Annotated in this window: 52 protein-coding genes, 1 pseudogene and 1 riboswitch; of the genes and pseudogenes, 19 read left to right on the top strand and 34 right to left on the bottom strand. The window is 63.1% G+C overall.

Annotated elements, in window-relative coordinates; translation table 11 throughout:
• From KSW38_RS22395 to KSW38_RS22370, 6 genes are all read right to left on the bottom strand, one after another.
• Positions 1 to 213, bottom strand: a 213-nt coding sequence (locus KSW38_RS22395) for a serine dehydratase beta chain (RefSeq protein ID WP_305799042.1), incomplete at its 3' end; no start/stop codon positions are given.
• A gap of 779 nt (positions 214 to 992) precedes the next feature.
• Positions 993 to 2,312: a serine hydroxymethyltransferase gene (gene glyA, locus KSW38_RS22390; RefSeq protein WP_308169465.1), complete on the bottom strand. Its 1,320-nt coding sequence runs from the start codon at positions 2,310 to 2,312 to the stop codon at positions 993 to 995.
• The gene (gene gcvH / locus KSW38_RS22385; protein WP_216927341.1) at positions 2,309 to 2,692 is read right to left on the bottom strand and encodes a glycine cleavage system protein GcvH; all 384 of its coding nucleotides are present in this window, start codon (positions 2,690 to 2,692) and stop codon (positions 2,309 to 2,311) included. Before gcvH ends, glyA begins: the two co-directional genes overlap by 4 nt.
• A gap of 263 nt (positions 2,693 to 2,955) precedes the next feature.
• Positions 2,956 to 4,092, bottom strand: coding sequence for a glycine cleavage system aminomethyltransferase GcvT (gene gcvT, locus KSW38_RS22380; RefSeq protein ID WP_216927338.1), 1,137 nt, complete (start codon positions 4,090 to 4,092; stop codon positions 2,956 to 2,958).
• Positions 4,093 to 4,101: 9 nt separating this feature from the next.
• Positions 4,102 to 6,948: an aminomethyl-transferring glycine dehydrogenase gene (gene gcvP, locus KSW38_RS22375; RefSeq protein ID WP_216927337.1), complete on the bottom strand. Its 2,847-nt coding sequence runs from the start codon at positions 6,946 to 6,948 to the stop codon at positions 4,102 to 4,104.
• Between the two features lie 149 nt (positions 6,949 to 7,097).
• Positions 7,098 to 7,196, bottom strand: a riboswitch (glycine riboswitch).
• Between the two features lie 75 nt (positions 7,197 to 7,271).
• Positions 7,272 to 8,783: a PucR family transcriptional regulator gene (locus KSW38_RS22370; protein ID WP_216927336.1), complete on the bottom strand. Its 1,512-nt coding sequence runs from the start codon at positions 8,781 to 8,783 to the stop codon at positions 7,272 to 7,274.
• A gap of 177 nt (positions 8,784 to 8,960) precedes the next feature.
• Here KSW38_RS22370 and speB point away from each other — a divergent pair, with 177 nt between their 5' ends.
• The 11 genes from speB to KSW38_RS22315 all read left to right on the top strand — a co-directional run bounded on the left by speB (position 8,961) and on the right by KSW38_RS22315 (position 21,554).
• On the top strand, positions 8,961 to 9,965 hold the full coding sequence (speB, locus tag KSW38_RS22365) for an agmatinase (protein WP_216927335.1): 1,005 nt from the start codon (positions 8,961 to 8,963) through the stop codon (positions 9,963 to 9,965).
• Positions 9,962 to 11,404, top strand: a complete 1,443-nt coding sequence (locus KSW38_RS22360) for a purine-cytosine permease family protein (RefSeq protein WP_216927334.1) — start codon at positions 9,962 to 9,964, stop codon at positions 11,402 to 11,404. Before speB ends, KSW38_RS22360 begins: the two co-directional genes overlap by 4 nt.
• A gap of 12 nt (positions 11,405 to 11,416) precedes the next feature.
• Positions 11,417 to 12,925, top strand: coding sequence for an aldehyde dehydrogenase family protein (locus KSW38_RS22355; RefSeq protein ID WP_254186819.1), 1,509 nt, complete (start codon positions 11,417 to 11,419; stop codon positions 12,923 to 12,925).
• Between the two features lie 28 nt (positions 12,926 to 12,953).
• Positions 12,954 to 14,231: a D-arabinono-1,4-lactone oxidase gene (locus KSW38_RS22350; protein ID WP_216927333.1), complete on the top strand. Its 1,278-nt coding sequence runs from the start codon at positions 12,954 to 12,956 to the stop codon at positions 14,229 to 14,231.
• A 211-nt stretch (positions 14,232 to 14,442) separates the two neighbouring features.
• Positions 14,443 to 14,898 (top strand): large conductance mechanosensitive channel protein MscL, encoded by a 456-nt coding sequence (gene mscL, locus KSW38_RS22345; RefSeq protein WP_216927318.1) that lies wholly within the window; start codon positions 14,443 to 14,445, stop codon positions 14,896 to 14,898.
• Positions 14,899 to 15,107: 209 nt separating this feature from the next.
• Complete coding sequence (locus tag KSW38_RS22340; protein ID WP_216927316.1) at positions 15,108 to 15,983, top strand: amino acid-binding protein; 876 nt, start codon at positions 15,108 to 15,110, stop codon at positions 15,981 to 15,983.
• Positions 15,984 to 16,356: 373 nt separating this feature from the next.
• Positions 16,357 to 17,706 carry an MFS transporter gene (locus tag KSW38_RS22335; RefSeq protein ID WP_216927314.1) on the top strand — a complete coding sequence of 450 codons (1,350 nt, stop codon included), beginning with the start codon at positions 16,357 to 16,359 and terminating at the stop codon, positions 17,704 to 17,706.
• Between the two features lie 103 nt (positions 17,707 to 17,809).
• Complete coding sequence (locus tag KSW38_RS22330) at positions 17,810 to 18,490, top strand: GntR family transcriptional regulator (protein ID WP_216927312.1); 681 nt, start codon at positions 17,810 to 17,812, stop codon at positions 18,488 to 18,490.
• Entirely contained in the window at positions 18,487 to 19,344 is an 858-nt protein-coding gene (locus tag KSW38_RS22325; RefSeq protein ID WP_216927304.1) for an aspartate/glutamate racemase family protein, read from the top strand. The genes KSW38_RS22330 and KSW38_RS22325 overlap by 4 nt, the downstream gene beginning before the upstream one ends.
• Before the next feature lie 26 nt (positions 19,345 to 19,370).
• The gene (locus tag KSW38_RS22320) at positions 19,371 to 20,810 is read left to right on the top strand and encodes an amidohydrolase family protein (protein WP_216927302.1); all 1,440 of its coding nucleotides are present in this window, start codon (positions 19,371 to 19,373) and stop codon (positions 20,808 to 20,810) included.
• 9 nt (positions 20,811 to 20,819) lie between these two features.
• Positions 20,820 to 21,554, top strand: coding sequence for a maleate cis-trans isomerase family protein (locus KSW38_RS22315; RefSeq protein WP_216927300.1), 735 nt, complete (start codon positions 20,820 to 20,822; stop codon positions 21,552 to 21,554).
• Positions 21,555 to 21,662: 108 nt separating this feature from the next.
• Here KSW38_RS22315 and KSW38_RS22310 read toward each other — a convergent pair whose 3' ends face one another.
• The 5 genes from KSW38_RS22310 to KSW38_RS22290 all read right to left on the bottom strand — a co-directional run bounded on the left by KSW38_RS22310 (position 21,663) and on the right by KSW38_RS22290 (position 25,425).
• Positions 21,663 to 22,010, bottom strand: coding sequence for a hypothetical protein (locus KSW38_RS22310; RefSeq protein WP_216927299.1), 348 nt, complete (start codon positions 22,008 to 22,010; stop codon positions 21,663 to 21,665).
• A 120-nt stretch (positions 22,011 to 22,130) separates the two neighbouring features.
• The gene (locus KSW38_RS22305; protein WP_223947316.1) at positions 22,131 to 22,385 is read right to left on the bottom strand and encodes a hypothetical protein; all 255 of its coding nucleotides are present in this window, start codon (positions 22,383 to 22,385) and stop codon (positions 22,131 to 22,133) included.
• A 126-nt stretch (positions 22,386 to 22,511) separates the two neighbouring features.
• Entirely contained in the window at positions 22,512 to 23,885 is a 1,374-nt protein-coding gene (locus KSW38_RS22300; protein ID WP_216927295.1) for an NAD(P)(+) transhydrogenase (Re/Si-specific) subunit beta, read from the bottom strand.
• The gene (locus tag KSW38_RS22295) at positions 23,882 to 24,217 is read right to left on the bottom strand and encodes an NAD(P) transhydrogenase subunit alpha part 2 (protein ID WP_216927293.1); all 336 of its coding nucleotides are present in this window, start codon (positions 24,215 to 24,217) and stop codon (positions 23,882 to 23,884) included. Before KSW38_RS22295 ends, KSW38_RS22300 begins: the two co-directional genes overlap by 4 nt.
• Complete coding sequence (locus KSW38_RS22290; protein ID WP_216927291.1) at positions 24,217 to 25,425, bottom strand: Re/Si-specific NAD(P)(+) transhydrogenase subunit alpha; 1,209 nt, start codon at positions 25,423 to 25,425, stop codon at positions 24,217 to 24,219. The genes KSW38_RS22295 and KSW38_RS22290 overlap by 1 nt, the downstream gene beginning before the upstream one ends.
• A gap of 184 nt (positions 25,426 to 25,609) precedes the next feature.
• On the opposite strand from KSW38_RS22290, the gene KSW38_RS22285 reads away from it, so the two are divergent.
• A complete protein-coding gene (locus KSW38_RS22285; RefSeq protein ID WP_216927281.1) occupies positions 25,610 to 26,221 on the top strand; it encodes an NADPH-dependent FMN reductase in 612 nt (203 codons plus the stop codon).
• 116 nt (positions 26,222 to 26,337) lie between these two features.
• Positions 26,338 to 26,739 (top strand): hypothetical protein, encoded by a 402-nt coding sequence (locus KSW38_RS22280; protein ID WP_216927279.1) that lies wholly within the window; start codon positions 26,338 to 26,340, stop codon positions 26,737 to 26,739.
• A 16-nt stretch (positions 26,740 to 26,755) separates the two neighbouring features.
• Here KSW38_RS22280 and KSW38_RS22275 read toward each other — a convergent pair whose 3' ends face one another.
• Both KSW38_RS22275 and KSW38_RS22270 read right to left on the bottom strand, forming a co-directional pair.
• Positions 26,756 to 26,995: a DUF4177 domain-containing protein gene (locus KSW38_RS22275; RefSeq protein ID WP_254186818.1), complete on the bottom strand. Its 240-nt coding sequence runs from the start codon at positions 26,993 to 26,995 to the stop codon at positions 26,756 to 26,758.
• Positions 26,996 to 27,040: 45 nt separating this feature from the next.
• Complete coding sequence (locus KSW38_RS22270; protein ID WP_216927271.1) at positions 27,041 to 27,748, bottom strand: HAD family hydrolase; 708 nt, start codon at positions 27,746 to 27,748, stop codon at positions 27,041 to 27,043.
• Positions 27,749 to 27,828: 80 nt separating this feature from the next.
• Between KSW38_RS22270 and KSW38_RS22265 the strand changes: the two genes are divergently transcribed.
• Together KSW38_RS22265 and KSW38_RS22260 are read left to right on the top strand one after the other, a co-directional pair.
• Positions 27,829 to 28,494 carry an NADPH-dependent F420 reductase gene (locus KSW38_RS22265; RefSeq protein ID WP_256449800.1) on the top strand — a complete coding sequence of 222 codons (666 nt, stop codon included), beginning with the start codon at positions 27,829 to 27,831 and terminating at the stop codon, positions 28,492 to 28,494.
• A 326-nt stretch (positions 28,495 to 28,820) separates the two neighbouring features.
• Positions 28,821 to 29,761 (top strand): annotated as a pseudogene (locus tag KSW38_RS22260) (IS110 family transposase).
• A 282-nt stretch (positions 29,762 to 30,043) separates the two neighbouring features.
• Here the strand turns inward: KSW38_RS22260 and KSW38_RS22255 are convergent.
• Positions 30,044 to 30,421 (bottom strand): hypothetical protein, encoded by a 378-nt coding sequence (locus KSW38_RS22255; RefSeq protein WP_216927267.1) that lies wholly within the window; start codon positions 30,419 to 30,421, stop codon positions 30,044 to 30,046.
• A 1,187-nt stretch (positions 30,422 to 31,608) separates the two neighbouring features.
• On the opposite strand from KSW38_RS22255, the gene KSW38_RS22250 reads away from it, so the two are divergent.
• Positions 31,609 to 32,391, top strand: a complete 783-nt coding sequence (locus tag KSW38_RS22250) for a VOC family protein (protein ID WP_216927259.1) — start codon at positions 31,609 to 31,611, stop codon at positions 32,389 to 32,391.
• A 32-nt stretch (positions 32,392 to 32,423) separates the two neighbouring features.
• On the opposite strand, the gene KSW38_RS22245 is transcribed toward KSW38_RS22250, so the two are convergent.
• From KSW38_RS22245 to KSW38_RS22210, 8 genes are all read right to left on the bottom strand, one after another.
• Complete coding sequence (locus KSW38_RS22245) at positions 32,424 to 33,308, bottom strand: PaaX family transcriptional regulator (RefSeq protein ID WP_216927257.1); 885 nt, start codon at positions 33,306 to 33,308, stop codon at positions 32,424 to 32,426.
• 207 nt (positions 33,309 to 33,515) lie between these two features.
• The gene (locus tag KSW38_RS22240) at positions 33,516 to 33,977 is read right to left on the bottom strand and encodes an acyl-CoA thioesterase (protein WP_216927254.1); all 462 of its coding nucleotides are present in this window, start codon (positions 33,975 to 33,977) and stop codon (positions 33,516 to 33,518) included.
• Positions 33,978 to 33,984: 7 nt separating this feature from the next.
• Complete coding sequence (locus tag KSW38_RS22235) at positions 33,985 to 35,349, bottom strand: MFS transporter (protein WP_216927252.1); 1,365 nt, start codon at positions 35,347 to 35,349, stop codon at positions 33,985 to 33,987.
• Between the two features lie 2 nt (positions 35,350 to 35,351).
• Positions 35,352 to 37,742 (bottom strand): bifunctional salicylyl-CoA 5-hydroxylase/oxidoreductase, encoded by a 2,391-nt coding sequence (locus tag KSW38_RS22230; protein WP_216927244.1) that lies wholly within the window; start codon positions 37,740 to 37,742, stop codon positions 35,352 to 35,354.
• Positions 37,743 to 37,756: 14 nt separating this feature from the next.
• Positions 37,757 to 39,436, bottom strand: coding sequence for an AMP-binding protein (locus KSW38_RS22225; protein ID WP_216927242.1), 1,680 nt, complete (start codon positions 39,434 to 39,436; stop codon positions 37,757 to 37,759).
• Between the two features lie 58 nt (positions 39,437 to 39,494).
• Positions 39,495 to 40,361, bottom strand: a complete 867-nt coding sequence (locus tag KSW38_RS22220; protein ID WP_216927240.1) for an acyl-CoA thioesterase — start codon at positions 40,359 to 40,361, stop codon at positions 39,495 to 39,497.
• Between the two features lie 5 nt (positions 40,362 to 40,366).
• A complete protein-coding gene (locus KSW38_RS22215) occupies positions 40,367 to 40,849 on the bottom strand; it encodes a cupin domain-containing protein (RefSeq protein ID WP_216927238.1) in 483 nt (160 codons plus the stop codon).
• A gap of 43 nt (positions 40,850 to 40,892) precedes the next feature.
• Positions 40,893 to 41,756, bottom strand: a complete 864-nt coding sequence (locus tag KSW38_RS22210; RefSeq protein WP_216927236.1) for a fumarylacetoacetate hydrolase family protein — start codon at positions 41,754 to 41,756, stop codon at positions 40,893 to 40,895.
• Positions 41,757 to 41,890: 134 nt separating this feature from the next.
• On the opposite strand from KSW38_RS22210, the gene KSW38_RS22205 reads away from it, so the two are divergent.
• Both KSW38_RS22205 and KSW38_RS22200 read left to right on the top strand, forming a co-directional pair.
• Positions 41,891 to 42,289 (top strand): RidA family protein, encoded by a 399-nt coding sequence (locus KSW38_RS22205; RefSeq protein ID WP_216927234.1) that lies wholly within the window; start codon positions 41,891 to 41,893, stop codon positions 42,287 to 42,289.
• Between the two features lie 40 nt (positions 42,290 to 42,329).
• Entirely contained in the window at positions 42,330 to 42,692 is a 363-nt protein-coding gene (locus KSW38_RS22200; RefSeq protein ID WP_216927226.1) for an iron chaperone, read from the top strand.
• Between the two features lie 57 nt (positions 42,693 to 42,749).
• On the opposite strand, the gene KSW38_RS22195 is transcribed toward KSW38_RS22200, so the two are convergent.
• The 12 genes from KSW38_RS22195 to KSW38_RS22140 all read right to left on the bottom strand — a co-directional run bounded on the left by KSW38_RS22195 (position 42,750) and on the right by KSW38_RS22140 (position 54,272).
• Complete coding sequence (locus KSW38_RS22195) at positions 42,750 to 43,553, bottom strand: IclR family transcriptional regulator domain-containing protein (RefSeq protein WP_216927224.1); 804 nt, start codon at positions 43,551 to 43,553, stop codon at positions 42,750 to 42,752.
• A gap of 107 nt (positions 43,554 to 43,660) precedes the next feature.
• Positions 43,661 to 44,326, bottom strand: a complete 666-nt coding sequence (locus KSW38_RS22190; RefSeq protein WP_216927222.1) for a 3-oxoacid CoA-transferase subunit B — start codon at positions 44,324 to 44,326, stop codon at positions 43,661 to 43,663.
• 2 nt (positions 44,327 to 44,328) lie between these two features.
• The gene (locus KSW38_RS22185) at positions 44,329 to 45,030 is read right to left on the bottom strand and encodes a 3-oxoacid CoA-transferase subunit A (RefSeq protein WP_216927214.1); all 702 of its coding nucleotides are present in this window, start codon (positions 45,028 to 45,030) and stop codon (positions 44,329 to 44,331) included.
• 5 nt (positions 45,031 to 45,035) lie between these two features.
• Positions 45,036 to 46,250, bottom strand: coding sequence for a thiolase family protein (locus KSW38_RS22180; protein ID WP_216927211.1), 1,215 nt, complete (start codon positions 46,248 to 46,250; stop codon positions 45,036 to 45,038).
• A 76-nt stretch (positions 46,251 to 46,326) separates the two neighbouring features.
• The gene (gene pcaC, locus KSW38_RS22175) at positions 46,327 to 46,764 is read right to left on the bottom strand and encodes a 4-carboxymuconolactone decarboxylase (protein WP_216927209.1); all 438 of its coding nucleotides are present in this window, start codon (positions 46,762 to 46,764) and stop codon (positions 46,327 to 46,329) included.
• A complete protein-coding gene (locus KSW38_RS22170) occupies positions 46,761 to 47,564 on the bottom strand; it encodes an alpha/beta fold hydrolase (protein ID WP_216927207.1) in 804 nt (267 codons plus the stop codon). Before KSW38_RS22170 ends, pcaC begins: the two co-directional genes overlap by 4 nt.
• On the bottom strand, positions 47,557 to 48,987 hold the full coding sequence (locus KSW38_RS22165) for a class-II fumarase/aspartase family protein (RefSeq protein ID WP_216927205.1): 1,431 nt from the start codon (positions 48,985 to 48,987) through the stop codon (positions 47,557 to 47,559). The genes KSW38_RS22170 and KSW38_RS22165 overlap by 8 nt, the downstream gene beginning before the upstream one ends.
• A complete protein-coding gene (pcaG, locus tag KSW38_RS22160) occupies positions 48,984 to 49,583 on the bottom strand; it encodes a protocatechuate 3,4-dioxygenase subunit alpha (protein WP_216927203.1) in 600 nt (199 codons plus the stop codon). Before pcaG ends, KSW38_RS22165 begins: the two co-directional genes overlap by 4 nt.
• 4 nt (positions 49,584 to 49,587) lie before the next feature.
• Positions 49,588 to 50,472, bottom strand: a complete 885-nt coding sequence (gene pcaH, locus KSW38_RS22155; protein ID WP_216927202.1) for a protocatechuate 3,4-dioxygenase subunit beta — start codon at positions 50,470 to 50,472, stop codon at positions 49,588 to 49,590.
• Positions 50,473 to 50,511: 39 nt separating this feature from the next.
• Positions 50,512 to 52,383, bottom strand: a complete 1,872-nt coding sequence (locus tag KSW38_RS22150) for a bifunctional sugar phosphate isomerase/epimerase/4-hydroxyphenylpyruvate dioxygenase family protein (protein ID WP_216927200.1) — start codon at positions 52,381 to 52,383, stop codon at positions 50,512 to 50,514.
• The gene (locus tag KSW38_RS22145; protein WP_216927197.1) at positions 52,383 to 53,300 is read right to left on the bottom strand and encodes a shikimate dehydrogenase; all 918 of its coding nucleotides are present in this window, start codon (positions 53,298 to 53,300) and stop codon (positions 52,383 to 52,385) included. Before KSW38_RS22145 ends, KSW38_RS22150 begins: the two co-directional genes overlap by 1 nt.
• Positions 53,301 to 53,501: 201 nt before the next feature.
• Positions 53,502 to 54,272 (bottom strand): IclR family transcriptional regulator, encoded by a 771-nt coding sequence (locus KSW38_RS22140; RefSeq protein WP_216927195.1) that lies wholly within the window; start codon positions 54,270 to 54,272, stop codon positions 53,502 to 53,504.
• A 202-nt stretch (positions 54,273 to 54,474) separates the two neighbouring features.
• Between KSW38_RS22140 and KSW38_RS22135 the strand changes: the two genes are divergently transcribed.
• Entirely contained in the window at positions 54,475 to 55,797 is a 1,323-nt protein-coding gene (locus KSW38_RS22135; protein WP_216927190.1) for an MFS transporter, read from the top strand.
• The last annotated feature ends 211 nt before the right edge of the window (positions 55,798 to 56,008 follow it).

Here is a 56,008-nt window from a genome sequence, read left to right as displayed (position 1 = left end):
GAGCCCCAGCAAGACAGCTGTGAAGGTCCCGTGACCACGGCCAGTCGCCGCCAACGACCCATACAAATCAACCCGCAAACCAGCGACCGACCCCAGCACCCCGGACTCACGCAACTCAGCAGCAAACACCGCCGCAGCCCGCATCGGCCCCACAGTATGAGAACTCGACGGGCCAATACCCACAGAGAACAGATCGAAAACACCAACAGCCATAGCCGTGATCCCTTTCAGGGAGGAGTCAAACACAACAAAAATGTGGAGGCCGGGCCAAATCCCGAGCCAAGGTGGCCCGGCCCCCTGGAGGTCCCAGTGCGAACCTCCAAACCCGGTACTACGTGAGCGCTCGTTCCCAGCAAACGCCCACCCGGGAGATCAAAAAACGTCGGCCCCTCGCGGCCCCGCCCGTCGGGTCCAGCGTCCTCTGCGGCCTCGGTCGCATGAGCGCCCGCTGCCGGACGCCGGACCATCGACTCGGCCCGCCGATTCGGGGCTCCGCTGCCAAACATGCCGTGCGCACGGCACACTCCGCAGCGATCCCGCGAATCGGCCCCAGGACACCAGACCCGCCCCGACAAACCCTCGCAGCAAACATCTATCCCGAAGCCAACCCCCCGCCAGCCCCAAACACATCAACAACAGGCGGGGCCGAGCGGAAGCCGATTCGGGGCTCCGCTGCCAAACATGCCGTGCGCACGGCACACTGCGCAGCGATCCCGCGAATCGGCCCACCGACACATTCCCCAAACCAACCCTGCGTCCACGGAACACCCTCGGCAGCTGGGTCCATTCACAAACAAACGAACCCGCCAGTCGCCCCCCCCAACACGGCAACCCGCCCTTGGCCCCTGGGGGCCGACATCCGCGACCGGCCCCTGGCCCCTTTGGGGCCGGCATCCGGGTGCGTGCGTCCAAGGGAGCATCGCATCCGCTCAGCGGGTGCATCTGCGACCGAGCACGCGGAGGATGCCGGCCCCAACGGGCCAACGCAGCGGCTAACCGAGGTTCGCAACCCCCGGGTACAACGGATGCGCCTTCGCGAGCACATCAACCCGGTGCCGCAACCCGGAAAGGTCCGCATCGGCGTCGGCAATCAACACTTCGGCGATGATGTCGGCAACCTCGCGGAAGGCTGCTTCGCCGAACCCGCGGGTCGCCAGTGCAGGTGTGCCGATGCGCAGGCCGGAGGTGACCATGGGCGGGCGCGGGTCGAACGGGACGGCGTTGCGGTTGACGGTGATGTCGATCGCGGCGAGACGATCCTCGGCCTGCTGTCCATCGAGTTCGCAGTTGCGCAGATCCACCAGCACCAGGTGCACGTCGGTACCCCCGGAAACCACGGAAATTCCCTTGGCTGCAACGTCCTGCTGGACGAGTCGCTCGGCCAGGATCCGGGCACCGGCCAGTACGCGTGACTGCCGCTCACGGAATTCCTCGGACGCGGCGATCTTGAACGCGACGGCCTTGCCGGCGATCACGTGCTCCAGCGGTCCACCTTGCTGACCCGGGAACACGGCCGAGTTGATCTTCTTGGCGATGTCGGCGTCGTTGGAGAGGATGATGCCGCCACGTGGACCGGCGAGGGTCTTGTGCGTGGTGGAGGTGGTGACGTGGGCGTGCGGCACCGGCGACGGGTGCAGGCCAGCTGCAACCAGGCCTGCGAAGTGTGCCATATCAACCATCAGGTAGGCGCCCACGGAGTCGGCGATCCGGCGGAACTCGGCGAAGTCCAGCTGCCGCGCGTAAGCGGACCAGCCAGCAACGATCAAGGCCGGCTTGTGCTCCTGTGCAAGGCGCTCAACTTCGGCCATGTCCACCGTGTGGGTGTCTTCGCGGACGCCGTAGGGCACCACATTGTAGAGCTTGCCGGAGAAGTTGATCCGCATGCCGTGGGTGAGGTGGCCGCCGTGGGCCAGGTTTAGGCCCATGATGGTGTCGCCCGGTTTGATCAGCGCGTGCATCACCGATGCGTTTGCCTGCGCACCGGAGTGTGGCTGGACGTTCGCAAATTCGGCGCCAAACAGGGACTTGATGCGGTCAATCGCGAGCTGTTCGATCACGTCGACGTGCTCGCAACCACCGTAGTAGCGCTTGCCCGGGTAGCCCTCGGCGTACTTGTTGGTCAGCACGGAGCCCTGAGCCTGCATCACGGCAACGGCCGTGTGGTTCTCGGAGGCGATCATCTCCAGGCCGTCGCGCTGGCGGCCCAGTTCGTCGTCGATCTTTGCGGCGATCTCAGGATCGAGGTCAGCCAGCTGGGCATCCAACGACGCCGAAACGACCTGCTCGAATTCGGTCACGGCTGCCGGGTTCACAGTTCGCCACCGTTCGTCGCAGCGTATTCCTCAGCCGTCATGAGCGGCCCTTCTTCCGTGGCGGCCACCTTGAACAGCCAGCCGGCACCGTACGGATCGTTGTTAATGAGGGCAGGATCGTCGACGACGGCGTCGTTGATCTCGGTCACCTCACCCGTCACGGGCGAGTACAGGTCCGACACGGACTTCGTGGACTCAACTTCACCGCAGGTCTCCCCCGCAGTAACCGTGGAGCCAACCTCGGGGAGGTCAACATACACAATGTCGCCCAGGGCATCCGCGGCCACCGCAGAGATCCCAATCCCCACAGGCCCGCCCCCATCCGAAGCAACCCATTCATGCTCAGCCGAATATTTCAGTTCAGCAACTACCTTGCTCATTCCAATTCCTTCTCTCTCTTACGAAAAACTCTTCAAGATCACGTGGTGCTCGACCCATCCCCAGCGCTTAGGGGTTCAAGCAGCGCCAAAGCGATCGGCGCCGCCTTGGCCACATCGGCCCCTGCGGTGCCGGCCACCGGAAGCGGGCGTCCAAGGGAGCATCGCGTCCGCCCAGCGGGCGCCTATGCGACCGAGCCCGCGGAGGAGGTCGGCGCCGCCGGGTCTAGGTGACCCAGAGGCCGGCGGCCCCAAACACCCGCGGCCTACTTTTGGCGCTTGTAGAACGGCAGCGGCACAACTTCGAACGGCTCCGACTTGCCGCGGAGGTCCACGTCGACGATCGTGCCCGGCTCTGAGTGCTCGACGTCGACATACGCCAGGGCGATCGGGTAACCGAGCGTCGGGCTCGGCTGGCCGGAGGTGACTTCGCCGATGAGTGAGCCGTCCTTGAGGACCGAGTAGTGGGCGCGTGCTGCGCGGCGGCCTGCACCTTTGAGGCCGACGAGCTTTTGGCCGATGGTCGAACCAACGCCGGCAGCCTTGATAGCAGCCAGGGCTTCCTTGCCTATGAAGTCGCTTTCCTTGGCCAGGGAAACCACCGGGCCAAGTCCTGCGGCGTAGGCGTTGACGTAGCGGGAGAGCTCGTTGCCGTAGAGCGGCATTCCGGCTTCGAGTCGCAGGGAGTCGCGTGCTGCAAGGCCCGCGGGGATGAGGCCGTGACCTTCGCCAACCTCGAGGAGCGCTTCCCACAGGCCGGCTGCATCAAGGTTGGGGATGTAGATCTCGAAGCCGTCTTCGCCGGTGTAGCCGGTGCGTGCAAGCAACAGATCCTGCCCGTTAATGGAGACTTCAACGGCCGCGTAGTACTTCAGTTCCGTCACCAGGGCGTGCTGCTCAGCGGGAACCAAGGTCAGCAGAATGGCTTCCGCGTTCGGACCTTGGACTGCAATCAGCGACGTCTCGGCGGAGACGTCGTCAACCACGACGTCGAACCCTGCCGCCCGCTCCAGCAATGCTGCAGCAACTACCTTGGCGTTGCCCGCGTTTGGGACCACGAGGTACTGATCCACGCCTTCTTCGGGAGAAGGGCGACGGTAGGTGATGAGGTCGTCGATGATGCCGCCGTCGGCGTTGCAGATCAGCGAGTACTTTGCCTTGCCCACGGCGATCGCGGACAACTTGCCCGCCAGCGCGAAGTCCAGGAACGCTGCCGCGTCCGGTCCGGTAACCCAGACCTCGCCCATGTGGGAGAGGTCGAACAGGCCGGCGGACTTGCGGACGGCGTGGTGCTCAGCAAGCTCGGACTCGTACTTCAGGGGCATCTGCCAGCCGCCGAAATCCGTGAAGGACGCGCCGGCCTTTTTGTGTTGCTCGTACAGGGCTGTGTAGTTCTCAGTCATGACCAGTCCTTAGTTTTCAAATGCTTCGAGGGGCGGGCAGGAGCACACCAGGTTGCGGTCCCCAGCGGCACCGTCAACGCGGCCGACCGGCGGGAAGTACTTGTCCTGCTTCAGCTGGTGGACAGGGAACGCTGCCTGCTCACGCGAGTACTCGCGGTCCCAGTCAGAACTCACGACGGCGGCAGCCGTGTGCGGCGCGTTGCGCAGCGGCGAGTTCTCAACAGTGAAATCGCCACTGGCGACCTGCTCGATTTCGGCGCGGATGGTGATCATGGCTTCGATGAAGCGGTCGATCTCAGCCAGGTCCTCGGACTCAGTCGGCTCCACCATCAAAGTGCCCGCAACGGGGAACGCCAGCGTGGGAGCGTGGAATCCAAAGTCGATGAGGCGCTTGGCCACGTCCTCAGCTGTGACGCCTGTTCGGGCAGTCAGGTCGCGGAGATCCAGGATGCACTCGTGGGCTACGAGCCCACCTTCGCCCGTGTACAGGACCGGGAAGTGCTCGTCCAAGCGGGAGGCGACGTAGTTGGCCGCGAGCAGCGCAGACTTGGTCGCTTCGGTGAGTCCCTGGCCGCCCATGAGCTTCACGTAGGCCCAGGAAATGGGGAGCACACCGGCGGAACCGTAGCGGGATGCCGAGATGGCCACTCCACCTTCCGATGAGACGTTGTTCGCGTCCCCGGGCATGAAGGGTGCCAGGTGGGCCTTGGCCGCAACCGGACCAACACCCGGTCCGCCACCACCGTGCGGGATGCAGAACGTCTTGTGCAGGTTCAGGTGCGATACGTCGCCACCGAACTTGCCCGGCTGGGCCAGCCCAACGAGCGCGTTGAGGTTTGCACCGTCAACGTACACCTGGCCACCGGCCTCGTGGACGGCGTCGCACACTTCCCGCACGTCGGCGTCGTAAACACCGTGCGTGGACGGGTAGGTGATCATGATGCAGGAGAGCGCCTCGCGGTTGGCTTCGATTTTCGCAGTCAGGTCCGCGTGATCGATCGTTCCGTCAGCGGCGGTGGCCACCACGACAACCTTCATGCCGGCCAACACAGCAGAGGCTGCGTTGGTTCCGTGCGCAGAAGCAGGAATCAGGCACACGTTGCGCTGCTCATCGCCGCGGGACAGGTGGTAGCCACGGATTGCCAGCAGGCCCGCGAGCTCACCCTGGGAGCCGGCGTTCGGCTGGATGGAGACCTGATCGTAGCCGGTGATCTCTGTGAGGTCGGCTTCCAGTCCTTCAATGAGCTCGCGCCAGCCAGCGGTCTGGTGATCCGGAGCGAACGGGTGGATCGAGGCGAACTCGGGCCAGGAAATTGCTTCCATCTCAGCCGTGGCGTTCAGCTTCATGGTGCAGGAACCCAGCGGGATCATGGTGCGATCCAGTGCGAGGTCCCGGTCGGACAGCTTGCGGATATAGCGCAACAGCTGCGTCTCGGAACGGTGCGTGTTGAACACCGGGTGCTGCAGGAAATCCGAGGTCCGGAGAACGGAGGACGGCAGCTCGAACCCGGCTGCGTCCTTCATCGGGCCGGCACCAAAGGCGACGGCTACCGCAGAGAGGACCTCCGGCGTCGTGGTTTCATCGAGCGAAACGCCAACCGTGTCGGCATCGATGCGACGCAGGTTGATACCGCGGGCTTCGGCGGCGGCGATGACTTTGTCAGCCTTGCCGGGTACGCGGACCGTCAGAGTGTCGAAGAAGGATTCGGACACGAGTTCGCGGCCGGCGGTCTTGAGGGCAGTGGCCAGTGTGCGGGCGTGGCCATGGACGGTTTCGGCGATTGCCTTCAGGCCTTCCGGACCGTGGTAAACCGCGTACATCGAGGCCACGATCGCGAGCAGGGCCTGGGCAGTGCAGATGTTGGACGTGGCCTTCTCGCGGCGGATGTGCTGTTCGCGGGTCTGGAGCGCAAGCCGGTAAGCGGGGACGCCGGCATTGTCCTTGGAGACGCCCACGATGCGGCCCGGAAGCGTGCGCTCCATGCCTTCGCGGACTGCCATGTATGCGGCGTGCGGGCCACCGAAGAACAGCGGAACACCAAAGCGCTGGGCAGTTCCGACCGCGATGTCGGCGCCCTGTTCGCCCGGGGGCGTGATGAGGGTGAGAGCCAAAAGATCGGCAGCCACGGTCACCAGGGCACCGCGTTCCTTGGCCTCAGCGATCACGGCGGAGTGGTCAAACACGTGGCCCGAAACACCGGGTTGCTGCAGGACGACGCCGTTGATGTCGCCGTCGGGCAGGCCCAGCGAAAGGTCGGCAATCTCCACTTCGAAGCCCAGCGCTTCGGCGCGGCCCTTCACGATCGCGATGGTCTGCGGGAGGAGGTCGGCGTCCAGGACGGTCTTGCCGTCCTTCGCGGTTTTGGACTTGTTGGCACGGCGCATGAGCAGCACGGCCTCAGCCACTGCAGTAGCTTCATCCAGCAGCGAAGCGTTGGCTACCGGCAGCCCCGTGAGGTCCTGGACCATGGTCTGGAAGTTCAGGAGAGCTTCGAGGCGGCCCTGCGAAATCTCGGGCTGGTACGGCGTGTAGGCGGTGTACCAGGCCGGGGATTCGAGGATGTTGCGGCGGATGACCGGGGGTGTAACGGTGTCGTAGTAGCCCTGGCCGATCAGCTGGACGGCGGTCTTGTTCTTGGACGCGAGCTTGCGCAGCTCGGCGAGGACCTGCACCTCGGTGAGGGCGTCCTGCAACTTCAGGGCAGTGTCCTGGCGGATGGAATCGGGGACCGCAACATCTACCAGGCCGTCTACGGAGTCGTAGCCGATTGCCTTGAGCATGGTGGCAACGTCGGATTGGCGTCGGGCGCCGATATGCCGGTCCGCGAAAGCGGTGGGGGTTGATTGAACAGTCAAGAGGAACTCCATGATTCAGGCGCCCACTGAGCGCCACGATGAATGTGGGTTCCTCCCCACTCTGTATTGGACCTGAGAGATTCCGCAGGAATGGTTGCCTGCTTGCACCGTCGGTGAGCCCGGTTGCCCGGACTGCTTTCCAGAGTTGCCTAACCGCGGCGGTACATGGGCCTGAGAGATTCCTGGGGAGGATTTGCTCCTACGGCGCCTGACTGGATGTACCGGCAGGACTCTCCCGCCGCAGATCAAAAGCGTTGCGTCACCATGGGTGACACGCTTCACACCATAGCTGATCATTTCGAAAAAGCGCAAGCAAGGGGTACCTACCGATGCATCGCCTCGTGGATCTGGAGCGCGAACCACAGCTGCGCCACCGTGGAGGTTTCACCCATGTCCAGCCCCGTCAGCTCGCCGATTTTCCGGATCCTGTAAATGATGGTTTGCCGGTGCGCGAACAAGGCTGCGGCAGTCTTTTGCCAGGAACGCTGCGAGTCCAAATAGGTCGTCAGCGTGACCAGGAGATCGCCTTCCTGGCTCTGCTCGTAATCGAAAATCGGACCCAGCAGACGCCTGACCAGCGCAGTTCCTTCCTCAAAACCGGTCAGCCCGAGCCAGGATGGCCCCTGCGCGTAGCGGGCCAGGTCGAGCTTGTTCGCCCGGGCCGATCCGAGCGCCCAAAGCGACTCCTGCAGCGCGCGCTGAATGCCCGCCACACCCGCCGGAGCGCTGATTCCAATCGCGGCATCTGCCCCGGCGCAATGAATCAGGATGTCGTCCGGCACATCAGCGGGGACCACCACGTGCAGCCTGCTATTCCGCTTCAACGACGCCGACGCAACCCCGTGCCGCCACAGTTCGATGTGCACGTTCGCCAGCTTGTCGCCGTCGTTCGTTGTGGTGGAAGCGTTCGCTGACATGGATGCGAGCAGGAAGTCTTGGGGCGGAACCCCAAAAGCTGACAGCCGGCTCTCCATCTCGGCCGCGCCCAGTCGGCCATCCATAGCCTGCAGCAGGAACTCGCCGGCCAGCCGATGCCGCCCTTCAAGCGACAAAACGATGCGCGAGAGCTGCAGTCCCAGCACGGTTGCGGCGTGCAGGAGTACGACGGCGTCCGGGTGCGGTTCGCTGTGTGGCAGCACCACAAGCAGCGCATTGGCGTGCGTCGGGATGTCCATGGTCAGCACGTGCCGGCCCCGGATCCGGTGCCACTGGAAATTCTTGCCAGCCAAGGACACCTGCCCGGAAAGCGGAGCCCATTCATCCGCGAGGAACTCCGGGAGCCGTTGGCCCTCGGGGTGCCAGGGATGGAGGCAGCGGCGGTCCACCACGAACAGTTCAGCGTCCAGTTCGGTGGCAAGCCGTTGGACCAGGCTTTGCCAATGGTCCTCGGAGGCTCCGGCCGTGCGGAGAAGGTCGTAGACCCTGGCTGTCTGGCGCAGGCGCCGGGACTCTTCGAGCAGGGAGGATTCGGCAACCGAGCGGGCAATCGCGATGAAGGGCAGCGGGTACGGGATGTTGATCAGCGGCAGCGGCAGCCGGTCGCAGGCCGCCAGGAACTCCTGCGTCAGCGGGGGTGCGTGCATCTTTTCGCCGATCGCCAAGGCGCTCGCCCCGCTGTCCATGAGGGCCTCCGCGAGCGCCACTTGCCCCTCGGCGTCCGCGGGAATCGAGAGTCCATTGGTCATCATGAGCTCGCCGCCGGTGACCCATTCCCACAGCCTGGGCAGATCCGAAGTGTGCGCCCAGGTGATCCGGTTGTCGCGCCCTGTGTCGCCGGCAAGGAGGGTGAGCCCCAATTGGGGTTCAGCTACGAGCTCGGCGACCGTGATTGCCATCGGATGGGGTCCTGACTCTATGATTCCGGGGGCCGTTTCGGACCGTTTAGACATTCGTCTAAGCGCCTCGGCCATTTGTAGTCAATGTACCGCTATTCGCCGTGACCCGCGTCACCAAGAATGGAATTACTTACTTCCCGCTCAATGGCGAGCACCCCTCACACCAAGGATCCGGCAATGACAATCCACAAGCCCATCGGCCCTGTCGACGCAACCAAAGTCCCCCGGTATGCAGGCCTCGGCACCTTCGCCCGCCTCCCCCAAATCGACCGGGTTCCGGACTACGACATTGCGATCGTCGGTGTCCCGTTCGACGGCGGAACCTCCTTCCGGCCAGGCGCCCGTTTCGGTCCTGCCGCGGTTCGCGAGGCCTCGCGCCTCCTACGCCCTGGCTACCACCCTGAGCTCGACGTCGAACCCGTTTACGAAGCCCAGGTTGTGGACGCTGGCGACATCGCTTGCACTCCCTATGACATCACCCGCGCAGTCCGTGAGATCGAGGAGCAGGCGTTGCCCCTGATCAGTGAGGACAAGCGGCTGATCTCGATCGGTGGCGACCACACCATTGCTTTGCCCATGCTGCGGGCGCTGAACAAGGTCCATGGCCCGGTGGCTTTGCTGCACTTCGACGCTCACCTGGACACGTGGGACACCTACTTTGACCAGCCCATCACCCACGGAACCATCTTCCGGCGGGCGTTCGAGGAGGGCCTCCTTGTGGAGGACAAGTCGATGCACGTGGGGATCCGCGGCCCGGTCTATGACCGCAACGACTTCCTCAGGGACCACGAGTTCGGGTTCCAGATCATCCGCTGCTCGGACCTGGATGTCATCGGCGTCCCGGCCGCAATCCAGCAGGTGAAGGACAGGCTCGGCGACACCCCGGTCTACGTGTCCATCGACATCGACGTCCTGGACCCCGCGTTCGCACCTGGGACCGGCACCCCGGAGATGGGCGGGCTCCACTCCCGCGAGCTCCTCGCCCTGCTCCGCGGACTAAACGGCATCAATATTGTGGGCGCCGACGTCGTGGAGGTCGCTCCGGCCTACGACCATGCGGACATCACAACCGTCGCCGCCGCTACTCTCGTCTTCGACCTGCTCGGCCTGATGGTGAACCGCAGCAAAGCCACAGACTCTGCTGTCCTTGAACTGGCTTCTACATCCCGGACAATGTCATGAAAACGCCCTTGGCCACCCAGGAAGTACCGCGCCTCGAGGACAAAACCATCCAGCCGATCCCGGCGAACGAGCGCCACGGCAAGGCCCGCGACCTGTTCACCATCTGGTTCGGTTCCAACATCATGATCATGACCATCGTGACCGGCGGGCTCGCCACCACGGTGTTCGGCCTTGGTTTCGTGCCCGCGCTGGTAGGCATCATCATCGGCAACCTGGTGGGCGGCATCTTCATGGCGCTGCACTCGGCCCAAGGTCCCCAGCTTGGCGTAGCACAGATGATCCAGACCCGCGGCCAGTTCGGTTCCTTCGGCGCCCTGTTGATCGTGGTCATCGTGGTGGTCATGTACGTCGGCTTCTTCGCCGCGAACCTCGTGTTCGGTGGGGAAGCAATGGCCGCCGTCAGCCCGGGCATCAGCGTAGATGCCGGCATCATCATCATCGGCGTGGTCAGCGTTATCGCCACGATTTTCGGATACCGGCTTATCCACGCTTATGCCCGGATCCTCAGCGTTGCAGCGGGCCTGGCATTGTTGCTGGCCTTCGGCTGGATACTCGTGGTCCACGGCCTTCCCAGCAGCTTCCTTGAGCAAGGCACCTTCAACTGGGTTGGCTTCATGGGGACCATCTCCGTCTCGGCCCTGTGGCAACTGGCCTACGCACCCTACGTCTCGGATTACTCCCGCTACATGCCGCAGGGCACGGGATCAGCACCGGCGTTCTGGGCTTCCTACTCGGGCTGCGTCCTGGGAACGTTGTTCCCCATGATCCTGGGCGCCTTGGTGGGCACGCTCGCCATGGCCATGAGCGCCGACAACGTTGAAATCGTTGGCAGCCTGGGTGCGTTGCTGCAGCCGTGGACCCTGATCATCGTGGGAATCTTCTGCCTGGGTGTCGCGGCCTCGAACGCCATGAACCTCTACTGCGGCGTCCTCTGCACCCTGACCATCGGCCAAACATTCAAGCCGTCCTGGTTGCCACGTGCCAAGACCCGCAGCATCGCGGCAGTCATCCTCTTCGTTCTCGCTGTCTCCATCGCGTTGTTCGCCCGCGACAACTTCATCCTCTTCTACACCAACTTCCTCTCCTTCCTGATGTACGTCCTGGTCCCTTGGACGGCCATCAACCTGGTGGACTACTACCTTCTGCGGCACGGCGACTACCGGGTTGAGGACTTCTTCAAGCGCGACGGCGGCGTGTACGGGCGGTTCAATTGGGTCGCCATCGGCTCCTACCTGGCAGGCGCCCTCATCCAGGTCCCCTTCTCGGCAACCGCAATCTACACCGGCCCCATGGCCGCCGCGTTGGGCGGCGTAGACATCTCCTGGCTCGTCGGCCTGGTGGTGGTTGCTCCCCTCTACTACTTCGCAGCCCGCGTGTTCCGGAACAAGGCTCAAGCGGCTTCCCACCGTTCCACTGCACTCACCGCAGACCTCATCTGAAAGCGAATCACCATGACCACCACCCAGGCAGAACAGTTCACCGTTCGACGCTCCTCCACTGACCACGCTTCCGCCGGCATCCTGCCCCTGCCTCCCACTGGGCATTTCATCAACGGATCATTCGTTCCCGGTTCCTCCAACCAGGTCATCGATGTTGTGGACCCCTCTACTGAACAGGTCATCGCGTCCGTCCAGGCCGGCACCGCCGTCGACGTCGACGCCGCCGTTGAGGCCGCCGTCGTCGCCCAAAAGTCCTGGGGAGCCACCACACCCAAGGAACGCGCCGATGTCCTGAACCTGATCGCCAACATCATTGAGGCGAACCGCGAGGCGTTCGAGGTCATCGAGTCCGCCAACACCGGTAAGCCGCAGGCCGTTGCCGAGGATGATGTCACCAGTACCATCGATACCTTCCGTTTCATGGCCGGCGCATCACGCACGCTCACGTCCATGGCCGGCGGCGACTACGCAACCGACCACACCTCCGTGATCCTCCGCGAACCCGTGGGCGTCGTCGGCGTCATCACTCCCTGGAACTATCCGCTGCTGATGGCCGCCTGGAAGATCGCACCAATTCTCGCCGCAGGCAACAGCATCGTCCTCAAGCCGTCCGAGCAGACGCCGTTGTCCACGCTGAAGCTGGCGGAACTGCTCGCCGGACGCATCCCGGACGGGATCCTCAACGTCGTCACTGGCCAGGGACGCACTGTGGGACAGCGGCTTTCGGAGCACCCATCGATTGCTTTGGTCGCCCTGACGGGCAGCGTCGTCAGTGGCCAGGCCGTTGCGGAAACTGCAGCAAAATCCGTCAAACGCGTTCACTTGGAGCTCGGCGGCAAGGCCCCTGTGGTTGTCTTTCCCGACGCCGATCTCCGCGCCGCCGCCGCTGGTGTCCGGAATGCCGGTTTCTGGAATGCCGGCCAGGACTGTGGCGCCGCCTGCCGTGTCCTGGTCCATGAGTCCGTAGCCGAAGAATTCACCGAGCACCTGGTCCGCGAAGTCGGGACGCTGGTAGTGGGCGCTCCAGAAGCCGGGGACGACGTCGAAATCGGCCCCATGATTTCCCGGCCACACTTTGAACGCGTCAAGGAAGCTCTTGCTGAAGCGCGCACTGCCGGCCTGCACATCGCAATTGGTGGCTCGGCGCTGGAAGGCCCAGGCTATTTCATCGAGCCAACAATCATCAGCAACGTCCCTGCCGGCGCGCACATCGCCACCCATGAAATCTTCGGCCCCGTGGTCACTGTGGAGACCTTCAGCAACACCGAAGAAGCAGTCACGCGGGCCAACGAAAGCCCGTACGGCCTGTCGGCCTCTGTATGGACCAGGGACTCCAGCCTCTCCCTGCGGATTCCCAAGCAGTTGGACTTCGGCACCGTCTGGGTCAACGCGCACCTGGTCCTTGCGTGTGAGGTACCGTGGGGCGGATTCAAGGGCTCAGGCTATGGCCGGGACCTCTCGCTCTACGCCCTGGATGATTACTCACGCACCAAGCACGTCATGATCAACCACGGCGCGTAGGCCTTCAAACAAGCAACGGAGCTTAGCAATGACCACCAAAGACCTTCCCCGCGCCGCAACTCCCACGGCACCCTTTGGAACAGACATCACCTGGACCAACTGGGGCGGGAACCAGAGCGCGACACCGGCCTTCACCGTCCGGCCAAGGAACGAACAAGAAGCGCTCGACGCCGTCCGTTTCGCAATCCGCGAAGGCCTGCCTGTGCGGGCGGTCGGCTCGGGGCACTCGTCCTCCCCGCTGGTGCAAACCGGTGGAGTCCTGATGGACATGTCCGGACTCTCGGCGATCACGGGTACCGACAAAGCCGGGCGTCGCGCACGGGCCCTTGCCGGCACCACCATCAACGCCTTCGGAGATCCGCTGTGGGAGCAGGGCCTGGCCCTGGGCAACCAGGGCGATATCGACAAGCAGCAGATTGCCGGGGCACTGGCCACCAGCACCCACGGGTCCGGGAAGCACCTGGGCAGCTTCTCGTCCAACCTCCGCTGGGTGAAGCTCATCAACGGCTATGGCGACATCGTGGAAATCGGCGAAGGGCAGCTCCGCGAACTCAGGGCCGCCCAAGTGGCTTTGGGTACGCTGGGTGTTTTCCTGGAGGTGGAGTTGGCTGTTGAGGACAGCTATTACCTGCAGGAACAGATCACCTATCCCACATGGGAGGAAACCACAGCTACGTGGCAGGCCGATTTGGACAACAACCGGCACTACTCGTTCCTTTGGTGCCCGGAGAACGATTCCTGCGAGTTGCTGGACCTTCCCGGCGCACCCGGCCTGAGCATGGCCAACCGAAGCTACACCAAGCGGTACAACGTTGCTTCCATCCAGGACGAGCGCGAGATTTCCACCGTGGAAGGCGCACGGCTTGACCGCTCGTACAGGATCTACCCCGGCGGCTTCACTACCCAGTTCCACGAACTTGAGTACTTCGTCCGCAGCGAGGACGGCTTTGCCGCCGTCGAGGCCATCCAGGAGCTGATCCGCAGCAAATATCCCGAGCAGAAGTATCCGGTTGAAGTCCGCTGGGTGAAGGCCGATGACGCGTACATGTCCCAGTTCCAAGGGCGGGACAGCACTGTCATTACCCTGACCACCGAGCCTGGGACCGACTACTGGCAGTTCTTCCGGGACGCCGACGCCGTACTGCAGGAGTTCGAGCCGCGGGCCCACTGGGGAAAGATCCACTTCATGACACGGAGCCGCCTTGAGCGTCTCTACCCCGAGCTTGACACCTTCATCCAAGTCCGCCGCGAATTCGATCCCCGCGGAATCTTCCTGAACGACCACACCCGGGCCCTCGTAGGCTGATCGCAACACAAAAGCTGGTCAGGATGTGAGGGAACGTCGATGAAACCCGACGTTCCCTCACATCCACACCCCCTGGCGGCATCCCTCTCTCACATCCACACCCCCAGGCGGCATCCCTCTCTCACATCGCCCTGACACCGGTTTGAAACCTCGGAGTGGTAGTTTGATCTCTGCTTGAGGCAGACACACGCACCCAATCGGAGGACATTGCATGCTTAAGGGTTTCAAGGACTTCATACTTCGCGGCAACGTGATCGAACTGGCCATTGCAGTCGTCATCGGCAGTGCTTTCACGGCCCTCGTTGCTGCATTCACCACCAACATCATCAACCCGGTCATCGCTGCGGCCGGCGGCGTGAACGCTGACGGCCTGGGTTTCCGGATCTGGCAGGACAACCCCGCCACGTTCATCAACTTCGGTGCGGTACTCACGGCAATGGTTACGTTCGTCATCACCGCGGCAGTGGTCTACTTCATCTTCGTGGCGCCCATGAACAAGATCAACTCCATGGTCAAGAACCGCCTCTCCACTGAGGAGCCCGAGGAAGAGCCGCTGCCCGCGGACACTGCGCTGCTGGCAGAAATCCGCGATCTCCTGAAGGAAGTTGCCATCAGCAACCGCAGCACGGAACGCGATTCCGATCTCGACTCAGACAGCATCCGCTAGGCCAGTCCTCGGAGTAGCTCTCTAACCAACCGCTCCTTCCCGGTTGCATCGCATAGTCCGGTGTTCTCCCCGCGAGAACACCGGGCTTTTGCGTTTCTGACGTGGTCCGGGCATCACAAACCGGGCAGGAACGCAGCACTCAAGGTCCTGTCCCCAGAACGTGACCCGGTAGCAACCCTCCCGAAACAGGCTCAGGGCAGCATGAGAGCATGAAACCCAAGCCGAGCTCTCCCGTCACCGCGGACCTCGTGTGCGATGTCTGCGGTCAACTGCCGGAACCGCCCAAGGCCCGGCTCACCCTGGCCAACATCGCGGTCATGCTTCCCATTGAACTGCTGGTTCATGCGGCGGTTGTGGAAACCCATCTCCCCTACGTGGCCAAGGTTCTCCTGCTAACTGTCACGGCCACCGTGCTGGTCATCTGGGTTGCCGAGCCTTCGGCCGCGAAGGTCCTCCGGCGATGGCTACATGCTCCGGCCCTTCGCCAGCGGCACAAGCTGCACGCGGCCCCGGCTTTGTGGCGTGCTCGGGTCTTGCTGCGCGACCAGCCCGGTTCGCTGCAGAAAATCACCCAGTCCTTGGCCAAGCTGGAGACGAACATCCTCAGCATTCACGTTCACCCGATGGATGGAACCGGCACCGTGATGGATGAGTTCGTCTTATCTGCCCCCGGTGAGGTCACCGAACATGAACTGCTGAGAGCACTCGACGACGGCGGCGGCCGTGAGTCTCACGTGTGGCCTACCACGGCACTCGCCATGGCCGACGGCCAAACCAAGGCGCTGAGCCTCGCCGCCCGTATTGCCGGGAACCCGAATGAGCTCCCGCACGCTGTCGCCGAACTGCTGTCCGCCAAAGTAGTCCCCAACGGCCCGGAAAACCCGGCACCCACGGCGAGTCCCGGCGTCGGGCCTTCAGAGGACATCCTCAAGATTCCAACTGCATGGCACGGACCGCTGGTTTTCTCCCGTCCAGGAGAGCCGTTCACCCCGGCCGAGTCGGCCCGAGCACATAGGCTGGCTGAGCTGGCTGAGATTTTGGCATACAGCCCTACCGACGCCGCATCGTCGGCATACCAGCCTTAACCAGCAGTCCTTCACCATGGGCACTCGGGAAACCCGGCATTCCCTTGGAAGTGCCGGGTTTTCGCTGTTGTAGGGGCATCCGCGGGAATTGAACCCGCACAGGCAGCCCGCACGGTCACATTCCGTTTTCAGATTGGGTATACCAAAAGTCTTGACAGTGCCGCCCGTCACATCTAACTTAGATTTTGGGATCCCAAATCGGGATCCCAAACAGACTCGCTACCGGCTGCGGCCCCCGCCACCAAAAGGACGGGGATCGCAACAGTTGCCGCCGGCACGGGTCCGGCTGCAGCGATATCCCGCCCGGCTCATCCCCCCAAAGACATACCCAAAAGACATTCCACCCCCTGTTGACTCCTCTGAAGGAGAAGCTGTGTCTCCCCAAAACACCCAACTGGCAACCCAGGAAAACCAGGAAAACGAGCCCAAAACCGGCAAGGACGGCGTGCAGCGACGCACAAACGTCCGCTGGAAGCTCTTCATCCTGCTCCTGGTCCTGGTCGCCGTCAATTACATCGACCGCGGTTCAATTTCCGTAGCTCTCCCCATCATCCAGAAGGAGTTCAACCTCCCGCCCGAGCTTGTGGGGCTCCTGTTGTCGGCCTTCTTCTGGACCTATGCACTCATGCAAATCCCCGTGGGTTTGCTGATCGACAAGTTCGGTCCCCGCAAGGTGGTCACGGCCTCCTGCATTGGTTGGGGTGCCGCAACTGCTGCCTCCGGTTTCGCCGGCGGATTCCTCAGCATGTTCATCGCCCGCCTGGGTATCGGTGTCACCGAGGCAGGCGTCATGCCTGCTGGTGGCAAACTAAACGCCATCTGGATGCACAAGAAGGAACGTGGCCGCGGCGCCACCATCCTCGACGCCGGAGCTCCCCTGGGCGCTGGCCTGGGCGGCATCCTCATCACCTGGCTGATCGCCTCCACGGGCAGCTGGCGGATGTCCTTCATCATCGCCGGTGCCCTCACGATCCTCATGGGCCTGGCCGTCTGGTGGTACATCCGTGATAACCCCCGCCAACACAAGGCTGTCAACGACGCCGAAGCCGACTACATCGAGGCTTCCCACGCCGAAGACGACGCTGAAGCTGCCAAGGAAGGCGCACAGGGCAAGCGCGCCCTTCTGCCCTACCTGAAGTTCCGTTCCTTCTGGGCAATGTGCTTCGGCTGGCTTGGCTTCAACGGCGTGTTCTACGGCCTGCTCACCTGGGGTCCGCTGTACCTCGCACAGGCCAAGGGCTTCGACCTGAAGACCATCGGCTGGTCTACGTTCGTGATCTTCGGCGCCGGGTTCGTCGGCGAAATCCTCGGTGGCATCATCGCCGACAAGTGGCGGGCATCCGGTGCCTCCGCCAACCGGGTCATGCGCACCCTGCTGGGTATCTCCAGCGTCGTAGTGGTGGGCGGCCTCGTAGGTGTCACGGTCGTCGCAGACCCCATCACCGCCGTCGTGCTTCTCTCGGTAGTCCTCTTCTTCCTGCGCTGGGTTGGCCTGTTCTGGTCCATCCCGTCCATCCTGGGCGGCCGCACGAATGCCGGCGTACTGGGCGGAGCCATGAACTTCAGCGGCAACATCGCAGGGTTCGTCACCCCCATTGTGGTAGGCCTGATTGTCGGGGCCACCGGCTCCTACACCTGGGCCCTGCTGTACTTCGTTGGATCCGCGGTGATCATGGGCGTTTCCGTCCTGGCCTTGGATTACAACAAGCGACTCCCGGTCTGACTCGCCTGACCGGGCCGGCCGGACGGTACTGAACCGCCGGACGGCCGGAAACCCGCCTGGTCGCCGGGCGCACTGCCTCACACATCACGAAAATGGAGCTGACATGCTAGCCGCAGAAGACACAACAATCACTGAGCGACCCCTCCGGGAGTCAGTGCGTGACACGCTCCGTTCCAGGATTTTTGAGGGACACTATGCGCCCGGTACCAGGCTGGTGGAACGAGACCTCGCCGCCGAGTTCAACGTTTCCCGCCTGCCCATCCGCGAAGCACTCCGGATGCTGAGGCAGGAAGGACTCATCCGGGACCGCGCTGGCCGGGGTTCCGAAGTCAGCGGCCTGAGCCCCAAGGACGTAGAGGACCTCTTCGACGTCCGTCAATCCCTGGAAGTCCTCGCCTGCCGGTTGGCAGCCAAGCGGGCCACCACCGGGGATCTCGAACACCTCGCCGGCCTGCTGGATGAGGCCGACCGCTGCCTGGCCAAGGGCTCCATCCTGGAAGCCCACCGCGCCAACAGCGATTTCCACGATGCCATCACGGCCATCGCCAACAACGACTTTCTCCGCTCCGCGCTGGAACCACTCCAGGGACGAATGCACTGGCTGTTCCGGCACGTCAGCGACCTCCCGGAACTCATCCAGGAACACCGCGACCTCTACACTGCCATCGCCAGCGGGGATCCCGATCGCGCAGCCATCCAATCGGCGTCGCACATCGGCAAGTACCGCGAGCAATTCCCCGAGGACTCCAGCGCCACCGAGCCCAAGCTACGGAAGAAACCATGAAACTCCTGGTCATCAACCCCAACATCAGTGACGACGTCACCGCTCTGATCGAAGCCGAGGCCCTGCGCTCGGCAGGTCCGGATACCGAAGTGATCGTTCGGACAGCCGGGCACGGCGTCGAATACATCGAAACCCGCTTCGAGTCGCTTATCGCCGCCGGCGCTGTGGCTGAGTTGATCGCCGAATACGCGCACGACGGCGGTGCTGGCCTTGGCCACGGCTGTGGCCTTGGGCACCAAGATGGTAGCGCCGCTGTGGACGGCGTCGTTGTGGCAGCCTTCGGAGATCCCGGAATGCCTGCGCTGAAGGAACTCGTTGACGTACCGGTTATCGGCATCACCGAGGCGGCACTGTGCGCGGCAGCATTGCAGGGTCACCGTTTCTCGATCATCGCCATTTCGGACCGTATCCAGGCCTGGTACCTGGACTGCGTAGAACGCTTCGGTTTTGCCGGCCGTCTCGCTTCCATCCGCTCCATCAACCAAAGCCTGAATTCCATAGGATCGGTGCAGGCAGATTTCAAGGAAACCCTGCTGGCACTCAGCCGCCAGGCCGTCGCTGAGGACGGCGCCGACGTCGTCATCCTTGCGGGTGCGCCGCTCGCCGGGCTTGCCCGGGAACTCGAAGGGCAAATCCCCGTGCCCGTGGTGGACGGAATTTCCGCAGGGATCCGCATGACGGAGGCCGTGGTCGCGTTGAAGTCCGGCGTTCACCGGGGCGGCTCGTTCGCGGCGCCGCCGGTCAAGCGGAGGCGGGGTCTCTCGGAAAACCTCGACGCCGCCCTGAGTGCCGCTCAATCGGCGCACGTCTCCTCCCCGCCGGTTCCGGCAACACCCGCCCTACCGTCCCGCTAAAACTTCCAAGAACAAGGAGGACAACGATGTCCCATTTCCCCGATCTCGTCATCGCCAACGGCACCGTCGTCAACAGTTTCGGCAGGCAGGCCGCCCACGTCGTGGTCGACGGCGGACGCATCGTAGAGCTCGTTGACGCTGCCGAACCTATTCCCTCGGCTGCACGAACCATTGAAGCCCATGGCCAGTTGGTCATTCCCGGCGGCATCGACGGCCACTGCCATGTTGCCCAAGTGACGGGCCGATTCCGCACTTTGGATGATTACCGGACCACGTCAACGGCAGCACTCTGGGGTGGGACCACCACCATCATCGATTTCGGCATCCCCCGCGATGCACAGGAGACTCCGCTCGAAGCGGTCCTGAACAAGAAGCGCCTCGCCACCGAGTCCCGCTGCGATGTCGCCCTGCACGGCGCCGTTGTCTCATGGGATGAGACGGTTCCGTGGCAGCTTGAGCAGCTTGCGGCGGAGGGCGTCCGGTCCGTGAAGATGTACACCACCAACCGCGGCTCAACCATGGCCGATGGTGACACCATCCTGAAGGTCATGCGCGAAATGGTGCGCCTGGATGGCCTCACATACATCCATGCAGAGCACAATCCCATCATCACCGACTGCACCGAGCAGCACGCCTCGGACGGCCGCATCGGCATCGAGCACCTGCACCGTACCCGGCCCGAACTTGCCGAGGAAATCTCGGTCAAGGAAACCCTGGCAATGGCCCAGTACACCGGAGCGCCCGTCTATTTTGTCCACCAGTCGACTCCGGGCGCAGTGGACCTCGTGGCCGAAGCCCGCGAGCGCGGCCAGGAGGCGTACTCCGAGACGTGCCCGCACTACCTCACCCTGGACGACACCGTTTATGGTTCCGCGTTCCCGGAATGGTACGCATGCTGCCCGCCGATGCGCAGTGCCGAAACGGTAGCCGCGTTGAAGGATCGGCTGGCCGCGGGTGCGGTCCACACGGTTTCTTCGGACCATTCCTGCTACGACCTCTCCCAAAAACGCGAGCGCACGGACGATGTCCGCTATATGCCGCACGGCCTCCCCGGCGTGGAAACCCGCATGCCCGTGACGTTCACGGCGATTGTCACCGAATCCGGGGGCGCTGTGGAGGACTTCGTTGAGGTCTTCTCCGCAGGTCCCGCCAGGATCAATGCAGTCCCGCGAAAGGGAGCGATCGTGGAAGGGTTCGACGCCGACATCGTGATCTTCGATCCCGCCCTCCAGCAAACAGTCGACGGCGGTGCGTTGCACATGGGGACTGATTTCTCGCCTTTTGAGGGGAAGACGCTTAGCGGCTGGCCCGCAGTGGTGATCTCCGCCGGACGGGTGGTCCTTGATGAAGCAGGTTTCCACGATCCCGGTCCGGTGGGTCGCTTCGTGCCCCGCAACGGCTTCACGGAGCACCGCGACGCGCTCTCTGTTCCCGTCATTCCTTCTGTCGAATCCCTCAGCGCTTAGGAGCAAACCATGCCTTCAAACAGCCGTCCCATCCGCATCGGCATGATCGTGCCGTCCTCCAACACGTGCCTGGAACCGCAGACCTATCGGATCCTTGGCGATCGCCGGGATGTGACCATCCATTCAACCCGCATCCCCGTTACCCGGATTGCCTTGGACGACTCCTCGGACAAGCAATTTGATTCCTCCGTGATGCGCGCTTCCGCCGAGTTGCTCGCCACGGCGAATGTGGACGTTATTGCATGGAACGGCACCTCCGGATCCTGGCTCGGCGCTTCCCACGACCATGCCTTGGTCCGTGAGATCACCGACGCCACAGGCATACCGGCCACCACGTCGACGCTCGCCTACTTGGAGGCGTTCGCGTCCTTCAGCACCGAGCGGATCGGTTTGTTCACGCCCTACACGGCAGACGTGAATGAGGCCGTGATCGCGTCGTACGCCAGGGAAGGCATCAAGACGATCGATCACCGGCACCTTGATCTCACCGATAACGAATCCTTTGGCCGGGTCACCGATGAGGAGATGCTGCCGGGCTCATTGGAGCTGGCGGCAGCTCATCCGGACGCCCTGGTGTACCTGTGCACCAACCTCTATGGAGCCAACATCACTGCCGATGTAGAAGCACGAACAGGCGTGCCTGTGCTCGATTCCGTGGCGGTGACGCTCTGGCATGCCCTTAAGCTTGCGGGAGCTCCATTGTTGGACCCGCAATGGGGGCGCTTGCTGGCTGATCCTGTGTAGTGGGAGCTCGGCCGCCTCAGGGACACCCAAATTCGTCCGTGATGCAGAATGGGGCTGGTGCCACCCGGATGTGGGTGTTACCAGTCCCCTTTTCTTGGCGCCGATGCCTCAGTCCTCATCGATGCGTTCGAGAAGCTTGCCGAGCGCATCCCGGATATCGTCATAGTCGTTCTGCGTCGCACGGCTCTCGGCAGAGATGACCGCACACCTGTGGATCTTCTTGAAGTCGCCGAAGGGAAATTTGTAGTGGCCCTTTTGGTCAGCCGGATGGTCGTCGTCCACGCCGAGGTACCACTTGGAATACTCGGCTTGGCCCTTCTTCTCCAGGAACTCATTCTCGTCCTCGGTGGACGGGGCGTGCTCGCTCCAGTCATCACGGACGTCTTTGACGATCTTGCCATCGCGGATCAGGTGCTTGGCGTTATCGAATGCTTTCTTGTTGAGTTTGACGGTCATGGCGCAACCTCGCTTCGATGTGGCGGTTCGGCATGGGTTGGGTAACTCGTACGGTTCAGCTTAGGACGACGACGGATGACCGGGAAGGGTTCGAGCCTGGGCACGCCCCAAGGTTTGTGCTCAGGGGATGAGCCGTACGCGAAGCCCTGTCCTGGCTTCCTTCATGACGAGTCTCCGCTCTATTGCTCCGTGTTGTTTGAGCCATAAAACGTTGCCGTCATCGGTCACCGCTTCCACCCTGCCTTGATCCACGATCTTGTGGCCGCGCCAGATTTGAACGTCCAGGCCAACCAGTCGCCTCCAATCTGTCACCCTCTTGCTTTGGGGTTTGTCGAAGCGGGAATCCGGCGTCGAATCCTTCATTTCGTCTTGCAATCGATGACTCCTAGCCATGCATCCTTCCGCAGTCGCCTTCCGGGCAGACTTCTGTACTAAAGATGTGGCTTCACGAGTCCGAATGTGACGCGAAATTAGGGGTCGAATTTAGGGAGACCGATCCTCCTAGAGCGCCTTCACCGCGCCCAGCACCTTGGTCAACGAATCCTTCGCGTCGCCGAACAGCAACGTTGTCTGAGGTTCGTGCAAAAGTTCGTTTTCGATGCCGGCGAATCCTGGACGCATGGAGCGTTTGAGGAATACCACCTGCCGGGCGTCAGCTACTTCCAGGATGGGCATTCCGTAGATCGGCGACCCGGAAGTGGTTTTGGCTGCAGGGTTCACCACGTCATTGGCACCAACCACAAGGGCAACGTCGGCGGTCTTGAACTCGGGGTTGATATCGCTCATTTCCTTCAGCGACTCATACGGCACGTTTGCCTCGGCCAGAAGGACGTTCATGTGCCCGGGCATGCGTCCGGCCACAGGATGAATAGCAAAGTCCACCTCAGTGCCGCGTGCTTCCAAGGCCAAGGCCAATTCGGCGGCCGTGTGCTGGCCTTGCGCCACAGCCAAGCCGTACCCGGGAACGATGATCACCCGCTGTGCGTAACCGAGCAGCACCGCAACATCCTCGGGGCTGGAGGACCTGACCGGGCGCTCACTCACGGCGGTGGACCCGGCCGTCGAGCCACCCTTGAAGGCACCGAACATGATTCCTGCAACGCTGCGGCCCATTGCGGCAGCCATGGCCCGGGTGAGGATGGTGCCCGACGCTCCGACCAGGGTTCCAGCCACCACCAGGAGTACGTTACCCAGCACCAATCCGGACGCAGCCACGGCCAATCCGGTGAAGGCGTTGAGCAGCGAGATGACAATCGGTACGTCGGCGCCGCCCACAGGGAGCACCAGCAGGATACCGGCCACAAGCCCAAGGACCAGCAGCGTCAGCGCGAGCAGCAACGAACCATTCAGTATCACCACAATCCCTGCACCCACCGCGGCAAGCAGCACCACGGCCATCAGCACAGGCAGGCCCGGGAACGTCACTGGCCGCGTGGTCATCAGCCCTTGCAGTTTGGCAAAGGTAACTCCGGAACCGGCAAAGGAAACAGCGCCGACGAGCAGCGTGAACACAATGGCCAAGCGAACCCACGCATCACCTGTATGCGAGAGCTCCAGCAATGCCACGAGCGCGGCTGCGCCGCCACCCACACCGTTGAACAGGGCCACGAGTTGGGGCATCTGTGTCATCTGAACGCGCCGTGCCACGGGTGCGGCCACCACCGATCCCACGGCTATTGCCCCAACGATCCACGGGACGTTGTCCAGCTTCACCGAGACGAACACTGTGACCACAGCCAACAAGGCGCCGAAAGCCCCGATGAGGTTTCCACGCCGTGCCGTCCGTGGTGAGTTCAGACCTTTGAGCGCCAGGATGAAACAGGCAGCGGCTGCGAGATAGAGGAGAGCTGTCCAGGTGGGATCCAGAAGAGTCACCGGCCGCGCTCCTTGCCCGCATGTTCCTCGGATGAGACAACTGACGACGGCGGCCGTTGCCTCCCGCGGAACATCTCCAGCATGCGGTCGGTCACCACGAAGCCGCCCACAAGGTTGGCCGTGGCCAGGACGACAGCCAGCAGGGCGACCGCCAATACCCACGGATCAGATGCTTGACCTGCGACGATGATGGCACCCACCAGGATGATTCCGTGGATAGCATTTGCCCCGGACATCAGGGGTGTGTGGAGGGTACTGGAAACTTTGGAGACCACCTCGAAGCCCACGAAAACTGCCAGTACGGTGATCGTCAGCAGACTCATGCCATCCATCAATGCGCTCCTTCACTGCCAGGGTTGGCCGCTGTGTGGGCACTGCCAAAGGGTCCGGTCTCGCCCGCGAGCGCCGCGAGTGCTTCAGCTGTTGGCGCGTGCCGCACCTCGCCGTCGTGGGTGAGGCAGGTTCCCGCCACAACCTCGTCCTCAAAGTCGGGGGCCACCACTCCCTCCCGGGTCATCAACGCGATCAGGTTGGCCACGTTCTTGGCGAACAGTCGGGAGGCATCTGCGGGCATCGCGGACGCTGGGTCCTTGAGCCCCACCAAAGTCACTTCACCTTGCCCATCAGCGGTGGGGATGTGGATGTCCTGCCCGGGGATGCTGCCTTCCACGTTTCCGCCTGATTCGGCAGCCAGATCTACTACGACGGATCCGGGGCGCATTCCTTGGACCATCTCGCGGCTCACCAGAAGTGGTGCGCGTCGTCCGGGAACGGCGGCAGTTGTGATGAGGACATCCGCCTGGGCTACGTGCGGGGTCAGGAGCGCACGCTGCAAGGCACCCCTGTCTGCGCTGAGTTCGCGGGCATAGCCTCCTGAAGCTTCAGCGGTTTCGAGGTCCAGCTTGATGAATGTCCCGCCCATGGAAGCCACTTCGTCTGCCGACGCCGGACGGATGTCATTGGCCGAAACCCGCGCGCCGAGCCTCTTGGCCGTGCCGATCGCTTGGAGCCCCGCCACCCCTGCCCCCAGCACCAGGACCCGGGCGGGCGGAATGGTCCCGGCCGCAGTCATGTATAGGGGGAAGAACCGGGGTAGGCGCGTCGCTGCCTCAAGGACACAGCGGTATCCGGCCACCAAGGCCTGTGAGGTGAGGGCGTCCATGGACTGGGCCCGCGAAATCCGGGGAACCAGTTCCAGCGCAAAAGATGTGATGCCACCGGCGGCGAGCGCCCGCACCGTTGGCAACTCCGACGACGGCGACCCCAAACCGACGGTGACTGAACCCGGGCGGAGGGCTCCCGCCGTCGACGGTTCCATGGGGCGCACGTGGCAGTAAACGTCTACGGATCCGAGATCCAAGGCCTGCACAACAGAAGCGCCGGCCTGCCGGTATTCGTCGTCGCTGTGTCCGGAGGCAATCCCCGCCCCGGACTCGATCTCAACATCAAGGCCCAACCCGGTCAATTGCTTGACCGTTTCGGGCGTGGCTGCCACTCTGCGCTCACCGTCGAGTGCCTCGCGCGCTATGCCTGCTTTCACCCGCCACCCCTCTTTGGGAACTCTCCAGAACCAGTTGGCATGAGTCTATGGCCGCAAAGGTCAGGAAGGGAGTAGGGGATGCGCTATGTGGACAAGTCCATTAGGGTCGGTGGAAGCTGGGGCTACCAGCCTCCACACCGTCGACGAGCCGGTTCCGGCCGTGCCGTCGGGAAGGAACGCCGCCATGGACACATTCAAAATCGGCTATTTCGTCGGAAGCCTCTCAAGTACCTCTATCAACCGCGTACTCTCCAAGGCGCTCATCAGCGTGGCGCCCCCGGAACTGGAATTCCATGAGATCGCCATCCGGGACCTCCCGTTGTACAGCTCCGACTACGACTCCGACTTCCCGCCTGCCGGCAGGGAATTGAAGGACGCGATCGCCGCATCGGACGGCATCCTGTTCGTCTCCCCCGAGTACAACCGCTCCATTCCAGGCGCCTTGAAGAACGCCATCGACTGGGGATCCCGTCCGTGGGGCACCAATTCTTTTGCCCGGAAGCCCACCGGCATTATCGGAGCGTCGCCGGGTGGTATCGGAACCGCTGTGATGCAGTCCTCCATGCGCAGCGTGCTCAGCTTCCTCGACGCACCGCAGTTGAATGCGCCGGAGGCTTACATCCGCTTCGTCGCGGACGCGTACGACGACGACGGCTCGGTTAAGGACGAAGGCACGGCAGGGTTGCTCCGCCACTATATGGCGGAATACAGTGCGTTCGTCCAGCGTGTCCTGGCAGCCAACGCCCCAGGCCATATCGGCGATCAGGAACCTGATTCGGCCAAGCTAACGCGCTAGCCCCTCGGGTGGGGTCGCACATGCCCGGTGGGCGACCCCCACCCCCATTTTCCGCGTTGGTCAGTATGCTTACTACATGAGGATTCGCGAACACGCCCTATCCCACAGGAGAAACGATGCTTCGTAGATTAGCCCTGACCACCCTGGCACTGACCCTCTTCACCGGGTCCCTGTTGTCCGTCGCGACAGCAGCAAACGCAGCAAACCCGGCCGCCCTTCAAGGCCACGTGGCTGCCACCACCCCCACTCCATCGGCATCGCCCAGCAACCCGTCGGGGCCCTCGACGGCGACCCCAACCAACCCAGCGCCGTCGTCGGTGGCACCCACCACGCCCAATCCAGCGAGCAGTGGACCTGCCAACCCAGGGACTGGAGAGTCCCAACCGCAGGAACAAACACGCACGGACGCCACCCCATGGATCCTGGCCGCCGTTGCTGCGATTATCGTCATTGCGCTGATCATCTGGGCGGTTCGAGGACGCGGCCGGAATGAGGAAGTGCGGGACGAGCAACTCTAGGCGAACCAACGCACTTTTATCCGAGGCGCTCAAACACCATCGTTGCCTGGATACGGTCCCCGCCGCCGATCATCCCCTTACTCCCGCTGCTCGCCGTCGTAATGGTGTGCAGCCGGTAGCCCTTCGCGGCCTGATCGTTGATGGCCTTCTCCAGTGAGGTCAGATTGCCCGAACCGGTTCCCCACAGTTTCTCCTTGAGGATCACTTGCAGGACGACATACTGCTGCATGATGCGGTTCCCTTCCTTGCTGGTCAATTGGTGCAATGCTACTCATCGCGGTGGCGCAGGCGGCCGCGCTTCCTAAGCGCGGACCGTTCCCGCCGTCAGCTTTCCAATGGCACTGCTTTCCAGGTTCTCCAGTAGGTGCCGCGGATTGTCGTAGACCTCCACGGCGCCTGCGTCACGGAGCTCGGCCTCGCTGATGCCACCGCAGGTCAGTGCGATGGCGGGAACGCCAATTGCTGCAGCGGCCTTCACGTCCCAGACGGCATCGCCAACAAAGACGACGTCAGCTGGATCGAGTTCCAGCTTCTTCAAGCACGCCACGAGGATATCTGGAGCCGGCTTGCTTTCGTCCGCGTCATTTGAGCTTGTCCATGCGTCAATGGACCCACCGGCGTCGAGGAGCCGCCTGCTGACGTCAAGGTCGCGCTCTTGCGCTGACGAGGCCAGCCCGACCGCCAACCCGGAATCAGAGCAGGCCGCAAGGAGATCCCGGGCGGAATCGAAGGCGCGCAACGAGGGCCAGAATGTCGAAAACACGGCTCCATGCGCGGACTTCAATTCATTTTGCATGTCTTCGGGACAGTCCGGAACCAGGTGCTGGACCAGCTTGTCGCCACCCATCCCGACGCAGCGATGGATGTCGGAGATCTGGACATCCAAGCCTTCGCGCCTAAATGCCTGCCACCAGGCGAACGCGTGGAAGTAGCTGGAGTCGATCAACGTGCCGTCCACGTCAAAAAGCACGCCACGGTTCTTGGTTTTGGTGTTCGTCGGAGTAGACATTTAGTAAGTCTACTTATGGTTGCCATGCGCGGAAACCGCCCTTGCGTTCCGACATATTCCGTAACGCTGGAAATACGCGTCTGCAACATCTTGTTGAGCCGAGTATGACAACAATCGGAATCATCGGTGCAGGACACATAGGCAGCCAGGTTGCCCGTAAAGCGGTTGAACTCGGCTACGACGTCGTGATCAGCAATTCGCGGGTACCGGAAACCCTCGCGGAACTGGTCACGGAACTTGGGCCGCGGGCCCGGGCGGCGACGGCGGCCGAGGCAGCAGCGGCAGGTGATTTCGCCGTCGTGACCGTTCCGCTGAAGAACTATCAGGACATTCCCGCCGAGCCGCTGGAAGGCAAGATCGTCATCGACACCAACAACTATTACTGGGAGCGGGACGGCCGAATTCCCGCGCTCGACAACGGCGAGGCCACCACCTCGGGCCTCCTGCAGAAGCACCTTCCCACGTCCAAGGTAGCCAAGGGCTTCAACCACATCTTCGCCAAAGACATCACCACCGATGGCACCCCGGCCGGCACGCCCAACCGTCGCGCACTGGCCACCGCGAGCGACTTCCCGGAGGCGGCCGAACTCGTGACCAAGCTGTACGACGAGTTCGGTTTCGACACCGTCAACATCGGGCCCCTCGAAGACAGTTGGCGCGTCGAGCGCGACCGTCCCGCCTACGTCATCCGTCAGAACGCGGACGAACTTCGCGACAACCTCGCCAAGGCGACGCGCACCATCTGATAGACGCGCACCATCTGATAACAGAACACGCACGACGGCGGCAGGCGGCTTACGCCTGCCGCTTCGTTTGGACTGGGCTGCTTCCTTATGTTGTTACCGGGTTCAGTTCCGCGGCCATTGTAGGGTCGTGGCTACCCAGGGGAGGCGGGTATGGCTTGGCTGCTGTGCCGGACGACTTGCGCGTGACGGCTTCGAAGGATTGGCCACCCGCCACCCCGCGATGACCCGACCGCTGATTGAGAGAGGCGACACTGATCGCCGGATAAGGACGCGACGGCGCGGTTATCTGCTGGACCCTTAACCACCGAACAGACTGAAGGCTGTTCTTGGTGCACCTATGGGCCGGCCTTGACGCCGGGAAAGCCCACCACCACTGCGTCGTGATCGACGCCGACGGTAAGCGGCTGCTCTCACAAAAGATCCCCAACGACGAACCGGCTCTGCTCGACTTCATCGCCGACGTCCTCAAACTCACCGACGGCGACGACCTTGTCTGGGCGACCGACCTGAACCACGGCGGACCGGCACTGCTGATCGCCCTGCTCCTCGCCACGGCCAAAACATCCTCTACATTCCCTGCCGCACCGTACACCACGCCTCCAAGATCTACCGCGGCGAAGGCAAAACGGACGCCAAAGACGCCGCCGTCATCGCCGACCAAGCCAGAATGCGCAACGACCTGCAACCCCTGCGCGCCGGCGACGCGACCAGCACCGGCCTGCCGATCCTGACCGCCCGCAGAGCCGACAAGTCCGCCGACCGGGTCCGCGCGATCAACCGCCTGCAGGCCCAGCTGCCCTTGAACGAGGAGCTGGCAGAACTCGATGCGATGATCACCGAGAAAGTTGCTGAGCATCAGCACCCACAGGTGCTGCTAAGCATGCCCGGCTTCGGACCCGTCCTCGCCGCCGAATTCCTGGGTGCTACCGGCGGGGACCTCACCGTCTTCCAATCTGCGGACCGGTTTGCCGGCGTCCCCGGGCTCGCTCCAGCGGCTCGGGATTCCGGGAGAATCAGCAGAAACCACCACCGGCCCAGACGCTACGACCGTCGGCTTCTACGGGTCTTCTACCTCTCAGGGCACTCTGCTCTGAAGTCCTGCCCCGCCTCACGCGGCTATTACGACCGCAAACGAACCGAAAGAAAATCGCATATTCAGGCGACGAGGTCTCTTGCCCGGCGCCGGCTCAATGTCCTCTGGGCAATGCTGCGCGACGGCACGAGCTACACCCCGCCAGTTGCGCTGGCACCACGTATGACAGCATGAACAGCCCCCATAGATAGGTGTGCATCCCCAGGGACTAACCTCGTAGGCGGGACGCTCGTTTCAAGGTCGCCGGGTATGGGTGATTAGCACGTTGCGACGTTCGTGCTCGCTCTAGTCGCAGTTTCTGCCCGCTGGCTGAAAAGCAGCTGCCCTGCGGTAGCGGAGGTAGGGACGTGGTTGAGTTTTACACAGTGGAGATGCGTTAGGAATGCAGTAGTCATAGCAGTAGCTGCGCCTGCTCCGACGTCTTAGACCAGGTACGGCTCTGCCGGCCGACGAGCCTCAGCCGAGCCGAAGAAGCAGCGGGAGCATGTTCGTGATGATGGTGAAGGCAGCCGCCACGATACCTATGACCGCCGGAATGATGCCCTGTGACTGGCCGTGGCTGCGCGCCCTGAATCCGAGGACAGCGGCGGCCAGTGCCGGGGCCAGAATCAGCAGGATGGCCGGTCCCGCTGCCAGGGCAACGGCACCCGGGGGGACGGCACCCTCACCGGTGTACCCCTGCAAGGCGAGCAGCCCTTCACCGGCGAACATCCCCGCCACGAAAGCAAAGGGAATGGCAACAACGGCAATCCAGGCCAGACGCAGTAGCCGGCGGGCATGGAGGGTGCCTGTGGAATCCGAGGCAACAGGGGGTACTTGTCCATGTGAGGTCATGGGAGTGGAGTCCTTCGATTATGCCGCGACTGCGCGGGCAAGCCACGGCTTGGCCGGCGGACTGCGAACGATGCGACTGATAACGGAACATCCTCTTGGAGCGGCTGCTCCATCTGCCTGAGGATGTCTCTTTCATGTTCAGAAAACGGCATTGTTGACCTCCCGACTGGATTGATAATAAGGATGGTCCGGGAATGCCTCAGTCGACAGTGCCGAAGGTCCATGTATCGCCCTTCATGGTTGTCTCGTTGGCCTTGGACTCAGTGCCGCTTGGCGATCCCTTGGCTTCAGATCAAGACCGGAATTCTCCTGGTCGGGACGATCGTTCTGGTCGTCTGGGTTACTCGGCTCACCTTGTGGCAACGGGATGAGTATGGCGCGAACGCGGCAGGGATCCCAAACATCCACAACGCTTGCGAGAGCCCCCTGCTGAGGAAAAGGGCGTGTAGCCCGCAGCGTCCTTCCTCCACGCCAGCTTCCCTGGCTCACGTCATACACGACCGCCAGCGGATTCCACAACGTTTTGGCGGCTGCTCGGGACTCGGCAACAAGAACGGAAAGGGCCTCGCTTCGCTCGGGCTGTAAAAGCTTTTCCTTCATCTTGCCTGCTGCCCTGCGGATCATCCGTGCCCGCGCCACCGACGCAACCGTCCTGCGGTCGGCCGCGCAGCCGACGGGTTGTGCTGGGCGCTGCGCTTATTGCGGGCAGGGGAACTGTTCGGTTACGGGACCTACGTCGAAGGTGACACCGCAACGTACCGGTTCCGCTCCGAGGATGCCTGCCTCGAAGCGATCACCGCCGAGGTGTTCTTCTACTGGAACACCGGCCAATCCGGCGGACCACGCACCCTCCCAGCCACGGCAGCGACCTCGTGGAGAACGACCGCAAACCCTACCCCGTCTGGACAAGCTAGAAGGTATTGGGGTCCCGTTCGAACCGGCCGGGCCCCTAAAACGACAACAGGAATCCGTTGACAACATCATTGAGATTCCTTTGGACTGGGCTGCTAGCTGCTGCAACTCCACGAGGGGCGGCCACGACTTGGGGCCAGGTTTCGGGGCCAGGATTTCCATCACGAATTGGATGGTGAACGCACATGATGAATGGCTGCCTCCCAGGAAGCCCCGCGCATAGGGCATTCCGGGAGGCAGCCGCGCCTATTAAGCCCCGAACCCGAGGAGTTGCTATGTCTACCCAAACTGAGAAATGGCCTGCAGGAACACCCGCGTGGGTGGATCTGGGGGTCGATGATCTGCCTGCCGCCAAGTCCTTCTACACGAAGTTGTTCGGGTGGGATTACCTCTCCGGTGACGAAGAGGCCGGGGGCTACCTATTGGCCCAACTGGACGGACAAGCTGTTGCGGGCCTCGGTCCCAAACAGGATTCCACCATGCCAACCGTCTGGACTACGTATCTGGCCTCGGACAACGTTGACACCACGTGCAAAGAAGTAGCGGCTGTTGGTGGTCAACTCATCGCTGTTCCCTTCGACGTGATGGACTCCGGGCGCATGGCAATTGCCGCTGACAGCGTTGGTGCAGTCTTTGGCATCTGGCAGGCGGGAAGCCATATCGGGGCAGAGCGGGTCAACGAGCACGGCTCATTGTGCTGGAACGAACTCCACACCCGCGAGTACGCGCTGGCCCGGTCCTTCTATGCCGATGTCTTTGGCTACAGCTACCAGGACATCGACCAGGACGGATTCATTTACGCGACCGCCAAGCGGGCCTCCGATGGCCGCGAAGTGGGCGGCATTCATCTCGACACCGAAATGGCCGAGGGCGGGCCCAATCATTGGCTCGCCTGGTTTGCCAGCGACCATGTAGATCGAACCGCTGCAACAGCCGTGGAACTGGGCTCTTCGGCCTTGGTCCCGGTCATGGACAGCCCCATGGGACGGATGGCAATCCTGCAGGCGCCCCAGGGAGAAATCTTTGGCATCATCGACGCACCCCGGACCAAGGCTTAAGCCTGGACCAGCGGCTACGTCAGGACCGTCGGCTACGTCAGGACAGGGTCCAAAGCTTCGCTGATGACCTCATGCGCGTGTGCTGCAGCGAGCGGCGCCGCGAGCCGATGGACCGCCTGGAAGGTCCGGCGGACTTCCGGCCCATGCCACTCGGGCGGAAGGTAGTCCGCCGGGAGATTTGGGTCACGGTACGGGAACTTGCGCCACAGGGTGAGCATCGGGATGTAGTAGCGGAAAGCGTCGCGTCGTAACTCGGCCGTGGAATCAGCCAAGGCCGCCTCAGGATCGGTGCCCACCAGGTCAATCCACTGCTGCTCTGCGCCCCGGTAGATCTCAAGGAACTCCGTGAATTGTTCATCGAGTTCCTTGAGATCCCACCATTCGGAGATCTTGGGGCGCATTGGGCCATCGAAAACGTAGTCGCTGCGGAAAAGGTCTACGAATTCGATCAGCCCGCTGGAAGTGAGACGGTCGCGAGCCTGCTCCAGCTTGTGGGCCGGAGCGATCCATACACCAGACGCCACGGACCCAAATCCCAGGCTGGACAAATCGGACCTCAGCTGGTGCCGGCGGTTCCGCATCGACTCAGGCACGGAGAACACGGCGAGCACCCACGTATCCACCGGAGCTGGCTGTTCCGGGGCGAAGATCCGCCGATCACCTTCACGGAAAACGTCGCTCACTGATTCGGCGATCTTGTACTTGGCAATGCCGCCTTCGCGGACGCTCTTCAGGACACCCTTTGCCTTAAGCCTGGAGACGGACGATCTCACACCGGGCGCGTCATAGCCGAGTGTACCGAGCATCGAAACCAGTGCGGAGACCGGCAACGCATCACCAGCGTTCCTGCCATAAAGACCGAAGATGGTGACCAGGAGTTGCTGATGGCGCACCGCGGGTGCCGGGACGGCGAACATTGAAGGACCCTCATTTCCGCGCCATGGTAAGGCGCCAGTCATGTTCATCATAGGTTGGGAACCATCAATGGCGGCGAAGGCTGATGCTCTGCCAGCTGATCCGGACGGCGTCCTTGTTGTCAGCCACATCGTGAGGTCAAACGGATGGCAGTTAGCCCCATTGCCAATGGCAGCTCGACATTAGGGCTAACTGCTGTCTCGTCGGAGTTAATCAACACAGCGCACTGCCCGGACGAAATGTTCCGGCCAAGGCTGGGACGCCGTTGTGCCGTTGGGGACGTGGACCGTGGTCACCGTCCCGAAGGCGGCCACCTCGCTGCCTTCCGACGATGCACCTTGGTGGGTGCCGCCGTCGGGCGTTCCGCGGGCCGCATCATCAAGGGGGTGGCCGCGGACCTCGAAGGCCATGGTCAGCGAGGTCCGGCCAAGCGAGTGGATTTTCACCGTGGCCGTGACGCGCTGGCCGAACCAGAGCTTGGCCTTGTAGTTGATCACCTGCTGGACGCGAGGAGCGTTGGGGAAGTAGTCGGGCAGCTCCAAGGAGCGGAATAGCTCCGCCTCGGCGGCTTCCACCCATCGGAGGATGGCCGAGTTGTGTTGGTGGCCGGAGGCGTCGGTGTCCACCCACTCAACCGTCCGCTCAACACTCGCTTCAGGAAACGCGTCCATGATTCTCCTAGCGGGCGCTGACTACCGCGGTCTCGTCGTCCGGGTCCGCACTGGATGCCGTAACAGGCGCCTCCGGGGTGGGCTTCGGAATCATTGCGACGGCGGCCGCGGCCACCACTGCGATGCCGGCGAAGATCGCGAAGTTGGCTTCGAAGGGCAGCTTGGACCCTGCGATCCAGCCGCCGATCAACGGACCGGAGATTGCGCCCAGGCGGGCAAAGCTGAGAGCCCAACCTGTGGCCGTACCGCGAACCTTGGCCGGGTAGTAGTCAGCGATGTAACCGGTCAGGACCAAGGACGTGGAGATCGAGCCGACGCCTGCAAATGCTACGAACAGCAAGTTGACCACCATGGTGTTGGGGAAGACGAGGAGCATGATGCCCAGGCCGCCCAGGATGTAGAACACCACCAGGATGAGCTTCTTGCCGTACTTGTCTGCCGCACGGCCCAGGAGCAGGCCGCCGATGGCTGATGCCAGGCTGAAGACCAACAGGAACGTCAGGGACGAGCCCAGATCGTAGCCGGCCTTCTTCATGATGCTCGGCAGCCAGGTGTTGAGCCCGTAGACGAGTACCAGGCCGCAGAACAGGGAAACCCAGAAGAACACCGTGGACCGCAGGTATTTCCTGGAGAACATCGTGGTGATGGTTTTCCACCACGGATCGGCGGTGTGTGAACCGGGCTGGGCCACCGTTGCACCCGGCTGGTAGTCAGCGATCTCCAGCTTGGCAGCCAAAGCCTTGGCCTCCGTCTTGCGTCCCTTGGACTCGAGGTACTCCAACGATTCCGGGAGGAACTTCCAAATGATCGGCAGCAGGACAATAGGCGCGGCACCAATAGCAATCACGGCCCTCCAGCCACCAACGGGCAGCACGAACATTGCAGCAAGCGCGGCCGCAACGATGCCCAGCGAGTAGCCCGAATACATGAGGCCATAGTTGTAGGAACGCCTATTGGGAGCGGAATACTCGATGGTCAGGGCTGCCGCCACGGGGATGACACCGCCCATGCCCAGTCCGCCGATGAGCCGGAAGATGCCAAACAGCTCGGGCGTGGGAGCCCAGGCCGCCCCTGCCTGGGTGAGGGTGAAGATCACCATGGAGGCCAGGAGCATCTTCTTGCGGCCCACAAGGTCGCTCAAGGTCCCGATGAACAGGGCTCCAATAAGCATGCCGATCAAGGCATATGATCCCAGCCCGCCCAGGGCAAGCGGGCTGAGGTTCCATTGCTTGTACTCGGCCAGCGCCGGAAGCACTGCCCCCAGCACGCCGACGTCGTAACCCTCGGCGAGGATCGCGAGCCAGCAACAAATCAACACCAAGCCGGTGGTGCGCTTGGGCACGTTCCAGTTAGTAACCGGTGTGGCGGCCATGGCTACTTCACCATCGCAGATGCAGCTGCGGACGCGGGTGTCCAGCGGAGGTGGGTGGTTGTTTGTTCGGTGTCGGGTTCTTTTAGGAGGGACAGGCGGGGGCGGATGGCGTCGGTGCGGGTGGTGGGGGGTTTGCGGCGGCCGGCGCGGAATTGCGGGATCCATTGCGCGCCGGGGCCGTGGTATTCCTGTTCAGCGGCGGCGTGCAGGGTCCATTGGGGGTCGTAGAGGTGCGTGCGGCCCAGGGCGATGAGGTCCGCCCGGCCGGCGAGGAGGATGGAGTTCACGTCGTCATAGCTGGAGATCGCGCCGACGGCGATCACGGCCACCCCTGCGGGAGCGGCGACTTCCTGGCGGATACGGTCCGCGAACGGGGTCTGGTAGGAGCGGCCGAACGCGGGTTTTTCTTCCTTGGCGACCTGGCCGGTGGACACGTCCAGCCCGGCCGCGCCGTGCTCCACGAATGCCTTCGCGATCGCCACGGAATCATCGGAGGTGTTCCCGCCTTCGATCCAGTCCGTCGCGGAGATCCGCACCGTGACCGGTTTGTGGGCGGGCCACACCGCGCGGACGGCGTCGAAGACTTCCAGCGGGAACCGCAACCGGTTGGCCAGGCTGCCACCGTATTCGTCGGTGCGCTGGTTCGAGACCGGGGAGAGGAAGGAGGAGAGCAGGTAGCCGTGCGCGGCGTGGACCTCGAGCAGGTCAAAGCCGGCCTCATCCGCGCGGACAGTGGCGGCGACGAACTCGTCCCGGATGGCGTCCATCCCGGCACGGTCCAGCTCAACCGGGGTCTGGTTCTCCGGCCCGTACGGCACCGCGGACGGGCCAACAGCTTGCCAGTTGCCGCTTTCGAGGGGCTGGTCGATACCTTCCCACATGAGCTTCGTGGAGCCCTTCCGTCCGGAGTGGCCCAGCTGCGCACCGATCTTCGCGGTGGAACGGGCGTGGACGAAGTCCACGATTTCCTTCCAACTCTCACGCTGCTCGTCCGTGTAGAGGCCGGAGCAGCCCGGGGTGATGCGCCCGGTTTCGGACACGCACACCATCTCCGTCATCACCAGACCCGCCCCGCCCAGGGCCTTGGAGCCCAGGTGGACTTTGTGGAAGTCCCCCGGGATCCCGTCGGTCGCGGAATACATGTCCATGGGCGAGACCACAATGCGGTTCTTCAACTCCAGACCGCCGATGGTGTAGGGCTGGAACATGGCTGGCGCGACCTGGGCCAGGCCCTGGGACTCGGCGAAGTTCCGGTCCACGGCGTCCGCGAACTCAGGGTCGCGCAGGCGCAGGTTTTCCTGGGTGATACGGCGGCTGCGGGTGAGCAGGTTGAACGCGAACCGGGTCGGGTCCTGGTCCTTGTACTGCCCGATCCGCTCAAACCACTCCAGCGACGCCTGCGCCGCGCGCTGCGTCGAGGCGACCACGGGACGCCTTTCAGCCTCATAGGCTTCCAAGGCTTGCTCCACCGTGGGGTGTTCGTGCAGGCACGCGGCCAGGGCCAGGGAGTCTTCCATGGCCAGCTTCGTCCCGGATCCGATGGAGAAGTGCGCGGTGTGGGCGGCGTCGCCGAGCAGCACCACGTTGCCCTTGCGCCAGCTCTGGTTCCGCACCGTGGTGAAGTTGATCCACTTGGAATTGTTGGACAAGACCTCGTACCCGTCCAGTTCTTCGGCGAAAAGGGTGCGGATCTTCGCGATCGCCTTCTCATCCGACACCCCGGGAGGGAAAACCTCGTCCGCGGTCTCATCGAAGCCCGCCGCGTGCCAGACGTCCTGGTGCATTTCCACGATGAACGTCGAGCCCTCATCTGAGTACGGGTAGCCGTGGATCTGCATCACACCGAACTCGGTGTCCTTGACGAAGAACTTGAAAGCCTCGAACACCTGGTCCGTGCCCAGCCACATGAACTTATTGGACCGCGGATCCAGGTCCGGGCCGAACGCGTCTGCGTACTTGGCGCGGATCTGCGAATTCACCCCGTCAGCGGCGAGCACCAGATCATAGTTGGCTTCGAGTTCCTCCACCGGCGGCGCCATGGTGGAGAACCGGACATCCACGCCCAACTCCAGGCAACGGCGCTGCAGCAACTCCAGCAACTCCTTGCGGCTCATCGCCGCGAACCCCTGCCCGCCCACCGTCATCATTTCGCCACGGAAATGGATATCAATATCGGACCACCGAGCGAACCGGCGACTCATGTACTCCGCGACCACCGGATCCGCGTTCCCGATCCCGCCCAACGTCTCATCGGAAAACACCACACCAAACCCAAACGTGTCACTGGCAGCATTCCGCTCCCACAACGTGATCTCATGCGACGGATCCAACTGCTTCATCAAAGCCGCGAAATACAACCCGCCCGGGCCGCCTCCAACAATAGCGATCTTCATGCTCATGCTCCTTCTCAAGCCTGGCTCTGGCCAGCAGGGGTAAGTTCTTGGGTTTCCGCTTCGCCTGTGGCGCTCTCCTTGAGGAGGCCATCGCGGAGCTTGAAGTGCTGGAGTTTGCCGCTGGGGTTCCTCGGCAGCTCGGTAACGAAGCGGACATCGCGCGGGTACTTGTACGGCGCGATGGTCTGCTTCACGAAGTCCTGGATTTCCTTACGCTTCGCGGCGTCGCCAATGACGCCCTCGCGCAGGACGATAAACGCACACACGATGCTCCCGCGCTCAGGATCAGGCCGGCCGATCACCGCGTTCTCCACCACGTCCGGGTGCTGGTCGATGGCGGTTTCCACCTCGGGCGCGCCGATGTTGTAGCCGGAAGAAACGATCATGTTGTCGGACCGGGCCTGGTACGTGAAGTACCCGTCCTCATCCATGGAGAACGTATCGCCCGTGACATTCCAGCCATTCACCACGTAATTCGCTTGGCGTGCGTCGTCGAGGTAGCGGCAACCCGTGGGCCCAATCACGGCCAGCCGGCCGGAGTGGCCAGGGCCAAGCTCGTTGCCGTCCTGATCAAGAATGGTTGCCCTGAAGCCCGGCACGGCCTTGCCGGTAGTACCCGGACGGATGTCATCCCCTGCAGCGGAAATGAACACGTGAAGCAACTCTGTGGCGCCGATACCATTGACCAGCTTCAGGCCCGTCGCCTCACGGACGGCTTCCCACGTCTCCTTGGACAGGTGCTCCCCCGCCGAAACAGCAACGCGAAGGCCACGAAGCAAGTCCCCGCGCTTTTCCTTCAGGATCGCCCGGTAGGCAGTAGGAGCCGTGAAAAGGATGGTGGCCCCGTCAGCCGAAGCATGCTCGGCCAGTTCCACAGGGCCGGCCTTCTCGGTCAGAAGCGACGACGCGCCAAACCGCAGCGGGAAGATCACCAATCCGCCGAGCCCGAACGTGAAAGCAAGCGGAGGGGAACCGGCGAAGACATCATCAGCTGTGGGCTGCAGGATGTGGCGGGCAAAAGTATCCGCATTCGCCAGGACGTCCCGGTGGAAATGCATGGTCACCTTGGGCACACCCGTGGTTCCGGATGTTGGACCCAGCAGGGCTACGTCGTCCGCAGACGTGTCCACAGCCGTGAACACCCCACTCTTGCCTTCGCAACGCGCGGTGAGGTCGCCGTCGTCGGGCCCTCCATAGCTCAGGACGGCGACGTCCTCGCCTGCCGCCGTCGCGAGCTCATCCACGAAGCGGTGATCGGAAATCGCGACCACGGGCTTTGTGAGCTGGATCAACGTGGCGACCTCGCTGGAACGCAGCATGGGCATCGTGGTGACCACCACGGCGCCCGCCTTAAGCACGCCAAGCCAGGCGGCAACCAGCCATGGATTGTTGGGGCCACGGAGCAGCACGCGGTTTCCGGGTTCTACCCCGAGGTCTTCGGCAAGGACCTGGGCAACCTGGTTGGAGTGCAGCTGCAACTGTCCATAAGACCAGACGGTGCCATCCGGAGTACGGAGCGCTGGCCGGTCCGGGCCGTACGTCTCGACGGCATTGTCGATCAGCACGGCGGCTGCGTTCAGCCGCTCCGGGTAGTGGAGTTCCGGCAGGGTAAATTCGAGCGCCGGCCAAGTGTCGGCGGGCGGCAGGTGGTCGCGGGTGAACGTGTCCACGTGGGCCGATGGCGTCATGCTCATGGCCGTTCCTTTCAGTGGTGCATCAGTGAAGCTTGGGATGTGTTGGGGGTAAAGCTGTTCAGGCGCGGATCATGCCTTCTTGGGCGACTGTGGCGAGGAGCCTTCCTTGCCGATCGAAGAAGCGGCCCATGGCCAGGCCCCTGTTGCTCTGGCCGGATATGGCCTCTTGTGCATAGAGGACCCAGGCGTCGGCGCGGCCATCGCGGTGGAACCACATGGAATGGTCAAGGCTGGCGGTGGCGAGCCCGGGACTGGACCAGTTGAGTCCGTTGACCCGGAGTAGCGGCTCCAGGATCGTGTAGTCGCAAACGTAGGCAAGGGCAGTACGGTGGAGGTTGGCGTCGTCGGGGAGGCTGTCGAAAGCCTTGACCCAAATTGCCTGCTGCGGCATGGATCCACCCTCAAGCTCGATGTATACCGGTCCCGGAATATGCCGCATATCGAAGCTACGGCCCGTAGACCAATAGTCTGCGGCTGGGCCTTCTGCCCCGTCCAGTGCTTCCGCTGCGGAGCGCAGGGACTCAGGCTCGACGGCGGCAGGAGCCTCCGGCTGGAAGTCCGGACCATCTTCGGGAACCTGGAACGAACCCATCGCGGCATATACAGGCTTGCCATTCTGGAAACCACGGACATTACGGGTGGAATAGCCGCGACCGTCGCGCAAACGCTCCACTTCGTAACGAACATGGGCACCGATGTCCACGGGCCGCATGAAGTAGCTGTGCATCGAGTGGAGTTGCCTGTCGGCGTCCACCGAGCGCATCATTGCGGCTGCGGCCTGGGCCACCATATCTCCACCGTAAGCCTTGGGCCACGGTACGTACTGGGTGGTGGCCTCATACGCTTCGTCGAAAACCTGGGCCTCTGTTGGAGTGAGGTCCACAGCCCTGAGGAAGGTCTCCGAGGTCAAGGTTCCAGTGATCATGGTGGTTATGCCCGACGGTAGTCGGCGAGGGTTTCGTCCGGAACGTCCTCGAGGTTGACCACGAGGTTCTCCGGGGTGCGGGCCGTGAGCCACACGAGTTCTTCGGTGACGGACATGTTTGCTTCGACGTGCGGCATGAACGGTGGTACGAACACCCAGTCCCCAGCCTTCATGTCGATGAACTCTGAGTAGTTTTCGCCGAAGTAGATTCGACCGTGGCCATGAAGGACGTAGCCACCCGTTTCGGCTTCGCCGTGGTGGTGGGGCAGGGAGCGGTACCCGGGGGTGTTGGAAACCTGGCCGAACCAGATCTTGGTTGCCGGCGTGTGCTGGATGCTCACACCGGAGACGCGGATGGCGTCGCCGGACTGGGCGGTGTTGGTGTCTTCTTCACCGGCCCGGGTAACAACGGGGACCACCTTGCCGTCAGGGCCGGCGTAGATGGAGTTGTCGCCTTCGAGGCGGTATTCGGTGGTGGTCTGGCTCATGGGGTTCTCCTTTTGGCTGTGGGTTTAAGCGTTGGCAGGGGTTTTAGGCGTTGGCGGGGACTGGCGCGTGGATGCGGAACTGGTTTTCCAAGCGGCCGATGCCGTCGATTTCGGTGGTGAGGATGTCGCCGTCGTTCAGGAAACGCGGCGGGGTCATCCCCATGCCCACTCCCCCCGGCGTGCCCGTGAGTACGAGGTCGCCGGGGCGCAGGACTGTGAACTGGGAAATGTAGGACAGGAGTTGTGCGGGGCCGAACACCAGGGTGCTGGTATTGCCCTGCTGCACGAGCTCCCCATTGACGTAGCCACGGACTTCGAAGCTTTCGCTTGCGTCGTCCGCAGTCAACATCACGGGCCCCACTGGTGTGGTTGCGTCGAAAGCCTTGCCCTGGAACCACTGCAGGGTGCGGTTCTGCCAGTCACGCATGGAGACGTCATTGGCAACGGTGTACCCGGCGATCGCCGCCCGGGCCTGGTCTTCGTCGGCACGAAACAGTTCAGAACCCACGACGACGGCCAACTCGGCTTCCCAGTCCACGCGACCGCTGCCATGGACTTCTACGACGTCCGCGGCTCCGATCAGGGTGTCAGCGTATTTGGCGAACAGCGTCGGAAATTCAGGAAGTTCGCGTCCCATTTCCTGGATGTGGTCCCCGTAGTTCAGTCCGCAACAGATGACTTTTCCGGCGCGGGGCAGGAGCGGGGCAAAGTCAGCTTCAGTCGCTGCGATGACGGGCTGCCCGCCCTCCGCCGCTGCTTCCGCTGCCTTCTTGGTGATGGAGCGCCATTCCGGCTGGACCAGGAGCGCGCCGACGTCCGTGGCCGGCAGCGCAAGGTACGTGTCGGCGCCCGTGGCGAGTGCCGCCGTCGTACTTCCGCTGGAGGTGCGCAAGGTGGCAAGTTTCATGGGTTCTGCTCCTTCGAGATTCAATGTGTCGACTTTTTTACGATCGTCACATATGCTCAACGTAGCACGGCAGAAATGATCTGCACAGAGGCATTTCAAAAGTTTTTGCAGTTGCCACAACAAGGAGGAACAGCATGAGCCACAAAACAATCAACCCGGAGTCACTCCCCAAGCCATCCGGTTTTGCGCACGGCATGCTCGCCGGCAACACGGTGTTCCTGGGTGGACAGACTGCCTTGGACAAGAACATGAACATCGTTCCCGGCGGCATCGTGGAGCAGTTCACGCAGGCGTTTTCCAACGTGCTGACCACGCTCCGGGAAGCGGGCGGGCAGCCGGAGGACCTCGTCAACGTCACTATCTACCTCACGGACGTAGATGACTACATGGCGAACGGCCGCGAGATCGGACGCATCTGGCGTGAAATGGCTGGCTCGCAGTACCCGGCGATGGCCGGCATCGGTGTCACCCGGCTGTGGCAGAAAGAGGCCATGATCGAAATCCAGGGCATCGCGGTGATTCCCGAGCGCTAAGTCTCTGGCTCTTCCGCTTGCGGTGCCGGAGGATGTCCCCATGGGAACCGTCACCGAATACTTGGCCAGCGTCAGCGAAAACAACCGGCAGATGCTGGAGCGGATCGTTGACATCGCCCGGGAACTTGCGCCCGACGCCGAGGAAGGCACCAGCTACGGCATGCCTGCCTTGCTTGTGGACGGCAAGGGCTTCGTGAGCGTACTCGAAACAAAGAAGCACTTGGCCTTGTACCCGTTTAGCGGCCAGATCCTGCCGGAGATGTCGGAGGAGCTTGGCGGTTACTCGTGGTCGCCGGGGACATTGCGGTTCTCGGCTGACAACCCTGTGCCGGATTCGATGGTTCGGCGGATCCTTGAGACGCGGCTGGCTGCGATCCGGAAGCAGGCGCCCAGGCCCAACTAGTCCCCACCGCCAGATGTTATGAAGGCTCAGAGTAACCCCTAATGCCAGTCAGTTGCGTCAGTGTTTGGCGGAGACGTCCTGTGAGATCGCGTTGGCCGTTGCGACGACTTCCTGCCGCACGGACTCGAGATATTTCTCCGGGTCAGGCTTAGCTGCCACGGCCTGCGCCTGGAGGGACACATTGATCGCAGCTACGTTGTCGCCATTGTTGTGGTTCCACACCGGGGCCGCGATGGACATTAGCCCGATCTCCAGCTCTTGGTCCAGCAGGCACCAGCCTTGCGTACGGACACGCTCGACGGCGGCCCTCAAGTCTGCCGCGTTGGCCACGGTTCGCGGCGTGAGCGGGGTGAGTTCCGCCGTCGAAAGGTAAGCCTCAAGTTTCGCTTGCGGCAAGCCGGCGAGCAGGACGCGACCCATCGACGTTGCGTACGCGGGGAAGCGCGTGCCTACGGTGATGCCAACGTTCATGATGCGCTTTGTGGCTACGCGGGCAACGTAGAAAATGTCCGGCCCGTCGAGAACTGCGGCCGAGGTGGACTCCCCCAGCTTCAAGGACAGTTCCTCCAAGTGCGGCTGGGCCAACTGCGGCAGTGACAACGCCGACAGGTACGAGTAGCCGAGCTGTAGCACCTTGGCCGTGAGCGCGAAGGTTTTGCCGTCCGTGCGAACGTAGCCGAGCTCCACGAGGGTGTGCAGAAAACGGCGGGCCGTGGCGCGAGTCAGGTCAGTGCGGGCTGCGACCTCACTGAGGGTCATCACGGGGTTGTTCGCATCGAAGGCCCGGATTACGGCGAGTCCCCGGGCCAGCGACTGCACGTACTGGTCGCTGGCCTGCGGGGTTACTGCCGATTCGCTCATGGTTACCAATCCTAGGGTGCGTTGCGGGGCCTGCTCTGCGCGCTATTTCGTGGGGTTAGGGCGCAGAGCGGGCCCCACAACGCGACGACCCCAACTTGCGGGGCCTACTACGCCCTTTTCAGGGGTAGGGGTACGAGCTCCTGGATTTCCTCGAAGGTGCAGCCGAACGTCTCGCGGACTGTCACACCATCGGGTCCTGTGAGGAAGACGGCCTGGTCGGTGTAGACGCGGGTCACGCAGCCCACGCCGGTCAAGGGGTAGGTGCATTGCTCCACGAGCTTGGACACGCCCTCGCGCGTCAACAAAGTCATCATGACGAACACGTCCTTGGCGCCCGTGGCCAGGTCCATGGCGCCGCCCACGGCGGGGATCGCGTCCGGGGCGCCGGTGTGCCAGTTGGCGAGGTCGCCGGTAGCGGAGACCTGGAACGCCCCGAGAACGCAGATGTCCAGGTGCCCGCCGCGCATGATCGCGAACGAGTCGGCGTGGTGGAAGTATGACGCTCCGGGCAGCTCGGTGACGGGGATCTTTCCGGCGTTGATCAAGTCACCATCGACCTCGTCCCCAACGGCGGCGGGGCCCATCCCGAGCATCCCGTTCTCGGTGTGGAGTGTGATGTTCTGTTCCTCGGTGAGGTAGTTCGAGACGAGGGTCGGCTGACCGATGCCCAGGTTCACGAACGAACCCGGCGCGATATCTCGGGCCACCAACTGGGCGAGTTCGTCGCGGCCCAAGGGCTTTTCGGAGGTCTGGATGCTTGTCTGCGTGCCCATGCTCAGGCCACCTTTCCGTTCGAACTAAGCGCTTCAGAAGCGGCGGAGTCCACGCGGACAACGCTGTTGACGTAAATGCCCGGGGTCACCACGTTCTCCGGATCCAGCGACCCGGTGGGCACGATCTCCGAGACCTGCACGATGGTGTGCTTGGCAGCGGCGGCCATGATCGGGCCGAAGTTTCTGGCGGTCTTGCGATAGACGAGGTTGCCCTTCCCATCAGCCTTGAGCGCCTTGATCAGTGCAACGTCGGCGTGGATGGGCGTCTCGAACACCTGGCCGCGGCCGTCGATGATCCGGGTTTCCTTGCCCTCGGCCAAGGTGGTGCCGTACCCGGTTGGAGTGAAGAACCCGCCAATCCCGGCACCGGCGGCACGGATACGCTCAGCCAGGTTTCCCTGCGGAACGAGTTCCAGTTCGATCTCACCGGCATGGAACTTGGCATCGAAGTGCCAGGAATCGGACTGCCGCGGGAAGGAACAGATCATTTTGCGGACCCGGCCTTCCTTGATCAGCAACGCCAGGCCCTGGTCGCCCTGGCCGGCGTTGTTGTTCACCACGGTCAGGTCCTTCGCGCCACAGTCCATGAGTGCGTCGATCAATTCGAACGGCTGCCCGGCATTGCCGAACCCGCCGATCATCACCGTAGACCCGTCCTTGATCCCGGCCACGGCCTCGCCAACAGTGTCAATAAATTGCAGCATCGCCCTTAGCCCTTCACCGATGAAGTTACGTTTTCCAGCGCCACAGCCAAGCCCTGCCCAACCCCAATGCAGATCGCCGCCACTCCCCAGCGCTGTCCGGAGGCCTGTAACGACCGCGCCAACGTACCCAGGATGCGGGTACCGGAGGCACCGAGCGGGTGGCCCATCGCAATGGCCCCGCCGTGGCGGTTCACGATCGAGGGGTCGATCGCCCACGCGTCAACGCACGCCAGCGATTGCGCGGCGAACGCTTCGTTAAGTTCGACGGCGCCAACCTGGTCCCAGCCAATCCCCGCCTTCGCGAGGGCCTTGTTCGCGGCCTCCACCGGTGCGAACCCAAAGAACTGCGGATCGTTGCCATGAGCACCACGCCCAGCGATGCGCGCCAACGGCTCCAGGCCAAGGATGGACGAAGCAGCCTCCGACCCAATCCACGCCGCCGAAGCACCATCAGACAAAGGCGACGCATTCCCGGCGGTGACCGTGCCGCCGTCGGGCCCTGAACCTTCGGGACGGAACACCGTCTTCAACCCCGCCAGCTTCTCCGCAGAAGAACCAGCCCGGATTCCTTCGTCCCGCACCAGGTCCGTGCCCGGAACCGCGGTGACCAGATTGTCGTAGAACCCGTCGTTCCACGCAGCATCGGCCAGATTGTGGGAGTCCGCAGCGAACTGGTCCTGACGCTCCCGCGTGATCCCGTACTTCTCGCGCAGTCGTTCAGTGGCTTCGCCCAGGGAGATGGTCCAGTCCTTGTTCATGGCCGGGTTCACCAGACGCCAGCCGAGCGTGGTGGAGGCCAGCGTCATGTCCCCGGCCGGGTACGGCTTGGAAGTCTTCGGCAGGACCCACGGCGCACGCGACATCGACTCTGCCCCGCCCACCAGCATGAGCTCAGCATCGCCGGCATTGATCTGCCGGGACGCGATAATTGCCGCGTCCAACGACGAACCGCAGAGACGGTTGACCGTGGTCCCGGGAATCGAAACCGGCAGCCCAGCCAGCAGGGTAGCCATCCGGGCAACGTTGCGGTTTTCCTCGCCGGCGCCGTTGGCGTTGCCAAACACCACCTCATCGATCCGCTCAACATCCAGCCCCGGAGCCCGTCGAACCGACTCACGCACCACGTGGGCGGCCAGGTCATCGGGACGGACAGCAGCAAGTCCGGAGCCGAACTTGCCAAAGGGCGTGCGCACGGCGTCGTACACAAAAGCCTGGTTCATGGGTTTCTCTTTCTGCTTGCCCAACTAGGTCGCAGTTGTGCGCGTTTTGAGGGGTCTAAACGCGCACTAATGCGACTTAGTTGGGTTCGTTTGCGTCGATCTCGGCGAATACTTTCTGCGCCGTCTTGAAGGCCGAATTGGCCGAGGGAACACTGCAATAAATTGCGGTCTGCAGCAGGATTTCCTTGATCTCGTCCCTGCTCAGGCCGTTGTTGAGGGCTGCCCGGATGTGCATTGCGAGCTCCTCCCAGTGACCGTGCGCCACCAGTGCCGTGAGGGTAACAGCGGAGCGCATCTGCCGGCTAAGACCCGGCCGCGTCCAGATGCCACCCCACGCGATCCTGGTGATCATGTCCTGAAAGTCCTCGGTAAAGGAGTCCATATTGGCGTTCGCACGGTCCACGTGCTCATTGCCGAGCACTTCGCGCCGTACGGCCATGCCGGCGTCGTAAATGTCCTGCGCGGTGGCATCCGCCTGCACGGCACCACTCCGCTCGGGAGATAAAGAGGTCATCGTCCGTTCTCCTTCGTAAAGGTCCGCATCAACCCGGCCACAATTGCAGGCGCCTCCGCTGGCGCAAGGTGCCCGACGCCGTCGAGCGCCACCGCCTGGGCGGAACCGCCGCCCGCGGTGATACCGGAAACAACAGCTTCGGCCAACGATGGCGGCGCCACAGAGTCCTCGACGCCGGCAATCGCCTGGGTGGGAACGGTGATGCTGCCGAGTTGCTCGCGGACGTCGAATCCGGCGAGGGCTTCGCAGCAGAACGAGTAACTGAAGCGGTCGGCATCGCGAAGTGAGTGCAGGAGGCGGCTGCTGATTTCCGGCTGGCGGTCCATGAAGCCGGGACCGAACCAACGCTCGGCGGAGCCTTGGATCATCACAGGCGTCCCCAATTTGCGCACGGTTTCCGCGCGCTCCAGCCAGCCTTCAGGCGTGCCAATCTTGGCGCCGCTGCACTGCACCGAGAGGCTGCGGAGGCGGTCACCATGCTTGATGCCAAGTTGTAGGCCGATGGCGCCGCCCAGCGAGACGCCGGCGTAGTGAAAGTTCGCGCCCGGGCTCACAAGATCAACAAGATCGACGACGGCGTCCGCCAGTTCCGCGATATCGAAACCTTCGGTGGCGGCTGGCGAGATGCCATGGCCGGGGAGATCCCAGCCGATGACGTCGTACTCATCACCAAGCAGCGCTGCCGTTTCAGTCCAAAGCACGGTGGAGGTGCCCAGCGACGACCCCACCACGAGGAGCGGCTTCTCCCCGAGTGATCGCTGCGGGGACAGCAAAACGGCCTTGACGGTTGGCTTAGCCACGGGTGGCTCCCTTCGTTGTCGATGAATCGGAGGTGGCGGAACCCGTGAATCCGGGATAGGCAGCAAAGATCCGGCGCGCGATTTCGGCGGCTTCACCGAGGTAGCTCGCGGGATCCAGGAGCGCCTCGAGTTCGGCGTCACTGAGCTTGTCCGCAGGGACAGCCTCACGCAGCAGCTTGGTGTAGATCCGCGTCTGCTCGGCCGCGGGCGCCCTGAGGGTTTCATCGACGACGTTCTGCAGCTTTTGTTTTCCGTCCGGACCCAGGAGAGGCGCGACGGCGGCCATCACACCTTCGCTGAGGAGCAGAGGCCCCGAAATTTCGAGGTTCCGGCGCATCGCTTCCGGGAAGACACGAAGGCCTGCCGTGAGTTCGCTGACGTGACCTGCGGACCCCAAGGCCAATGCGAGCAGCTGACGCAGGGCCGGCCATTCGCTGTGCCAGGCACCGTCCGGGCGCTCATCGTTGAAAGTGGCCGCCGCGAGGTGCAGCTGCGATGCGAGGCCGGGTGCCTGCAGCGCCGCACTGCGGACGAGTACGGACAGTACGGGGTTCTGCTTCTGCGGCATGGCCGAGGAGACCCCGCGTCCGGCGGCCAGCGGTTCGCCGAGCTCCGCGACTTCCGGACGGCTCAGGAACAGCAGGTCCGCGGCGATCTTTCCGAAGGAATCAATCAGTGCGGCAAGTCCATCGCCCAGGGACGTGATGGCCAGGCGGTTGGTGTGCCAAGGAGCAGGAGCCGTTGCGAGGCCAAGCTTTGAGGCCAAAGAATCCGCCAATTCAAACGGCGTGGTCTGCGAGGAAGCGGTCAGCTTGGTCGCCGACGCCAGGGTTCCGCCCGCACCACCGAACTGAACGGGCAACTCCACTGCAGACAACCGGGAAGCCGCAGCAGCCACCCCCTGGAACCACTGCGCAGCCTTGAGCCCGAACGTGTACGGCAGCGCGTGCTGCGTCAGGCTCCTTCCCACGCACAGCGTGTCCGCGTGCTCCCCTGCCAAGGTGGCGAGCGCCGTCGTCGTGCGTTTAACGTCAACGAGCAGCGTTGAAACGGCGCGGCTGGCGAGCAGCATGAGGGCGGAGTCGAGGACGTCCTGGCTGGTGAGGGAGGTGTGCACGGCGGTTGCCGCGCCCGAGTCCAAGGATTTCACCCGGGCGCGCAGGTCACCAAGCAACGGAATCACAGGGTTGCCCCCGCCCTGGGCGCGTTCCGCCACAGAAGCGGCGTCGTAAGAACCGGGATCGGCGGCTTCGGCCACGACTGCGGCGGAACCTGCAGGAACGAGCCCCGCTTCCTCGAGGACAACCGCCCAGGCGGCTTCGACATCGAGGATCGCCGCGATCACGGCACGGTCCCCCGTCAGCGCCGCAACAGAGGGCGACGCCGAGACGGGGCTAAGGAGGCCGAAGTCGCCGTCGATCATGGCTGTGAGTCCGCGTTGACGCTGGTATCGAGTGAACCGTCCTGCTGGAAATCCAGGAATACAGTTTCGTCGCCGCCCTGCAGTCGGATGTCCCAAGTGAGGCCGCCGTCGGGGTCGCGACGGGCGATCAGGGTCTTGCGACGCTCGGGGTCCAGGGTGCTCAGGAGCGGATCGTTGGCCAGCGCTTCCTCGTTTTCCGGAAGGTATGCGCGGGTGAAAAGGCGGTTCATGAGGCCTCGGGCAAAGACTGCAACCGAGATGAACGGGGCCGAACCCGGCGAGGTTGGTCCGGGGTTGACGGTGGTGAAGGTGTACACGCCGGAGTTGCCCACGGAGCCGCGGCCCCACCCGGTGAAAGTGTAGCCATCGCGGACCAAGGAGCCGGTGCGCTGGACGATGTTGCCCTCGGAGTCCGGCTGCCAGATCTCCAGGATGGCGTCCGGGATGGTGTTGCCGGCGCCGTCGTAGACCGTGCCTTGGAGGCGGATGCTGCCCGGGCTTCCCGGGGCGAGGAGTTCGTTGTCCTTATTAAAGGGGAGGGCGTATCCGTAGAAGGGTCCGACGGTCTGGCCCGGTGTGGGTGTCAGCTTGCTCATGTGCTTACTCCTCGTCCCCGGCGTCGCCGTATGCTTCGTTTTCGGTCCAGGTCCGCTTGGAGCCGGTCAGAATGATGTCCCACCTGTAGCCGAGTGCCCATTCCGGGCTGGTCAGCTCGTGGTCGTAGGTGGCTACCAGGCGGTCCCGGGCGTCCTGGTCCACGATGGACTGGTAGATGGGGTCCAACGGGAACAGCTGATCGCCCGGGAAGTACATCTGGGTCACTATCCGCTGCGTGAACTCCGAGCCGAACATTGAGAAGTGGATGTGCGCCGGACGCCAGGCGTTCAGGTGGTTCTTCCACGGGTACGCACCGGGTTTGATCGTGGTGAAGCTGTACGAGCCGTCATCGCCAGTGATGCAACGGCCAACGCCCGTGAAGTTCGGGTCCAGCGGGGCGGGGTGCTGATCGCGTTTGTGGATGTAGCGGCCGGCGGCGTTGGCCTGCCAGATCTCCACGAGCTGACCGGCAACCGGGCGACCGTCGCCATCAAGGACCCGGCCGGCAACGATGATGCGCTCACCCTGCGGCTCGCCGTTGTGCTGAATGGTCAGGTCCGATTCCAGCGCGTGCACATCCTGGTGGCCGAAGGCGGGCGAGTAGAGCTCGATCGTCTCCGGATCCGCGTGGTGCAGGCTCTTGGTCGGGTGGCGCAGGATGCTGCTGCGGTACGGGGCGAAGTCCAGGCGCGGCATGGTCTCCGGCGCCCTGCCGTTCTTAAGGGCCTCCGCATAGCGGTCCCCGATGCCCCTCATCTCAGCGCTGAGATCCGCTTGGGTTTCCACTTTCTTGGAATCGTGCGCTGCATGCGGCTCGGCAGGTGGCACGAGCTCCTCGGATTCGAGCGCTTCTGCAGAGTTGACTTGTGCTGTCTGTTCTTGCGGCACAGTCGGCTCCTTTCGATGGGTTGGATTATTGCTTGAGGTTTATGACCGGTGCAGCGAGTCGTATTGGACGGCATGGCGCACCGGCGCGTTGGGCGCTCCGTAGCCGTCGTAGTTGCCGCGGCGTTCCACCATTTCGAAGAACACGCTGCCAACCGTGGCCGTGTAGAAGTGGAGGAATTCTCCGTTGGCGTCCCGGTCGTACAGGAGGTTGAGCTCCTTGAGGGTCGCCAGGAATTCCGGTTCCAACTCGAACCGTGCGTCCAGGTCTTCGTAATAGTTGGCGGGGATCTCCAGGAACTCGAGGCCCCTTGTGTGGGCGGACCGAGCGGTGGCCACAAGGTCATCCACCGCGAAGGCGATGTGTTCCTGGTACGTTTTGCGGGCAGTCTGCGCTTGCTGTGCCGGTGCCAGGTTCAGCACCAGCCTGACTGAGCCGTCCGAGGTTTCCATGACCTGCGAGCGCACCAGGCCGCTGGGACTCGGGACTTCGGCGAACGGCTGCGGTTCAAGGGCCAGGGCGCTGGTATAGAACAGGACGGCTTCGTCGAAGTGCTGCCACGGCTGGGCCAAATTAACGTGGTCAATCACCGCGCTGACGTCGGAGCCAGGGTGTTCCAGGCCCTCGCCAAACTCGTGCGTCCACGCGGCGGTTCCGTCCGGGCTGCCCTGGCACAGGAAGATTTCGGTGGAGTCCGGGGCGGAGATGCCTTGGAACACTTCCTCATCGGCCTGGACCTTGCGTGCCACCACCGGCGCTTTGAGTTGCTGGGCGCGAGCGGAGGCAATCACTGGGGAGTCGACGTCGAACCCCAAAGCGGCGATAGCCGGTTCGGCGTGCTGTGCCGCTTGCTCGTTGATGATCACGCGCGCCTGGCCCATGGTCCAAAGCTGTACGTCCTTGGTGCGATGGCGGCCCTCGAACTCGAAGCCAAGCTGGCCAAGGAGCTTCTCAAGCTGGGCGGTGTCGTCGGCCTTGACCTCGGCGAAGTTGAAGCCGGCGGGTTCGTTCACCTTGGGCAGCGTGGCCAGTTCCATGGGATAACGACGGCGGCTGGCGGCTTTTTGTTCGGATGCCGCGGCCGTGGCGTTGCTTTCGAGCCACTTGGCGCTCTGCTCTTCCAGCCAGATCAGGGAGCGCATGGCGTCCACAGCTGTCCGTTCGACGTCAGACTGGCGGAAGACGTCGTTGAAAACTTCCAGCGAAACCGGACCTGTATAGCCGGCCCGGACCACGTGGCCCATGAACTTGGCGAGCTCAAACTGGCCCTCGCCCGGGAACACCCGGTAGTGGCGGCTCCAGGAGAGGACGTCCATGGAGAGCTTGGGGGCGTCTGCCACCTGGACGAAGAAGATCTTGTCCGCGTTGATCTTCTCGATCGGAGCGGTGTCCCAGTCGCGGGAGAGGATGTGGAAGGAGTCCAGGCAGGTGCCGAGGTTGGGGTGGTCCACTATTTCGACCAAGCGATATGCGTGCTCGTAATCGTTGACGTACTTGCCCCAGGCCAAGGCTTCGTAGGCAACCTTGACGCCGTGGTCCCCGGCAAGTTCAGCAAGCTCGCCCAGTTGGGAGGCGCGAAGTTCGTCGTCGTCGATTGTTGCCGTGGCCACGTTGGAGCAGACCAGGATGGTGTCCATGCCCAGGCGGGACATGAGCTTGAACTTGGCCTCCGCCCGGCGAAGGTTGGCCTTGAGCAGGTCCGGGGTGACGCCGTCGAAATCGCGGAACGGCTGATAGAGGTCCAGACCCAGGCCGAGATCGGCGGCCATTTTCCGTACTTCCTCGGGGCTGAGCGGCGAGGTGACGAGGTCCTGTTCGAAGATTTCGATGCCGTCGAAGCCCGCTATTGCGCAGGCCTGCATTTTCTCTTTCAGGGTGCCGGAGAGGCAGACCGTGGCGATTCCGGTGCGCATCAGTGGGCCGCCTTCGCCAGTGCTGTGGCGGAGAGTTCGGTTGCAGCATCTTCCACGGCGATCAATTCCAGGAAGTGTGCCCGCATGCGGTCACGATCGGCGTCGCGTCCGGTGAAGAGCTGGAAAGCGTCGGCCGCCTGACCGACCGCCATCCTGCCGCCGTCGAGGACGTCGCAACCCTTGTCGCGCGCCTCGCGGACCAGGCGTGTGTCGATAGGTCGGTAGACGATGTCGGCAACCCAGTGGCGCGGTTCCAGGAGGTCGATGTCCAATGGAAGTCCCGGGTGGGCGGCCATACCGATAGGCGTGCAATGCACCAGGCCGTCGGCGAGCGGCATGATCTCCGGCAAATCGGTGGGAGTGCGCGGCGTGATGGTGGCGACCGGGAAAAGTTCGCCGAGTTCCGTCGCTCGTTCGGCTGCACGGGTGGGGTCCATGTCCACGAGGTCCAGCTGCTTTACGCCGGCTTTGAGCAGGGCATAGGCGACCGCGGATCCCGCACCGCCCGCACCAAGCTGGACCACGCGGTTCAGCTTCGCGTCCGGCAACCCGGAGGTGAGGGCCGCCCCGAAGCCGGAGAAGTCCGTGTTGTGGCCTATGAACCGACCATCCTGAATCAAGACCGTATTGACGGCACCCAAGCGACGGGCGTCGTCGGAAATTTCGTCAAGGTGCTCCAGTACCAGCTGCTTGCACGGGTGGGTGATGTTCAGGCCATTGAAACCCATGCGCTGGGCTGCGGTGAGGAGGTCCCCGACGGCGGCGGCCGGCAAAGCCAGGTCCAGCAGGTCAATGGGGCGGTACAGCAAGCGAAGGCCCTGCACGTCGGCTTCGCGTTCGTGCATGGGCGGTGTGAGAGAGGGCATGACGCCTTCGCCTATGAGGCCCACCAGAACGGACTCGGCTCGGTTGCTCATCCTAAAGCTCCTTTGACTTCAGCACCGCGGGCTGATGGCGCTTTTCGGGCGTCGCCGGTCCGGGTGTATTCAGATTACTACAAGTGTTCATATTCCGCACGCTTGTTCTTATAGCGAACATTTCCGGCGTACGCACCCAACTGAGTCGCACTTAAGCGCGTTTTGAGCGGTGAAAACGCGCACTATTGCGACCTAGTTGGGCTAGCGCTGGGGCAGGCGGGCCGCGAGTTCCGCCGCGGCCTCCTGCAAAGTGGGGACGTGGGCGATGAGTTCATCCATGGTGAGACGAAATACCGGAACAGCCGTGGCGACAGACGCAAAGGCGTGGCCCTGGGAATTGAGGACCGGCACTGCGACCGCGCGCATGCCGATCTCGTTTTCTTCATCCATGACCGCGTAGCCCTGTCGGCGCACCTGCTCAATCTCCGCCCGGAATGCAGCCCGATCGGTAATGGAGCGCTCAGTGAGGGCCTCCAAAGGCAACTCTTCGAGCAGCCGTTCACGTTCGGCGTCGTTCTCAAAAGCGACAATCGCCTTACCCACGGACGTAGTGTGCAGCGCGCCCAGATGGCCGGGATCGCTGGTGACGCGGAAGGTCTTGGGGCCGTCCACCTTGTTCACGGTCAGATGATGGTTTCCGTCGCGCACCGAGAGGATGGTTGCTTCCTCGGTCCGCTCCGTAACGCGCTGGAGAACGGGAAGAGCCGTTGCCGCAAAACCGTGGTGGTTGGAAACCCGCTGACCCAGCTGGAAGACCCGCAATCCCAGATGGTATCGACGGCCGTCGGGCTCGTAATCCACGAATCCATCGCGCGTCAGCGAACCGAGCAGCCGGTACGTCGTGCTGAACGGAAGCCCTGCGCTCCTGGCCAGGTCCGCAGCACTCGCGCCCTTGGGCTCATTTCCCAGCAATACCAACAGGCCCAGGGCCTTGCCGACCATGTCGGTCTTTATGTCCTCTTTCACACTCATGCTTAGATGCTCTCACATCGTGAGAGCTATTTCTAGATAGTGAGCACAAGTCTTGACAAGTGACCCCAGTCACGGCCACTATTGCTGTATTGCACAAGTAGCTCCCACCATGTGGTTACTTTGGGATTGATCTGGCCGCACCTCGCTCTGGTCTTCCCGCAGAAGCTAGATCCGCGACATCGTCGTCACAGAAGGAACACCTATGAGCCACACAATGCCGTCAGCGACGCCAGGCACAGTAACCCCAGCAGGAACTCCCAAGAAAGCGGCACTCGCCAGCTTCCTGGGAAGCGCAGTGGAGTACTACGACTTCTTCATCTTCGGCTCCGCCGCCGCCTTGATCTTTCCTCACGTGTTCTTCCCGGACGCGGACACCAACGCAGCCATCATGTCCTTCGCGACCTTTGGCTTCGCCTATGTTGCCCGTCCTGTAGGCGCCATCATCCTGGGGCACTTCGGCGACAGGATCGGCCGGCAGAAGGTCCTCATGTTCACCCTGGTCCTGATGGGCGCCGCCACCTTCGTGATCGGCTGCCTCCCGGACTTCAAGACCATTGGCTGGTGGGCTCCCGTCCTGCTGGTACTCGCCCGCCTCGCCCAGGGTCTCTCGGCTGCCGGCGAGCAGGCCGGTGCCTCCTCGATGACGCTGGAGCACGCTCCGGACAACCGCCGCTCGTTCTTCACCTCGTGGACGTTGACCGGCACCCAGGGTGGCCAGATCCTTGCAGCCTTGGTGTTCATTCCAGTTCTCGCGCTCCCGGACGAGGTCAAGTACGGCATCGGCTGGCGCATCCCGTTCTGGCTCAGTGCAGTAGTGGTCATCGTGGCCTACTTCATCCGACGCACGCTTCACGAGCCGCCGGCATTCGCCGAGGCCAAGAAGAACAACGAGATCGCCAAGCTGCCCGTCGCCGACCTCCTCAAGCTGCACTGGCGCGACGTCCTCCGGGTTGTGTGCTGTGCGTTCATCGCCGCCGTGAGCACGGTCTTTGGAACCCTGGCCATCAAGTACGCCCAGGACGTGGCCCACGTCAGCGGCACCATCACCTTGTGGCTCGTTGTAGTGGCCAACATTGTGGCCCTCGGTACCCAACCGCTCTTCGGCATGCTCGCCGACAAGATCGGCCGGAAGCCCGTCTTTATCTACGGTGCTGTGGCCAGCGCCATCATGACCCCGGTGTTCCTGCTGACCCTCGAATCCGGCAACGTCCCGCTGATGTTCCTGGTATCCGTTGTGTTCTTCTCCTTCGGCTACGCTGCCGCCAACGCTGTGTGGCCGTCGTTCTACGGTGAAATGTTCAGCACCAAGGTCCGCTTCTCCGGTCTGGCCATTGGCACGCAGCTCGGCTTCCTCATGGCAGGCTTTGCTCCAACCATCGTCACGGCCCTCGGCGGCACAAAGCCCGGCGGCTGGGTCCAGATCTCAATCTTCACGGCAGTCATCTGCGTGATCGCAGCGGTCTCGGCCATGACGGCCCGCGAGTCAGCAAAGGTCCCGACGGCGGAACTCGGCTTGCACAAGTAGGGCTCGCCCCCGCTCGCCGAAGGCCCGCCGTCGCCGAAGGCCCGCCGTCGCCGAAATCGCCGGAAAACGTCCAGTTCGCTGGAAGTTTCGGTATATATCAAGCTGTTTGTGGCAGCTGGGTGGGTTGTTTGTGGTTGATTCCTGCGGTGGGTGGTATTCCTGGCGCGGTGGGTCTGCGGCGGTATCTGTGAGGGTTGCGGGCGTAGCAGGC

Source organism: Paenarthrobacter aromaticivorans (assembly GCF_019038615.1).
In the GTDB taxonomy this organism is placed as follows: Bacteria; Actinomycetota; Actinomycetes; order Actinomycetales; family Micrococcaceae; genus Arthrobacter; species Arthrobacter aromaticivorans.
The sequence above is the reverse complement of the archived record's forward strand: the minus strand, read 5'-3'. Positions and strand labels throughout refer to the sequence as shown.

Excerpts from the sequence above, each read along its gene's own strand:
- gcvH (WP_216927341.1), bottom strand. The coding sequence starts at position 2,692 with ATGAGCAAGGTAGTTGCTGAACTGAAATATTCGGCTGAGCATGAATGG.
- gcvT (WP_216927338.1), bottom strand. The coding sequence starts at position 4,092 with ATGACTGAGAACTACACAGCCCTGTACGAGCAACACAAAAAGGCCGGC.
- KSW38_RS22370 (WP_216927336.1), bottom strand. The coding sequence starts at position 8,783 with ATGGCAATCACGGTCGCCGAGCTCGTAGCTGAACCCCAATTGGGGCTC.
- speB (WP_216927335.1), top strand. The coding sequence starts at position 8,961 with ATGACAATCCACAAGCCCATCGGCCCTGTCGACGCAACCAAAGTCCCC.
- KSW38_RS22360 (WP_216927334.1), top strand. The coding sequence starts at position 9,962 with ATGAAAACGCCCTTGGCCACCCAGGAAGTACCGCGCCTCGAGGACAAA.
- KSW38_RS22355 (WP_254186819.1), top strand. The coding sequence starts at position 11,417 with ATGACCACCACCCAGGCAGAACAGTTCACCGTTCGACGCTCCTCCACT.
- KSW38_RS22350 (WP_216927333.1), top strand. The coding sequence starts at position 12,954 with ATGACCACCAAAGACCTTCCCCGCGCCGCAACTCCCACGGCACCCTTT.
- mscL (WP_216927318.1), top strand. The coding sequence starts at position 14,443 with ATGCTTAAGGGTTTCAAGGACTTCATACTTCGCGGCAACGTGATCGAA.
- KSW38_RS22340 (WP_216927316.1), top strand. The coding sequence starts at position 15,108 with ATGAAACCCAAGCCGAGCTCTCCCGTCACCGCGGACCTCGTGTGCGAT.
- KSW38_RS22330 (WP_216927312.1), top strand. The coding sequence starts at position 17,810 with ATGCTAGCCGCAGAAGACACAACAATCACTGAGCGACCCCTCCGGGAG.
- KSW38_RS22325 (WP_216927304.1), top strand. The coding sequence starts at position 18,487 with ATGAAACTCCTGGTCATCAACCCCAACATCAGTGACGACGTCACCGCT.
- KSW38_RS22320 (WP_216927302.1), top strand. The coding sequence starts at position 19,371 with ATGTCCCATTTCCCCGATCTCGTCATCGCCAACGGCACCGTCGTCAAC.
- KSW38_RS22315 (WP_216927300.1), top strand. The coding sequence starts at position 20,820 with ATGCCTTCAAACAGCCGTCCCATCCGCATCGGCATGATCGTGCCGTCC.
- KSW38_RS22310 (WP_216927299.1), bottom strand. The coding sequence starts at position 22,010 with ATGACCGTCAAACTCAACAAGAAAGCATTCGATAACGCCAAGCACCTG.
- KSW38_RS22295 (WP_216927293.1), bottom strand. The coding sequence starts at position 24,217 with ATGGATGGCATGAGTCTGCTGACGATCACCGTACTGGCAGTTTTCGTG.
- KSW38_RS22285 (WP_216927281.1), top strand. The coding sequence starts at position 25,610 with ATGGACACATTCAAAATCGGCTATTTCGTCGGAAGCCTCTCAAGTACC.
- KSW38_RS22280 (WP_216927279.1), top strand. The coding sequence starts at position 26,338 with ATGCTTCGTAGATTAGCCCTGACCACCCTGGCACTGACCCTCTTCACC.
- KSW38_RS22270 (WP_216927271.1), bottom strand. The coding sequence starts at position 27,748 with ATGTCTACTCCGACGAACACCAAAACCAAGAACCGTGGCGTGCTTTTT.
- KSW38_RS22255 (WP_216927267.1), bottom strand. The coding sequence starts at position 30,421 with ATGACCTCACATGGACAAGTACCCCCTGTTGCCTCGGATTCCACAGGC.
- KSW38_RS22250 (WP_216927259.1), top strand. The coding sequence starts at position 31,609 with ATGTCTACCCAAACTGAGAAATGGCCTGCAGGAACACCCGCGTGGGTG.
- KSW38_RS22245 (WP_216927257.1), bottom strand. The coding sequence starts at position 33,308 with ATGTTCGCCGTCCCGGCACCCGCGGTGCGCCATCAGCAACTCCTGGTC.
- KSW38_RS22240 (WP_216927254.1), bottom strand. The coding sequence starts at position 33,977 with ATGGACGCGTTTCCTGAAGCGAGTGTTGAGCGGACGGTTGAGTGGGTG.
- KSW38_RS22235 (WP_216927252.1), bottom strand. The coding sequence starts at position 35,349 with ATGGCCGCCACACCGGTTACTAACTGGAACGTGCCCAAGCGCACCACC.
- KSW38_RS22230 (WP_216927244.1), bottom strand. The coding sequence starts at position 37,742 with ATGAAGATCGCTATTGTTGGAGGCGGCCCGGGCGGGTTGTATTTCGCG.
- KSW38_RS22225 (WP_216927242.1), bottom strand. The coding sequence starts at position 39,436 with ATGAGCATGACGCCATCGGCCCACGTGGACACGTTCACCCGCGACCAC.
- KSW38_RS22220 (WP_216927240.1), bottom strand. The coding sequence starts at position 40,361 with ATGATCACTGGAACCTTGACCTCGGAGACCTTCCTCAGGGCTGTGGAC.
- KSW38_RS22215 (WP_216927238.1), bottom strand. The coding sequence starts at position 40,849 with ATGAGCCAGACCACCACCGAATACCGCCTCGAAGGCGACAACTCCATC.
- KSW38_RS22210 (WP_216927236.1), bottom strand. The coding sequence starts at position 41,756 with ATGAAACTTGCCACCTTGCGCACCTCCAGCGGAAGTACGACGGCGGCA.
- KSW38_RS22205 (WP_216927234.1), top strand. The coding sequence starts at position 41,891 with ATGAGCCACAAAACAATCAACCCGGAGTCACTCCCCAAGCCATCCGGT.
- KSW38_RS22200 (WP_216927226.1), top strand. The coding sequence starts at position 42,330 with ATGGGAACCGTCACCGAATACTTGGCCAGCGTCAGCGAAAACAACCGG.
- KSW38_RS22195 (WP_216927224.1), bottom strand. The coding sequence starts at position 43,553 with ATGAGCGAATCGGCAGTAACCCCGCAGGCCAGCGACCAGTACGTGCAG.
- KSW38_RS22190 (WP_216927222.1), bottom strand. The coding sequence starts at position 44,326 with ATGGGCACGCAGACAAGCATCCAGACCTCCGAAAAGCCCTTGGGCCGC.
- KSW38_RS22185 (WP_216927214.1), bottom strand. The coding sequence starts at position 45,030 with ATGCTGCAATTTATTGACACTGTTGGCGAGGCCGTGGCCGGGATCAAG.
- KSW38_RS22180 (WP_216927211.1), bottom strand. The coding sequence starts at position 46,250 with ATGAACCAGGCTTTTGTGTACGACGCCGTGCGCACGCCCTTTGGCAAG.
- pcaC (WP_216927209.1), bottom strand. The coding sequence starts at position 46,764 with ATGACCTCTTTATCTCCCGAGCGGAGTGGTGCCGTGCAGGCGGATGCC.
- KSW38_RS22165 (WP_216927205.1), bottom strand. The coding sequence starts at position 48,987 with ATGATCGACGGCGACTTCGGCCTCCTTAGCCCCGTCTCGGCGTCGCCC.
- pcaG (WP_216927203.1), bottom strand. The coding sequence starts at position 49,583 with ATGAGCAAGCTGACACCCACACCGGGCCAGACCGTCGGACCCTTCTAC.
- KSW38_RS22150 (WP_216927200.1), bottom strand. The coding sequence starts at position 52,383 with ATGCGCACCGGAATCGCCACGGTCTGCCTCTCCGGCACCCTGAAAGAG.
- KSW38_RS22145 (WP_216927197.1), bottom strand. The coding sequence starts at position 53,300 with ATGAGCAACCGAGCCGAGTCCGTTCTGGTGGGCCTCATAGGCGAAGGC.
- KSW38_RS22140 (WP_216927195.1), bottom strand. The coding sequence starts at position 54,272 with ATGAGTGTGAAAGAGGACATAAAGACCGACATGGTCGGCAAGGCCCTG.
- KSW38_RS22135 (WP_216927190.1), top strand. The coding sequence starts at position 54,475 with ATGAGCCACACAATGCCGTCAGCGACGCCAGGCACAGTAACCCCAGCA.